Here is a 56,803-nt window from a genome sequence, read left to right on the forward strand (position 1 = left end):
AAAAACCCCCACGCTATCAGCGTGGGGGTTTTTCCAACTTAAGCTTTCGTCAAGACTTAGTTGGTAGTCGTTGTTGTAGTCGAAGAAGAGGAGCCCGACGCAATCGCGATCAGGACCAGAGCCGCACCGGCAGCAGCAGCGCCGCCACCCAGGCCAGCGCCCGCTTCAAAAAGACCAGCGCCATCAGCACGAACGCAAACACGTGCGGTGTTGCCGTCTACTGTTACTGGATTCGGCTTACAGTTGTAAATAACGCCGTTAGCGCCCTGAACCTGAAGCGAATAGACGCTATCGTCCGATGCGCCAAGAACAGCTGCCTGTGTTGTCGTTTGGGCGAATGCAGCACCCGAAAGAGCGATAGTCGCCGCCACCGTTGCAAGAATTTTCACGTCTAGGTACTCCTGTATCTCGTCAAATTTTAAACTCACTGCACCATCGCATATAAACGAGAGCAGCGCAAAGGCGAAATGTTAAGGCATAGTTAAGAACCAAAGCAGTGCCCGCTGTTTAAGCAACCCCGTCAACGCTCGATTGTTCCCGGTCTTGCATGCTTAAATATTGTACAAATCTTTGAACTTATTCTCCAGATAAGTCAGCAAAGGCGCCTCCGTCGGCGGCTTTCCGCAAGCCCGCGCGATCACCTCTCCCGGCTCGTAGAGCCCGCCGTGCTGCTGCACATTCTCGCGAAGCCATGCGGTGGCCGTGCTTGTATCTCCTCTTGCCAAGGCGTCATCAAGATCAGGTACCGCTTTCCGCAGTGCCTCATGAAGGCATCCCGCATAGACATTGCCGAGGCTGTAGGTTGGGAAATACCCCAATAGCCCGACCGACCAATGGACATCCTGCAAGACCCCGTTTGAGGGACGGTCAACCGCGTAGCCGAAATCGGCCTCGAACCGATCGTTCCATGCGGTCTCCAACCCGTCGACCTGCAGATCGCCCGACATCAGCGCACGTTCAAGGTCGAACCGCAGCAGGACATGAAGGTTATATTGCAGTTCGTCAGCCTCGGTCCGGATGAAGCCATCCGACACGCGGTTGACGATTCTGTAAAATGTCTCGACATCCGGCACGCCAAAGTCGCCGTAGACAGCCGTCATCTCGCCGTAGAGCCATCCGGTGAAGGCGCGGCTGCGGCCAATTTGGTTCTCATAGATTCGGCTCTGGCTTTCATGCACCCCCATCGACACCCCGCGCCCCAGCGGGGTCAGCAGGTAGGCGCTGTCGATTCCCTGTTCATAGGCGGCGTGGCCAACCTCATGCACGGTGGAGTAAAAGCAGTTGAACGGGTCAAGCGCATTGGTCCTTGTGGTGATCCGGACGTCCAAACCCGAGCCCGAGGAGAAAGGATGCACCGCCTTGTCGATCCGCCCGGTGGCCAGATCATAGCCAAAGCGCCGCGCAAGTTTGGCGGTCAGGGTCATCTGCGCCGCTTCGTCAAAAACCCCTTCCAGCACCGGTGGCGCTTCGGCCTCCCGCACGGCGGCGCGCAACTCGGACAACTTTGGGCGCAGCGCGCCGAACATGGCTTCGAGGTCCGCCGCCGTGGTGCCGGGCTCATAGTCTTCTAGCATCGCGTCGTAGATACCGATATCGCGCCCCTCGGCCAGCGCAGCCCCCTCTTCCCGTTTGAGGGCGATCACTTCTTTCAAGGTCGGGGCGAAGGCCGCGAAATCGTCGGCGGCACGGGCCTCGGCCCATGTGCCTTGGGCGGCGGAGGTGACACGGGCGATCCGCGCCGCCAGATCGGCGGGGACACGGGTCGCACGGTCAAAATCGCGTTTGATGTGGCGCAGATTGGCCTGCCCCACCGCGTCCAGACCCGCCGTTTCGATACGGCCCAACCAATCGGCGATACGCGGGTCGATGCGGCGGGCGTGCAGCACGCTTTCCATCGCCGCCATCTCCTCGCCCCGCTGGGGCGCGGCGCCGCGGGGCATGACCGTTTCTTGGTCCCAGCCGAGCCGCCCCGCGACCTGCGCCAGCGCTTCGGTCTCGCGCTGAAAGGCCATCAAATCGTCATATGCAGTCATGTCTCAGCCTCTCAGCAATGTGGCGACGGGATAGGCCGCAAGGAAACGCGCCCGCAGGATCAACACCCAGAGCAGAACGGCAAGCGCTTGATGCGCCAGCGCCAGATGCACCGGGGCGGCATAGAGCACTGTGGTGATGCCCAGAACCACCTGCAAGGCCAGCGCCGCCATCACCGCATTAAACGCAAAGCGTGTCCGCGCATGGGCCGAGCGGCGGCCGCGCAGCCAGACGACCACGCCGAATGCAAACAGCAGATAGCCCGCCATCCGGTGCATAAATTGCACCAGTCCGGGATTTTCAAAGAAGTTGCGCCATGTGGGCGTGATATCGAAAGCCTCTGGCGGGAAGAACTGCCCCTGCATCAGCGGCCAGTCGACGAAGTAGCGGCCTGCGTCAATCCCAGCGACCAGCGCGCCCAGCAAGATTTGCAACGCTGCAAAATGCAACAACCCCGTGGCCATGCCGAACTGCTTGGCCTCCTTCGCGCGGCGGGCCTGAATCAGGTCGCGTTCGCTGCGGCCCAGCAAGAGCACATACCATGTGATAAAACCGAGGATGACAAAGGCGAGGCCGAGATGGGTCGCCAAACGGTATGAGGCCACATCCGTCACCCCCTGCCCGCTGGTCACGCCTGAGGCGACCATCCACCAGCCAATCGCCCCCTGCGCGCCGCCCAATGCACCGATGAAAAGCAGGCGTTTATTCCAGCCCACAGGAATTTGACGCCGAAGCAGGAAGTAGAGAAAGCCCAAAACCCAGACGAGGCCAATCACCCGGCCAAGTTGCCGATGCCCCCACTCCCACCAGTAAATGCTTTTGAAATCAGAAAGTTCCATCCAAGAGTTCTGGACCTGGAACTCGTCGATCTGTTTGTATTTATCGAACTCAGACTGCCAGTCGGCCTCAGTCATCGGTGGCAGGGCACCGGTTACGGGGCGCCATTCGGTGATGCTGAGCCCAGAGTCGGTCAGCCGCGTCAGCCCGCCCACGGCGATCATGACAAAGACGAGCGCGAAGAGGATCATCAGCCAAATCCGGATCGGGCCGCGTGCGCCGCCACGGCCCTTGTCGATGCCGCCGGTTTGCACCGGGGCACGGCTGGGTTGGTCGGTGCCGACCTCTTCGAAAAGTTTGCGTTTTTCCGCCATGGCGCGCCTCATTTTCCGTTTGGATGCAGTGGTATGCCATGGGCGGGGAAAGGTCTAGCGGGGGTCGTTATGTTCGAAACGGTGCAGAGGCAGTCCAGACCGGAGCCAAGCCGCAGGCGCCGGGCCATCGCCTGCCCGCCCCACGGGGAGGCGTTTTGCTGAGGCTAGGTGCGCCTTTGCGACAAAGCGTTGACGCTGCACGATAAAGTGGCATGAACCACCCCACGCATCGCCACCCCACGGGCAGCCGCTGGCCCTCAGTCTTCCCTCAGCCCTTGTTCTTCCACCGGACCATTTGCCGCAGGATCCCATGCAGCATCTGAACATCCGCTCGGGTCAGCGGCATCCGCGACCACATGTTGCGCAGGTTCAGCTTCATTGACGCCGTTTTGTGCTCGGGGTAGAAGAAACCCGCCTCTTCCAACCGTTCCTCGTAATGCCGCGCCAGATGGTCGACCTCGGCTCCTTTGGCCCAGTCGGTGCCCGCCATCTCGGTCACCACATGCGTCACTTCGCCCTGTGCACGCATCCATTCGTAAGACATCAAAAGCACACATTGCGCGAGGTTGAGCGAGGCGAATTTCGGGTTCACCGGGACCGAGACGATGGCGTTTGCCTGCGCGATATCCTCATTCTCCAGCCCTGCCCGCTCAGGTCCAAAAAGCACCGCAACCCGTTGGCCTGCCGCGATCTTTTCCGCGGCCAGCCGCATCGCCGCTTCGGGGCTGTAGACCGGCTTGGTCAGGTCGCGGCCGCGCGCGGTGGTGGCAAAGGTGAAATCGCAATCGCTGAGCGCGCCCGGCAGATCGTCGCAATGCTGCGCCTCATCCAACAGCCGCCCCGCGCCCGAGGCCATGGCCACGGCAGATTGGCTGGGCCAGCCGTCGCGCGGGGCCACGACGCGCATGTGATCAAGGCCAAAGTTCCACATCGCGCGCGCCGCGGCGCCGATGTTCTCGCCCATCTGTGGGCGGACAAGCACGATGGCCGGGATCGGTGCAGGCTGGACGGAGGAGGAAGTTGTCTGGGTCATGCGCGCCTCATAGCCCCTGCGCCGCACCACCGCAAGAAAGCCCGCGCCACAGACGCATATCCGTTTTCTTTTGCAGCGCCTTGCGCTAGTCAGACCTCCAGACCCGAAAAGGGCCCCAGACCCGATTAAGGATAGGACCATGGACGCGCCAGAACAGCCGCAGATTTACCTTATCACCCCGCCCGAAGTTGAGCTGAGCCAATTCCCCGCGCAACTGGCCGCCGTGCTGGACGCGCATCCGGTCGCCTGTGTGCGGATGGCGCTATCGACCCGCGACGAAGACCGTCTGTCGCGCGCCGGTGACGCGCTGCGCGAGGTGACCCATGCGCGCGATGTGGCCTTGGTGATCTCAGATCACCTGCTGATGGTCGAAAAGCTCGGCCTTGACGGGGTACACCTCAGCGATGCCGCGCGCACCGTGCGCCATGCCCGCAAAGAACTGGGCGAAGATGCGATCGTCGGTTCCTTCTGCGGCACATCGCGGCACGAGGGGATGGCCGCTGGCGAAGCCGGGGCCGATTACGTCAGTTTTGGCCCCACCCAAGCCAGCACGCTCGGCGACGGAAGCTTTGCCGAGGCCGAATTGTTTCAATGGTGGTCCGAAGTGATCGAAGTCCCCGTCGTCGCCGAGGGCGCGTTGGACATCAACATGATCCGCGCCCTTGCCCCCCGGACCGACTTTTTCGGCATCGGGACCGAGATTTGGGACAAGGACGATCCGGTGGCCGAACTCGCCACCCTGATCGCCGCCATGCAGGGCTAAGCGGCCCTTGGGGCAGCCCGTTTAAGGGCTGCCCGCGCGCTTACAGAAACACCCGCTCAATGAACCAATAGGCCCCGACCGCCGCGATGACACAGGAGGCGGGAACCGCGATGGCCCGGCGATACCAATCGCGCTTCATCGCCCAGCCGACCAGCACGAAGGCGATCGCGATCACCGCAAGCTGGCCCAGTTCCACCCCAATATTAAAGCCAATAAGCGCCGGGACGAATTGCCCCGCTGGCAGGCCAAAGTCCCCCAGCACCGAGGCAAAGCCGAGCCCGTGCAGCAGGCCGAAACCAAAGATCACCAAGGGCCGCCAACGATTCAGCGCCGAATGAAAGATATTCTCGACCGCGACATAAGTGATCGACGCGGCGATCAGCGGCTCGACAATGGCACCGGGCACGTTGACCCAGCCCAGAGCACCAAGCGCAAGCGTGACCGTGTGGGCCAGCGTAAAGGCGGTAACCTGCCAGATCAAAGGGCGCAGACGGGTCGACAGGAAGAAAAGGCCCAGAACGAAAAGGATATGATCTAACCCTTTGGGCAGGATGTGGTCGAAACCGACCGGGATATAGCTGACGAAGGCTTGCCAACCGCTTTGCGCATCGCCGCCCGAGAGCGCGATCTCGGGGCTTGTCTCGCCACCCGCCAGATAGCCGGTATAGGGGTCTTCCACCCCCTGCTGGCGCAGGACCAATGCGCCCGCGCCATCGGGCCAGGTCACTTGCACCTGCTCGGCCCCTGCAGGCACTGCCGCCTCCAGCCGCCACAGACTGTCGCGCGGCAGTTCGGCGTCGACCCCCTCAGGCACCTCGATCATCACACTTTCCAAAGGCACGGCCGCGCCATTCACGCTGAGCAATGGCAGGCTGTTCCAGTTCGGCAAAAGCTCGGGCGCACGGGCCGCGATACGCGCGGCGGGCAGGCTGCGCAGCGCATCGTAATCGCCTGCATTCTCGGCATTGTCGGTGTCTTCGACAGTATCGAGGTCGATCCCCGCCAGCAGAGCCTCGAGGTTAATCTCAAGCGCCAGCACTGCGCGCCCTTCGGCGACGGTCAGGTCCGCGATTGTAGGTTTGACCTCATGCGCCTGTACCGCAGCGCCTATGGAAAATACCATCGCGCTTGACATTAGCCCAAGCAATGCCAGCTTGGTTCTTAATAAGATGAAAGTTCGCTTCATGAAACTGTCCCAGTTGTCCGCTATTATTTTCAGTATCTTACCGGCATTACCTGCCGTTGCCCATGAATACTGGCTGTCGCCGTTGAACTATCAAGTGGAAAGCGGTGAAAAGATCGCAGCGCATTTTCGCAATGGCGAAGAGTTTGTCGGATCGACCTTTCCCTATCTTCCCAACCGGCTCAGTCGTTTTGAAATCGTGGTAGAGGGACAGACCTATAATCTCTCTCCCCGTGCGGGCGACAACCCGGCGCTGCAGGTCCCCGCACCGGGCCGGGATGGTCTGGTCGTTGTACTGGCCGAAACCACCCCCTCAAAGGTGATCTATGAGGAATGGGAGAAGTTCCTTTCCTTCGCGGAACACAAAGATTTCCCAAAAGCCGAAGCCGATCACAGCGCCAACGGCTGGTCGCAGGAAAAAGTCGTGGAGAGCTATACACGCCACGTCAAAACCCTGATCGCCACAGGTACAGGCGTTGGAGACGACGCCCCCACCGGCATGACCACCGAATTTGTCGCCCTGACGAATCCCTATGACGCGGATTTCGAGGGTCAGATGAAGGTCGCTCTTTTCTATCAGGATGAACCCCGCGCCGATGCCCAGGTTGAGGTATTCGACCGCGCGCCGGATGACAGCGTGACCATCTCGCTCCACCGCACCGACGCGGCGGGCGAAGCGGTTATTCCAGTCACCGAAGGCCACGAATACCTCTTTGACGCCGTGGTGCTGCGCCCGGCAGCAGCGGCACAGACGGGTGCCGGATACGATCCCGACCAGCCGGTCTGGGAAACGCTTTGGGCGGCGCTGACATTTGCGGTGCCACAATAACGCCGCTTGCGCGTGGGCAGATTTGGCGGCTAGAAGCGCCGCATGACAAAGACAGCTGACATCCTGTGCATTGGCTCCGTCCTTTGGGACGTGATCGGCCGCTCTGAAAACGCCATGCGCCAAGGCTCTGACATGCCGGGGCGCATCACGCGTTTGCCGGGCGGCGTGGCGCTGAACATCGGCATGGCGCTGGCGCGCTTTGGGTTGACGCCCGCGCTGTTGTCCGCCGTGGGCCGCGATGCAGAGGGGGATGAATTGATCGCCGCCTGTACGCTGCGCGGTCTGATCACCGATCACGTTTACCGCTCAGACGATCTGCCGACTGACCGCTATATGGCCGTCGAAGGCTCGAACGGGTTGATTGCCGCGATTGCCGATGCCCATTCGCTAGAGGCTGCGGGGGATAAAATTCTGCGCCCGCTCGAAGATGGCAGCCTGCCTGCGCCCTATAAAGGCGCCGTGGCGCTGGATGGCAATCTCACTGTCGAATTACTCGCCCGCATGGCGCAAAGCCCGCTACTGGCTGATGCCGATCTGCGCGTCGCCCCCGCCTCGCCCGGCAAAGCGCTGCGGTTGACGCCCTTCCTGAAAGCTGGGCGCGGCACGCTTTATGTGAACCTCGAAGAGGCCGGGCTGCTGTGTCAGGCCAGCTTTGACGATTCCCCCTCCGCCGCCCGCGCCCTGCTGGCCCGCGGCGCGCGCCGTGCCGTGGTGACTGATGGCGGCAACCCCGCCACCGTGGGGCAAGGCGATGATATCATCACCCTCACCCCGCCCTCGGTCCATGTGGCCCGCGTGACGGGCGCAGGCGACACATTCATGGCCGCCCATGTGGCTGCCGAACTTGGCGGGGCCGTCGCGCAACCCGCCCTCAAGGCCGCACTCGACGCTGCTGCCCTTTACGTTTCCGGAGAGACCAAGATATGACAACCGCCCCTTCCGCCCTGCCCCTCACCTTCAGCGCCGAAGTGGCCAAGGCCCGCGAGAGCGGCGCTCCGATCGTGGCGTTGGAAAGCACCATCATCACCCACGGCATGCCCTATCCGCAAAACCTCGAAGTGGCGCGGCAGGTTGAGCAGGACATCCGCGATGTCGGGGCCGTGCCCGCCACCATCGCCGTGATCCGGGGCGCGTTGCACATCGGTTTGGACGATGACCAGCTTAGCGATCTGGCGCAGGCCAAAGACGTGGCGAAACTTTCGCGCGCCGATATGGCCGTCTGCATCGCGTCGGGCGGCACAGGGGCCACCACCGTCGCCGCCACCATGATCGCCGCTAATCTTGCAGGCATCGAAGTCTTTGCCACGGGCGGCATCGGCGGCGTGCACAAAGGCGCGGAGGAGAGCTTTGACATTTCCGCCGATCTGATGGAACTGGCACAGACCCCCGTGACGGTGATTGCGGCGGGCGCAAAGGCGATCCTCGACGTGCCGAAAACGCTGGAAGTGCTGGAAACCCAAGGCGTGCCGGTCATCACCGTTGGTCAAGACAGCTTCCCCGCCTTCTGGAGCGCGGGATCCGATTTGCAGTCGCCGCTGCGTCTCGATGACGCGGGCGCGATTGCCAAAGCCCACCGCACCCGCGCTGCCATGGGTCTCCCCGGCGGTCAACTCGTGGCCAATCCGATCCCGGCGGATGAAGAAATCCCCGCCGCCGAACTGGCTCCGATCATCGCCCAAGCACAATCTGAGGCTGACGCCCAAGGCGTGCACGGCAAGGGCGTGACCCCGTTCCTCCTCCAGCGCATCTTTGAACTGACCGAGGGCCGCTCGCTGGTCGCCAATATCGCATTGGTGCGCAACAATGCCCGGCTGGGGGCCCAGATCGCCGCAAACCTCGTCAACCTGCCGCGTTAAAGGCGAAAAACACCGTCGAGCCATTGCCGGGCCGGGGCATACGCCTTAGCTATGTTGCGATTAACTCTTCGGAAAACGGCGCAGATGAACACACCTTTTGATCCCGACCCAACGCAGGTCCGGCGCAGCCTTGTCGCAAGGCTGCGCGCGTCTTTCCTGACCGGGTTGGTCGTGATTGCGCCCGTTGGGCTAACCATCTGGCTGATCTGGAGCGTGGTCGGCTGGATCGACGGTTTCGTGCTGCCATTGGTGCCTAAAGCCTACCATCCTGACCGCCTGCTCCAAGATTTCCTTGGCCTCGACCCGTCGATGCAGTTCAATGTCCGCGGCCTTGGGGTCGTGATCTTTTTGATCTTCACCGTCATGGTTGGCTGGGCTGCGAAAGGGCTGATCGGGCGTTCGATGATCCGTTTCGCCGAAAGTCTGGTGGAACGCACCCCCGTGGTGCGGACGATCTATTCCGGCATCAAACAGATTTCCGAGACAATCTTTGCTCAGTCCGAGCGCAGCTTTGAGACCGCCTGCCTGATCGAATACCCCCGGCGCGGCATCTGGGCGCTTGGCTTTATCTCGACCGAAGCCAAGGGAGAGGTCTTGGCCCGGACAAACGCAGGGGGCGAGATGCTCTCGGTCTTTCTGCCGACGACGCCGAACCCGACCTCAGGCTTTCTGCTCTTCCTGCCGCGCGAGGATGTCATCGAGCTCGACATGAGCGTCGAAGACGCGGCGAAGCTGGTGATTTCTGCCGGGTTGGTCTATCCGCCGCGCCCCGGTGCCGATCTGCCCGAGGCGCTAGCCCTGTCGGACCCCGAAGACTCAGCCGAACATCGCGGGTAGATCGACGCTGCTGCGCTGGTTCAGGTCTTCAAAGTGATCCGTCAGGAATTGATCTGCTGCCGCGACACCCGCCTCATGCAACGCCCTGATCACGGCTGGGTTCGGCATCAGCTTGGTGGCCACCGAAAGCTGCGCCATGAGCGCGTCATCGGCGATCATATGCATGTGGACCCGCTTCATCCGCCCCTCGGGAAAGGTGCCATCCGCGATCAGGCGCTGGACGAAATCAATCGCGCGCATTTCTCGCAATAGGCTGGAATTAAAGCTGATTTCATTGATCCGGTTCTGGATTTGCTGGGGCGTTGTCGGCAGGTCTTCACGCTCTAGCGGGTTGATGTTCACCACCACGATGTCTTCGGGCAGGTCATCGCGGAACAGCGGAAACAGCGCCGGGTTGCCAGTGTAACCGCCATCCCAAAACGCTTCGCGTTGGCCGGTCTGAGCGTCGTCAATCTCAATCGCCTTAAATATCGTCGGGAGACATGCCGAGGCCAGCAGCGCGTCGGGGCCGATTTCGTCCCCCTCAAACACCCTGATCTTGCCGTTGCGCACCCGCGTGGCGCAGACAAAGAAGAACGGCGGTTTCTGCGCCCCCACTTTGCCATAGTCGAACCGCGCCACGACATCTTCGAGTGGATTGCGATAGAACGGCCCATAGGCATAAGGCGACACGACCCGCGTCAGCGAGTCTGAGATCGCCATGGGCAGGGAATATTCCATCGCCTGACTGAGCTTATCCAACCCAAAAGGCGCCAGCCAATGCGACATCCGCAGGTCGGAAATGCCCGACACCTGCCCCCAGAGCCAATCAAGGTTCTCTCGCGCGCCCTCGCGCCCGCCCGAGATCATGCCTGATTTCAGCGCCGCACCATTCAGCGCCCCGGCAGAGGTGCCGGAGATGCCGCAGATTTCCAGATCGTCCTGTTGCAACAGCCGATCCAACACCCCCCAAGTGAAAGCGCCATGCGCGCCGCCCCCTTGGAGGGCGAGGTTAATGCGTTTTTTGACCGCCACGGCGCTTACAACGCTGTCCAGCCGCCATCGACGCTGATGGTCGTGCCGGTGATCTGGGCCGCCGCGTCAGAGCACAGGAACGTTGCCGTGCCGCCCATCTGCTCGACGGTGGCGAACTCCCGCGAAGGCTGGCGCGTGAGCATGACCTGTTCGATCACCTCTTCGCGGCTCATGTCGTATTCTTTCATCGTGTCGGGGATCTGTTTTTCGACGATCGGGGTCAGCACATAACCCGGGCAAATCGCGTTGCAGGTGATAGGCTCCTTCGCCGTTTCCAGCGCGGTGGTCTTGCTGAGGCCCACAATCCCATGTTTCGCGGCGATATAGGCGGATTTATAGGGCGAAGCCGTCAGGCCATGCGCCGAGGCGATGTTGATCACCCGCCCCCAGCCCGCCTCGCGCATCATCGGCAGCGCTTCGGCGGTGGTGTGAAAGGCCGATGAAAGGTTAATCGCGATGATCGCATCCCATTTCTCGGCGGGAAACTCAGGGATCGGGGCGACATGCTGGATGCCTGCGTTGTTCACCAAGATGTCACAGGTCCCGGCTTCGGCGATCAAACGCCGACACTCCGCTCCCTTTGACATATCGGCCTTGATGTACCGGGCGGTTACGTTGCATTCCTCGGCCATCTTCTGCGCCAACGCATGATCCGCCTCGTCATCGGTAAAAGAGTTCAACACGATATCGGCCCCGGCCCGCGCCAATTCCCAGGCGATGCCCAGCCCGATTCCAGAATTCGATCCGGTGATGACGGCTGTCTTGCCGGACAGGTCGATTGTGAAAGCCATGGCGCTTCTCCTTGTTCATGCTGCGACTGCATCATGTACTGCGAAGCGAGCAAAGGGAAAGGGTTTGCGCGCGAAACCGCCAAGGGAGGAAACTGGCGAGCGATAGGCCAAAAAAAACGCCCGCACGAGGCGGGCGTAAGTTATTGAGGCAGGTTTCATACAGGCAAGAAACCTATCGAGCAGTGACCTCTGTATACGCCTACTACGGTCACAATCCAAGCTAAAAGTTTGATAAGGCGGGAATCCGCGGGTATGGATTAACTCCAACAAAATAAGGGCAGATCGTGATTGTTTCAAAAATGAGCTGGGATTTTTTCTCGACAGGACGGGGCGTTGCGGCGCTTTCTTCACTGATTCTGCTCTCTGGCGCGGCCTTGGCGGCCCCTCAGCATGGAATCGCCATGTACGGCGACCCAGCCCTGCCCGCCGATTTTGCCGCTCTGCCCTATGTACATCCCGAGGCCCCCAAGGGGGGCGAGATCGTTTTGGGCAATACCGGGGGATTCGACAGCCTTAACCCCTTCGTGCGCAAAGGCACCGCACCTTGGCAGCTGCCGCACTTCACCCATGAGACCTTGATGGGCCGCTCATGGGACGAACCCTTTGCGCTTTATGGGCTGCTGGCCGAAACCATCGAAGTGCCCGACGATCGTTCATGGGTTGAGTTCACCCTGCGCGAAGAAGCGCGATTTTCCGATGGCAGCCCGGTCACGGTCGAGGATGTGATCTTCTCGTTCGACCTTCTGGGCACCGAGGGCCACCCCCGCTACCACGGGCTGCGCCAGCAAATTGATAGTATAGAGCAGACCGGCGCGCGCAGCCTGCGGATGACCTTCAACAGCGACAACCGTGAGCTTGCCTTGCTGGCTGGGATGCGCCCCATTCTCAGCAAAGCGCAATGGGAAGGTCAGGACTTCGCCAATGCCTCTTTGAACGAAATCCCTTTGGGAACTGGCCCTTACGTCATCAGCGACTATCAAGCAGGCCGCCACGTCACGCTAACGCGCAATCCTGACTACTGGGGGGGCGAGGTGCCCTTCCGCCGCGGCACGCATAATTACGATGAGGTCAAAATCGACTTCTACGGCGATGCCAATGTGTTGTTCGAGGCATTTAAAGCTGGCCAAATCTCAGCCGTGCGCGAATTCAACGCCGAGACTTGGGCCACACAATATGACTTCCCGGCGATCAGCCGGGGCGAGGTGGTTAAATCCAGTTTTCCGCACAGCAAACCCTCGGGCATGACGGGCTTTGTGATGAATTCACGCCGCGCGCCGTTTGACGATTGGAGGGTGCGCGACGCGCTGATCTCCGCTTTCAACTTCGAGTACATTAATGAAACGCTGACCGGCGGAGCCCTGCCCAGGATCACCTCGTATTTCTCAAACTCCGACCTTGCCATGCGCGATGGCCCGGCGACGGGCCGGGTCTTTGACCTGCTGGCCGATTACGCCGACACGCTGCCGCCGGGCACGGTGGATGGCTATCGGCTGCCAGTGGCCGATGGCTCTGTCCGCAACCGCGCGGGCATCCGTGCCGCGATGCAGCAGCTTAATGCCGCCGGCTACCAGGCCGAAGGCGGTGTCATGCGCCGCGCGGATGGCACGCCGCTGACATTCACCATCCTTCTGTCCAAAGGCAGCCGTGAAAACCTAGCGATTGCAGAGCTTTACACCCAGGCGCTAAAGCGGCTTGGGATCACGGCGCAGATTGAAACAGTTGATGATGCGCAGTTCGTGGCGCGGCAGAACGAATATGACTTCGACATGACCTTCTTCCGACGCGCCCTATCGCTCAGCCCCGGCACGGAGCAGCGTTTCTATTGGGGGTCAGAGGCCGCCGATCTGCCCGGCACGCGCAACCTCATGGGCGTGCGCTCTCCCGCCGTCGATGCGATGATCGATCAGATGCTGCAAGCGCGTGAGACGGCGGATTTCGTCGCCGCCACCCGCGCGCTGGACCGTATCCTCACCGCTGGGCGCTATGTCATTCCCTTCTGGCAGTTCGACGAGGGGCTGATCGCCCATGACGCGCGCATGGCTTACCCCGACACGATCCCGCTTTACGGCGACGGGCCGAACTTCATGCCCGAAGTCTGGTGGTGGCAACCGGCAGAGGGTTCAGACCAGTGAGGTCACCCAGAGGATCGTCGCATCCTCATCGCTGAGCGAGACGACATTGTGCCCCATGGTGGCGTCGTAATAGGCGCTGTCACCCCGACGCATGTCGACGGGTTCGTAGAACTCGGTAAAGAGCCGCACCATGCCAGTCAGCACATAGAGGAATTCCTCTCCGTCATGGCGCACCCAGCCGTCGAACTCCTCCATCCGGCGCGCGCGGATGCGGGCGCGGTAGGGCAGCATTTGTTTCTTACGCAGGGCGTCAGCCAGCAGAACATGCTCATAGGTGCCGGTGGCCTTGGCCGCGCCCTCTTCGGCGCGGGTCACGGCCATGCGCCCGGTGATCTTCTCCCCCGCAGGCGGCGTAAACAGTTGCGGCACCGTAATCTCCAACCCCACGGCGAGCTTTTTCAGCGCGTCATAGGTGGGCGACATCAGCCCGTTCTCGATCTTGCTAAGCGTGGAGCGCGCCAATCCGGCCTGCCGGGCCGCCTGCTCCAACGTCCAGTTGCGCGCCTTGCGCAACTCGCGCACCCGCGCGCCAAGGTCGACCGGCGGGGCGGTCTCGCTTGCGCCGCTTTCGCGGGCGATCTGGATCATGGAACGGTGCGGCGTCTCTGTCATGGACCTGCTATAGCCGCGCCCAAAGGCGCTTGCAACGCTGCCCGCTTGCGATACCCGCCGCACCCCGCTATGCCCATTGCGCAGCAATAGATGGGGCGCACCATGGCCGAAGCGATCAAACTCGATATCATGTCAGACCCGATCTGCCCGTGGTGCTATATCGGTAAGGCGCATCTGGACCGCGCGTTGCAGGACCATCCCAATCATCCTTTCGCAATTGAATGGCACCCGTTCCAGCTGAACCCCGAGATGCCGCGCGAAGGGATGGACCGCCGTGCGTATCTCGAAGGCAAGTTTGGCGGCAAAGAAGGCGCGGTGAAAGCCTATGCGCCGGTCGTGGAACACGCTGAAAAAGCCGGGCTGAACATCAACTTCGAGGCCATGCAACGCACGCCGAACACGTTGGATGCCCACCGCCTGATCCATTGGGCCGGAATTGAGGGGCGCCAGACTGCCGCCGTCTCCGCCCTTTTCAAAGCCTATTTCGTTGACGCCCGCGACATTGGCGATGCCGAGGTGTTGGCCGACATCGCCGACAGCATCGAAATGGACGCCGCCGTGGTCACCCGCCTACTGAAATCCGACGTCGACGCGCAGGATATTCGCGACCGTGATGCCCATAGCCGCAAGATGGGGGTGAACTCCGTGCCGACGTTCATCATCGCAAATGCCCATGCGGTGCCGGGTGCACAGCCGCCCGAGCTATGGGCGCAGGTCATTGCCGATCTGACCAAACAGCAGAGCTAAACAGGGCGGCAATCATTGCCAAGTTAAGCGTTCTCGATTATCGAGAGCGCAACCACAAGTCATTCCCTGAAGCCTGCCCAGACGGATCCGCCGTTCGGGACAATCGCCGGAGCGCGCGTTCGTGACCACCGAAAATCCAAAATTCTCTATGGGCCGGGTCGAATTCGTGGCCCTCATTGCGATGATGACCGCCACCATCGCCTTTTCCATTGATGCGATGCTACCCGCCCTGCCCGAGATCGCGGCGGAACTCTCGCCCGAGATAGCCCACCGCGCCCCGCTGATCCTCACGTCCTTCGTGCTGGGCATGGGGTTGGGCACATTCTTTAGCGGGCCGTTGTCGGATGCATTCGGGCGGCGCAATGTGGTCTTTGGCGGTGCGGCACTTTATTCGGTTTCGGCCTTCGTGGCATGGATGAGCAACTCACTGGAAGTCATGCTCGTGGCCCGTATCTTTCAGGGGCTCGGCGCTTCTGGCCCTCGCGTGGTGGCCGTGGCGATCATTCGTGACCTTTATGCCGGGCGCGAGATGGCGCGGATCATGTCGGTGGTGATGATGGTCTTCGCATTGGTGCCCGCCATGGCCCCCATGCTGGGCGCGGGGATCATTCACGCGGCGGGCTGGCGGGCGATCTTCATCGCTTTCATGGCGTTTTCAATCATCTCGGTGGTCTGGATGGGCCTGCGCCTGCCCGAAACACTGCCGCGGGAAAACCGTCGGCCCCTGCGTGCGCGGCTGATCATCGGGGCAGTGCGCGAGTTGGTCGGACACCGCACGGTGCGCCTGTCGATCCTCGTGCAATCGCTGGCCTTGGCGATGCTTTTCTCGATGATCATGCTGGTGCAGCCGATCTATGACACCGTCTATGGCCGGGAAGAGAGCTTCCCGCTGTGGTTCGGGGGCATCGCCGTTGTGGCGGCCAGCGCCAGCCTGATCAATGCGCTGCTGGTCGTGCGCTATGGCATGCGCCGATTGGTGAGCATCGCCTTTGGCTTTCAAATCCTGTTGTCAGGGGCCATGTATTTCCTGAACCTCGGCGCCCTGCCCGACCCTTACGGCTTTGCAGCCTTCGTGTTTTTCCAGACCTGCCTGTTCTTCCAAGCGGGGCTGACGCTGGGCAACCTCAATGCCATCGCGATGGAGCCGATGGGCCATATCGCGGGCATGGCCGCGTCGGTCGTGGGGGCAATCTCTACCGTGCTGGCCGCGCTCATCGCCTCGCCCGTGGGGTTGATGTTCGACGGCACGACCAAGCCATTGGCGCTGGCGATGCTGCTCATGGCCAGCGGAGCTTACGCTCTGATGCTCTATATGGGGCGGATGGAAAACCGACAGCCAGTGGCGGCGGAATAACCGCCGCCCGTTCGGGGGCTTAGCCCTTTGCCTTAGCCTTTTTCGCAGTCTTTTCTTTGGCGATCACATGTTCGGCCAAGTCGCGTGCAATGGCAAAGGCGCCTTTGATCTTATCGGCATCCGTCTTCCAATCCCGGCGCACGACGATCTTGTTGTCCTTGACCTTGGCCAGCCCACGCTGGTCTTGGATGAACTTCACCAGCCCCTCGGGTGAGGCGAATTTGTCGTTGTGGAACTGGATCGTCGCGCCCTTCGGCCCGCCATCGAGCTTGGCGATCCCGGCGCGTTTGCACATCGCCTTGATCCGCACCACCAGCATCAGGGTGTTCACCTCCTTTGGCAGCTTGCCAAACCGGTCGATCAATTCGGCGGCAAAGCCTTCGAGTTCCACCTTGGTCGATAGCTCGCTGAGCCGGCGGTAGAGGCCAAGACGCACATCTAGATCAGGCACATAGTCCTCAGGAATGAGCACCGGCACGCCAAGGTTGATCTGCGGCGCCCATTGCTCGTCGGCCTCGCTGAGGCCCTCCATCTCGCCTGCCTTGATCTTGGCAATCGCCTCTTCCAGCATGGACTGGTAAAGCTCAAAGCCCACATCGCGCATCTGGCCGGATTGCTCTTCGCCAAGCAGGTTGCCCGCCCCACGAATATCAAGGTCTTGGCTGGCCAGCGTGAAGCCCGCGCCGAGCGTATCAAGGCTGCCCAACACCCGCAGACGTTTCTGCGCCGTATCCGTCAGCTTCGCGCGCGGCTTGGTGGTCAGATAGGCATAGGCACGGGTTTTCGAGCGGCCCACGCGGCCCCTGATTTGATACAGTTGCGCAAGACCGAACATATCGGCGCGGTGCACGACCATGGTGTTGGCCGTAGGAATATCGAGGCCGGATTCAACGATCGTCGTTGCCAGCAGAACGTCGAATTTGCCATCATAAAAGGCGTTCATCCGGTCATCCAACTCCCCCGGTGCCATCTGACCGTGGGCGACGACGTATGAGAGTTCCGGCAGCTGCGCCTGAAGGAAGTCTTCGATCTCACGCAGATCGCTCAATCGCGGAACGACATAGAAACTCTGCCCGCCCCGGTAGTGCTCACGCAGCAGCGCCTCGCGGATGGTAACCGCGTCGAACTCGCTCACATAGGTGCGGATCGACAGGCGGTCGACGGGCGGCGTACCGATGATCGACAGATCGCGCACGCCCGTCAGCGACAGTTGCAAGGTGCGGGGGATCGGTGTGGCGGTCAGAGTCAGCACGTGGATATCGGTGCGCAGGGATTTAAGCCGTTCCTTGTGGGTCACGCCGAAATGTTGCTCTTCGTCGATCACCAGCAGGCCGAGGTCCTTGAACCGGATGCCTTTGGCCAGCAGCGCATGGGTGCCGATGACAATATCGACCGTTCCCTTGGCCATCCCGTCGCGCGTCGCTGCTGCCTCTTTGGCCGAGACGAAGCGGCTAAGTTGGCGCACTTCGATCGGGAAGCCGCGAAAGCGTTCGGCAAAGCTCTTGCAGTGCTGCCGGGCGAGCAGTGTCGTCGGCGCGATCACCGCCACCTGAACACCCGACATCGCCGCGACAAAGGCCGCGCGCATTGCAACTTCGGTTTTACCAAAGCCCACATCGCCGCAAACCAGACGGTCCATCGGATTGCCGCTGGTCAGATCATCCACCACGTCGGCAATGGCGCGCAGCTGGTCGTCGGTCTCCGTATAGGGAAAACGGGCCGAGAAGGCATCCCACATGCCCGGTGGCGGGTCGAGGACCGGCGCTTTGCGCAGCGCGCGTTCGGCCGCAATGCGGATGAGCTTGTCCGCCATCTCGCGGATACGCTCTTTGAGCTTGGCTTTCTTGGACTGCCACGCCCCGCCGCCGAGCTTGTCCAGCAGCCCTTCGTCATGGCCGTAGCGCGACAGCAATTCAATATTCTCTACCGGCAGGTAAAGCTTTGATTGTTCGGCATATTCCAACACGAGACATTCATGGGCAGCACCTGCGGCGGTGACGACCTCCATTCCGTGATAGCGCCCGATGCCGTGGTCGACATGAACCACCAAATCGCCGGGGCTGAGGCTTTGGGCTTCGGTCAGGAAATTCTCGGCCCGGCGCTTGCGTTTCGGCGCACGGATCAATCGATCGCCCAGCACGTCCTGCTCTGAAATCACCGTCATGCCCGGCGCCTCGAACCCATGCTCCAGCGCCCAGACCGCCAGATGCAGCCCCCGTTTTCCGATGCGGGTGGCGTCCATCACCGGGATCGCCTCGGCCAGACCTTCGTCTTCGATGAGCCCAGTCAGGCGTTCGCGCGCGCCTTCGGAGTAGCTGGCGATCAACACCGGGCCAACTTCAAGCTTTGCTTTAATATGCTTAGCCAATGCCCCGAAAAGGCTTACAGATTCCTGCTGGCGCTCGGGGGCGAAATTGCGCCCGAGCCGGGCCCCTGCGTCCAGCACCCCCGGCCCAGTGGGCTGTGGCAGCGGGTTAAATTGTATCACCCGATGATCCAGCAGCGCTTGGGTCCATGCATCATCGGTCAAGTACAGCCCCTCGGGCGGCGCCGGTTTATAGACGCTGTCCATCTTAGAGCGCGTCTTCATCGCCAGTTTGCGCGTCTCATATTGGTCGGCGATGGTCTCCCACCGGGCAAGGCGCATCGGCGTCAGTTGATCGTCCAGCGTGATCGTGGCCTTGGGCAGATAGTCAAAGAGCGTTTCCAAGTTGTCGTGGAAAAACGCCAGCCAATGTTCCGCACCTTGATGTTTGCGGCCTGCGCTGATCGCCTCGTAGAGCGGATCATCGGTGCCCGCTGCGCCGAATTCGATGCGGTAGTTCTGCCGGAAACGGGTGATCGCCGCGTCGTCAAGGATGACCTCGCTGACCGGGGCGAGCTCCACCAGATCAAGTTTTTCCGTGGTGCGCTGCGTGGCCGGATCAAACCGCCGCGCCCCGTCCAGCACGTCCCCGAAAAGATCAAGCCGCACCGGGCCAAGGTCGCCGGGCGGGTAGATGTCGATGATCCCGCCGCGCACGGCGTAGTCGCCCGGTTCCATCACCGTGGGGCTTTGCACAAAGCCCATGCGCACCAGAAAGGCGCGCAGGGCTTTTTCGTCGATCCGGCTGCCCACGCGCGCCGCAAAGGCGGCGTCACGCAGGGTCTCGCGCGCGGGGATACGTTGGCTGGCCGCGTTCAGCGTCGTCAGCAGGACGAATTGCTGGGGCATCCCATGCACCAGCGCCGCTAGTGTCGCCATCCGCTGCGCCGAGATATCGGCGTTGGGCGACACCCGGTCATAGGGCAGGCAATCCCAGCTCGGGAAGGTGACGACCGGCATATCGGGCGCGTAAAACCGCAACGCGGCCTGCATCGCCGCCATGCGTTTGTCATCGCGCGCCACATGGACCACCGGCTGGCCGCCCTTGGCGATTTCATCAAGAATGGCGCGGGCATCATAGCCTTCGGGAACGCCGGAGAGGGTGATATTACGCGGATCGTTCATCGGGTCTCAATTGGGCCTCACGGGGGGCCTGTCAACCCGCCAGCGGGCCAATGCTTAGATTTTGATACATTCCCCAAAGCGCGGTCACGAAGATCGAGAACATGCCGATGATCTGGGTGTAAAGCCGGTGCCGCATCAGGCGCCGCTGCAACACGTCGCCGGTGGAGCCTTCGATGCGGATCAGCCGCGCGGTCGAGAGGCTCAGCAGCCCGACCAGCGACATGGGGAACCCCAGCAGCAGCAGGGCCTGGGCGAATTCGATGGCATAGACGAACCCCAAAAGCACCAGAGAGGTCAGCACGAAAAAACCCAGCCCCAAGAGCCAAAGCCCCGAGACCTGCGAGATATAGAGCAGCCGGTTCACATTGATCCGCACGATGTCTTCGAGATCGGCCTGCGCCTCGCCGCCATGACGCCGGGCGCGCAGCACCATGTCAAAGGGCACGCCCAGCACCCAATGACTTGCGGTGGACCACATCACAGCCAGCGCGATCCAGAACCAAAGGTTCGAGAAAGAGCGCATGTCAATCATTTCGAAAAGGGTCTGGTACCAGTCCAAGGCGTGCTCGTCCGAAATTTAAGTTCGCATCTCTTAGCGGTCCGGCGCGACAATTCATAGGGTTGAGGCGTTCAAAAATACATGGCAAGCCCATGCCAAGCCATTCTGAGGTAATTTTGATGCAACCCGTCCACGCCCCCTTCCCCGCTACCCGCCTGCGTCGCACCCGTGCCAACGCCGGTATTCGCGCGCTGGTCCGCGAGAATGACCTGCAACTGGGCGATCTGATCTGGCCGGTTTTCGTGCGCGAAGGCGAAGGCGTGGAAGAGCCGATCCCCTCCATGCCCGGGGTCATGCGCCGCTCGGTCGACACGCTGGTCGCGGCGGTGCGCGAGGCGGCCGATCTCGGCATCGGTACGGTCTGTGTCTTTCCCTATACCGGCCCCGAGGACCGGACCGAGGATTGCGCCCGCGCGTGGGATCCGCAAAACGCGACCAACCGCGCCATCGCGGCGATCAAAGAGGCCATGCCGCAGATGGTGGTGATGACCGATGTGGCGCTGGACACCTATAACATCAACGGCCACGACGGTTTTGTCGAAGACGGCATCATCGTGAATGACCGCACTGTCGAGGCGCTGGTCAAGATGGCGCTGGCCCAAGCCGAAGCAGGCGCCGATATCATCGGGCCGTCGGATATGATGGATGGCCGCATCGGCGCGATCCGCGACGCCCTTGAGCAGGCCGGGCATCATGACGTGATGATCCTGAGCTATGCCGCCAAATACGCCAGCGCCTTTTACGGCCCGTTCCGCGATGCGGTGGGTGCCTCTTCGGCCCTGACCGGCGACAAAAAGACCTATCAGATGGATCCCGCCAACAGCGACGAAGCCCTGCGGCTGGTGGCGCGCGACCTGTCGGAAGGCGCGGATATGGTCATGGTCAAACCCGGCATGCCTTATCTGGACATATGCCGCCGCGTGAAAGACACCTTTGGCGCGCCGACCTTCGCCTATCAGGTCTCGGGCGAATACAGCATGATCCGGGGCGCGGCAGACCAAGGGTGGATCGACGGCGAACGCGCGATGATGGAGAGCCTTTTGGCCTTTAAACGCGCAGGTTGTGATGGGGTGCTCACCTACTTTGCCCCCGATGTTGCCCGGCTTTTGGCCAAAAGCGCGTGACCTGAGGGCGTAAATCTGCGCAAAGGGTCCAACCGACATGACAAAGCGCGTGATTATGCGTAATCTCGCGCATAAGTCGGGAAAACCGGCAGCAGGCAACCGATCTTGAACATACAGGCAGAAAAGATGAGCAATCAGACATATAACCGGCGCTTTGTGACTTTGGGCGCCCTTACGGCCCTTGGCGCAACCGCGGCTTGCGGCAACGGCGTCGGCGGACGGGGCGGCGCCATGATCGACGCGCGCGTCGATGCGACCCTGGCCGAAATGTACCGCGGCTATCCCAACACCCGGCAGTTGGCCGAAAAAGCCAATGGCATGCTGGTCATGCCGTTGGTGACCGAAGCGGGCCTTGGCTTTGGCGGCGCTTACGGGCGCGGCGCGTTGCGCGTCAACGACGTGACGGTGGACTACTATTCGGTGACCAAAGCTTCGGGCGGCTTGCAGATCGGCGCGCAGCAATATGCGCATGTGCTGTTCTTCATGACCGAACCTGCCTTGCGCGAATTCCGCAGCTCGCCGGGTTGGGCGGCTGGCGCCGGTCTGGAGTATGTGATCTCCGACAAGGGCGACAGCGTGAGCGCTGACACGACCACCGTCATGGCCCCCGTTCTCGCAGCGGTCTTTGGCCGCGCGGGGCTGCGCATCGGCGCGACGCTGGAAGGCACGAAATACACGCGGATCATCCCCTAACGCAGGGTCGACCGATGGTCTTTGAAGGGCAGCGCCAGTTTTACCCGGCGCTGCCCTTTTTCATGCGCAAACGCCTTAGCCCATAGCGCGCAGGCGTTTAATCAGGCTTGACGTGTCCCAACGTCCGCCGCCTTGCTTTTGCACGTCTTTATAGAACTGATCGACCAGCGCTGTGACCGGCAGGCTGGCCCCTGTCTCATCCGCCGTATCCAGACAGATGCCCAGATCCTTGCGCATCCAATCCACCGCGAAACCGTGGTTGAACTCGTCGTCCAGCATGGTCTCATAGCGGTTCGCCATCTGCCATGACCCGGCGGCGCCTTGGCTGATGACCTCCACCACTGCGCGACCATCAAGCCCGGCTTTTTCGGCGAAGTGCAGCGCCTCAGAGAGCCCCTGCACCACCCCGGCGATGGCGATCTGGTTGCACATTTTGGTCATCTGGCCCGCGCCGCTGTCACCAATGCGGCGGCAAATCTTGGAATAGACCTCCATGATCGGCATCGCCCGGTCAAAGGCGCCCTCATCTCCGCCGCACATGATCGACAATTGGCCGTTTTCCGCTCCTGCCTGACCGCCCGAAATCGGCGCGTCGACAAAGCTCACCTGTGCGTCATCGGCAGTGGCGTAAAGTTCGCGCGTGACGGCCGCTGAAACGGTCGTGTGATCGACAAAGATCGCCCCCGCCGTCATGCCGCCAAAGGCCCCGTCCTCTCCCAAACAGACCGAGCGCAGGTCATCGTCATTGCCCACGCAGGCGATCACGAAATCCGCATCCTTTGCCGCCGCGCGCGGGGTCTTGGCCATGGCGCCGCCATAGGTTTTCACCCAGTCTTCGGCCTTGGCTTCGGTGCGGTTATAGACGGTCACTTCGTGGCCGGCTTTTTGCAGATGCCCCGCCATCGGAGCCCCCATGACCCCCAGTCCCAAAAACGCGAGCTTTGCCATGTGCTTTTCCTTATCATTCAGTTGCGTTATTCCCTGTCACAACACCTACCACCCTGCGCGCTCCGGTCAATCTGCGCGCCAGCTGAGGATCCCCCGATGGCATTGATGTTTCGCTGGCTTATCCGATTGGCGGTGTTTCTCGTCACGTTGAGCGTCGTGGTTTTGTTGCTGGTCTACTGGTTCGCCGCGCGGTCGTTGCCCGACTATGATGATCGGGTTGAGGTCCAAGGCGTCAGCGCCCCGGTCGAGATCGTGCGCGACAACGCCAATGTGCCGCATATCTTTGGTGAAACCGACGAGGACGTATTTTATGGCCTTGGCTTCGCCCATGCCCAAGACCGGCTGTGGCAGTTGATCACCCTGCGGCGCACCGCACAGGGGCGTCTGTCTGAGGTTTTCGGCACCGCCACCGTCACCACCGACAAGCTGATGCGGCGCTATGACATTTACCGTCTTGCCGTAACAGCGGCTGGTGAGCTTGACCCCGAAACCGACGCGGCACTTGAGGCCTATTCCGCCGGGATCAACGCCCGCCTAGATCAGATCAACACCGAAGCCTTGGGCCGTGGCGCGCCCGAGATGTGGCTTTTCAACGCGCCCATGGCCCCGTGGCGGCCTGCGGATTCACTGGCGATCACCAAATTGATGGGCCTGCAAATGTCGGGCCATCTGGAGGCCGAGGTGCTGCGCGCGCGTGTCTCGCTAGAGTTGAGCGACCAAGACCGTCTGCGCGACATCCTGCCCGAAGCGCCGGGCAGCGGGGTCGCCGCCCTGCCTGAATATGCTGCCCTCTTTCCCGAGGTGACAACGCGCCACGCCGCAGCGGCTCCGATGGACAGTCACCCTCTGTCGCCATTCAAACGGCAGGCCTTCGCTGGCGCTTCCAACGCTTGGGCCGCAGCGCCCACGCGCTCTGCCGCGGGCGGCACGCTTTTGGCCAATGATCCGCATTTGGGCTTTACCGCCCCCGCGATCTGGTACCTCGCCCGGCTGGAGCTTGAGACCGGCGGCGTGATCGGCGGCACGATACCCGGCATGCCCGTGGTGCTAACGGGCCGCAGTGCCGATCTGGGCTGGGGGCTGACCACCGCCTATGTGGACGACCAAGACGTCTATATCGAAGAGCTGAACCCCGATAATACCGAGGAATACCGCACCCCCGACGGGTTCAAGAAATTCCGCAAACGCTCATCCATCATCAACATCGCCGATGCTGATCCGATCACCGTCACCCTGCGGTGGACCGACAATGGTCCGGTGCTGCCGGGCAGCCACTACAACCTTGGCAGCATCACGCCGCCCGGGCATGTGGCTTCTGTCGCCTCGACCCTCTTTACCGAAGAAGACACCTCGCTTGCCGCCGCGATGAAGGTCATGCGGTCGAAATCTGTGCAGCAGGCGATCAATGCCGCGACCGATTATGTAGCCCCTGCGCAGAACCTGACGCTGGTCGACCGCGACACCATCGCAATGAAGACCATCGGCGCCATGCCGCGCCGCGATGCCAATCACCAAAGCGAAGGGCGCATGCCCAGCCCCGGCTGGATCGCCGCCAACCGCTGGGACGGGATGCTGCCCTATACCGCCAACCCCGAATTCATCGCCCCCGCAGGCGGCATTCTTGGCAATACCAACAACAAGACGGTCGACCGCCCCTTCCCCAACCATGTCTCCTTTGTCTGGGGCGACACGCAGCGGGTGCAACGCTGGCAGCGGCTGATGCAGAACCGCGAGGTACATACCCGCGACAGCTTCATCGAAGCACAGCTTGATACGGTCAGCCCCACGGCCCGCGCGCTCTTGCCGCTGATCGGCGCTGAGCTGTGGTTCACCGGAGAGGCCGCGTCCGATGGCACACCCGAACGCCAGCGCCAGCGCGCACTGGATCTGCTGGCAGGCTGGTCGGGTGAGATGAACGAACACCTGCCCGAGCCGCTGATCTATGCCGCATGGATCCGCGCACTACAGGACCGTCTGATCCGCGATGAACTGGGGCCACTGGCCGAAGAATTCACTCACGTTCAACCGCTCTTTATCGAACGCGCTTTCCGCGATGTGCAAGGCGCCGCGAAATGGTGCGACGTGCGCCAATCCGCGCCGGTAGAGACTTGCCATGACATGGCGCGACTGGCACTGGACGACGCCCTGCTCTGGATCAAGGAGACTTGGGGCACACAGTTGGAATCCCTCCGCTGGGGCGACGCGCATCAAGCGACCCATGACCACCCTGTCTTGGGCGAGGTGCCGCTCCTGCGCTACTTCGTGAACATCCGCCAGTCGACCTCGGGCGGGGATAATACGCTGCAACGCGGGCTGACCCGCGGCACGGGCAAAGACCCGTTTTATAACGTCCATGGTGCAGGCTATCGCGGGGTCTATGACTTTGCCGATCCCGACAGTTCGGTCTTTGTCACCTCCACCGGGCAATCGGGGCATTTCCTGTCGCGGCATTACGACGACATGGCGCAACTCTGGCGGCGCGGTGAATATATCCCGATGTCGCTGGATGCCGAACTGGCCCGCGCCGCCGCCGTGGGCGTGACCCGTCTGGAGCCTGCCCAATGACCGCCCGTGTGATCCTGCTGAACAAACCCTACGGCGTGCTGTCGCAATTCACCGACAAGGGAACCGAGGGCAGCACCCGCCCGACCCTCTCGACCTATATCGACGAAAAGGGGTTTTATCCCGCCGGGCGGCTCGACCGCGACAGCGAAGGGCTTTTGGTGCTGACGGACCACGGCCCCCTGCAAGCCCGCATCGCGCATCCCAAATACAAACGCCCCAAGAGCTATCTGGTGCAGGTCGAAGGCACGCCGGATGCCGCAGCGCTCGACGCTCTGCGCAAGGGTGTGGAACTGAAAGACGGCCTGACGAAACCCGCCCAAGTGGACCAGATCGACGCGCCCGATCCCCTCTGGCCGCGCGACCCGCCCGTGCGTTTTCGCAAGACGGTGCCCGACGCTTGGCTGCGCATCACCATCCGCGAGGGGCGCAACCGGCAGGTGCGGCGCATGACGGCGCATGTGGGGCTGCCCACCCTGCGGCTGATCCGCGCCAGCGTGGGCGATTGGGAACTGGCCGGGCTGCAACCCGGCGCATGGCGCTGGTCGACCGAGAATGGCCGCTAGGTCAACGCGCGGGTGATCGCCACGCCTGCGGTTGCCGCCGTGCCGGTCAGGAACGACCCCCACGCGAAGTCCCGCGCCACCATGGCCCATGTCCAATCCTTAAGAGTCGCCAGATTGGTGAACTCATAGGTGCCATAGCCCATCGCGCCGATCAGCAGCGCATTGCCAAAGACCCAAAGCAGCGAATGATCCCCTGTCATCGCAGGCCAAGACACGAACCACAGCACCACCGCCACGAAGAAGGCGTAAAAAATCAGCGCCGGGGCGACGCGGAATTCATCCAGCAACCAGTCTCCGATATCACGCTCAAACACAGGTTTGATGAGATAGGTCAACCCAAGGTAGTCCAACCCGAGGAAGACAACGACCGTTGAAATATAAAGGATGACGAGTGTCATTGGGCGCGCTCCGTTACTGATCGTATGACCATATGCGGCAGGACGTGCAAAATTCGAGGGGTTGGCCGTGAATAATGGGGTCTCCACCCCGATCCGACCAATTGCCGCCTAAGACCGTGACCGCCGCATCAAAATCTCATCATGGTAGACACCGTTTATATAAAGCGCCTCGCTATCCACCGCCCATGTCGTAAACCCCATCCGCTCATAAAGGCGCAGCGCGACTTGGTTTGTGGAAACGACCGATAGGCGGATTGAAGTGCAATCGGCAAAGGCCTCCGCTAAGGCTGCCTCCATCAGCGCCACCGCCAGCCCGGCCCCGCGCGCCCTTGGTCGCACGAACATGCCCCAGATCGTCGCGATATGACGGACTTTCGGCGATTGTGACTGGGCAAGCCCAACGATGCCCTCAAGGTGACCGACATCACTGAAGCCACCAAATACGCAGCCCGATCCCAACCGCTTTGCCACATCGGCAAGTGTCAGGTTGGCTTCTTCCGCAAAGGATGCACCAAAGGCGTCTGGGTAGCTTCGCAATCCTTCGAGCCTGAGCGCATGAAAGGCAGTGGCATCACGGGCCTTAAGTTTCCGAATTTGCATCTTTTCCGATCCACCCAGCTTGCGCCCAAACGATCAAATCTGCTGGAATTCGGCCTCTTGGCGCGCGGACCAGCGCACGGTGATCTCAAACCCGTCTTCGGTCTGACGCTCACCTTCGACCACGTCCTGCGCAAACAGCCACGCGCGTTTCTTGCCTTCAGCAAAGCCAAGGGTCAATTCGGCCTCGCGCACCGCACCCTGCAGCGCTTCGGCAATGGTTTCCTGAAACGCCTCAAGCCCCTCGCCGGTGATGGCCGAGATCGCCAGCACGTCGTCGTTGCGCGCAGCACGGGCACGCATGGCGTCGGCCCGGTCTTCGGGGAGCAGGTCCAGCTTGTTCCAAACCTCGAAACTGCGGGTCTCTTTTGGGACGCCGAGTGAGGCGAGAATATCGCGCACGTTCTGCGCCTGCTCTTCGGTCTCGGTATGGGACACATCGCGCACGTGGCAGATGATATCGGCGGCAAGCACCTCTTCGAGCGTGGCGCGGAAGGCGGCGACGAGTTCGGTGGGCAGATCGCTGATGAACCCCACCGTGTCGCTGAGAATGATCTCTGGCCCGTCCGGCAACACAAGGCTGCGCATGGTCGGGTCGAGCGTGGCAAAGAGCATGTCTTTGGCCATGACCTCGGCCCCGGTCAAGCGGTTGAAAAGCGTGGATTTCCCGGCGTTGGTATAGCCCACCAGCGCGACGATTGGGAACGGCACCTTGGCCCGTGCGGCACGGTGCAACGCGCGGGTTTTCACGACCTTCTCCAATTGGCGGCGCAGGCGCACCAATTGGTCGTCAATGGCACGGCGGTCAGCCTCGATCTGGGTCTCACCCGGACCGCCGACAAAGCCCAAACCGCCGCGCTGCCGCTCAAGGTGGGTCCATGCGCGGACAAGCCGCGTGCGCTGATAGTTCAGCGCGGCCATCTCAACCTGAAGCACCCCTTCGCGGGTCGCCGCACGGTCGCTGAAAATTTCGAGAATCAGCCCGGTCCGGTCGAGCAGTTTGACCCCCCAAGCCTTCTCAAGATTGCGCTGCTGCACCGGGGTCACAGGGCCATCGACCAGCACGAGGTCGACCTCTGCCCCCTTCATGCGTTGCTCGAGCTCTTCGATCTTGCCCTTGCCGAAAAGCATACCCGCATGCACCGTGCGCAGGGGCACGATTTCGGAGCCGACGACCTGCAACTCGGGCAGCGCCTCGGCCAGCGCCACGGCTTCGGCCAGCGCGGGCTCAGGCGCGCGCCGGTCGTTGTCGGTTTTGATATCTGGATGCAGCACCCAAGCGCGCGTCACGCGGGGCCCATCGCTGTTGTCGATCTGAAATGCTGGACGGCTCAAGAAGCGTCTTCGCCCTCATAAAGGCTGATCGGCTGGCTTGGCATGATGGTCGAAATCGCGTGTTTGTAGACAAGTTGCGATTGACCGTCGCGGCGCAGCAGAACGCAGAAGTTGTCAAACCAGGTAATCACGCCTTGCAATTTGACGCCATTAATCAGGAAAATTGTCACCGGTACTTTGGTCTTGCGAACGTGGTTTAGGAACGCATCCTGAAGGTTTTGTCTGTCTGACGCCATGGTAGTCTCGCCTTTTGTTCTTGCTGGCGTCCGCGTACCGGACCCCCCCATTGCCTCAAGTATGGAGTGCGAAAGCGTGAGTTTCCAGCCCCAATATCAGCGGACTAGGACGGTTCTAGCGCTAAACGTGTCAGGCGCGCCACAAATTCGGGGTCATCAGCGCAATAATCGCCAAGGTTTCCAGCCGACCCAGCACCATTGCGCCGCTGAGGATGATTTTCGCGGCCAATCCCAGCTCAATCAAGCGAATGGGTGTATCGGCGGCATGTTCGATTAGCGGCCCGGTGGTGGATAGTGTCGCAACCGACATGACCACGGCAGCATCGAATGACGTACCGGTTAGGGTCAGCAATAAGGTGACCCCGGCCAGCGACATCGCAAAGAGCATAAAGAAGATCCACGCGATGAACGCGCCGTTACTTTGCAGCCGCCGCCCCGCCGCACCGGCCCCGCTGACGGAGTTGGGATAGACCAGACGGTCCATCTCGCGCACGCCGTTTTGATAAAGCGCAAAGACCCTCAGAAGTTTCACACCGCCCGCCGTGGTGGCCACCCCGCCGCCGATTAGGGCAAGCCCCATGAGAACCAGGCCCGGCGTGCGCAGGCCCGACCAGTTCTGCGCATCCGACCAATGCTCTGACACAAAACCGGTGGTCGTCAGGAAGGAGAGCACGGTAAACAGCCCACCCCAAAGCGCCTGAAGCGCGCGGGCGCCATCGACCTCAACCTCAACCTCGAACGCACCAATCCAATGGCGGGCGAAAAGCAGCAATGGCACGCCGATCACAACAAGAAGGCCGATGCGGAACTCAGGGTCGGTCATCAGCCCGCCTTGGGTCGCCGTGATTGTGTCTTTGGAAAAGGTGAGACGTGAAAGCGCGAACAGCATGAAAAGCATCATCACCGCTTCGCCAGAAACACCAATCTGCGCGTTATCCACCCCGCCAACGGGGGAAATGCCCGATGTCGCCAAGACCGACATCGCATGACAAAGAGCAACCATTGCCGTCTCTCCACCGATTACGAGCAAGAGCCACAGCAGCAGTGTCAGCCCGGTGTATATCGGCAGCAAAGCCTGTGTTGTGCGCAGCAAACGTTGGCGCGGGGTGATCCTGCCCATCCGGGTGCCGATACGGTCGTCGGGCCGCCCGGGTTCGGCCTGAGCGGTCACTTCAAATCCCCCCAAGTGCAGCGGCGCCAGAATTGCCGACGCCGTGACCCACATAAGCAAGCCGCCCATCCAGCCGACCTGCGCACGCCACAGATGCAGCGTATTGCTCAACCGGGCGGGATTTTCGAACATCGTGGCCCCGGTGGTGGTCAAGGCGCTGACCATCTCGAAATAGACATTTACAAAACGCGTAGTCGGCAGCGCCTCAAGAAAGGGAATCGCGAAAAACACCGGTAGGAATACAAAAGCCGAGAGCAGGGACAACAGCGGCCCCAATGCGCCGTCCAAGGGCTTGCGCCCTGCATGGGCGATGGCAATCAAGGTGAAAGCCACCAGACCCAGCACCCCGGCATAGAGGAACGCACGGCTGGCCTGATGATCATTCACCACCAGCCCGTAGATCGACGGCAAGAGCATGGATACAGCAGAAACGCCGAACAATTGCAGGAACAGCGGCAACTGCACGATCTCTCGGCGGATGCCGGTCGGTCGGATGCTGGTCGGTTGCGTCACGCGGCGCTCCTGCGCTTAGAAAAAGTCGATCGAGACCTGCAAAAGCTGCTCAACCCGCGGCACATCTTCGGCCAGCGCGAAGAGGGCGACCACATCGCCCTCGTCGATCCGTGTGCTGCCCAAGGGGCGGATCACCTTGCCCTCTTTGCGCAGCATGCCGATCAACACGCCCTCGGGGAAGTCAATTTCCGACACTTTTTTGCCCGCGAGGGGCGAGGTCGACAACACTTCGGCCTCAATCACCTCGGCCTCGGCATCGCCGATGGAATAGACCGCCCGCACCCGCCCGTGGCGGATGTGGCGCAGGATCGAGCTGACGGTGGTGGCGCGCGGGTTGATATAGGCGTCGATGCCGAGGTGGGTCATCAGCGGCACCAGCGTCGGGTCGTTGATCAGCGCAATGACATAGGGGCAGCCCTCGGCCTTGGCGCGCACACAAGACAACATGTTGGTTTTGTCGTCATCGGTCACCGCCAGCATCGCATCGGCGCGGCTGATGCCCGCCTCGGCCAACAGAGCTGCATCAAGCCCGTCGCCGTTCAGCACGATGGTCCGCTCCAAGCCTTCGGCGGCGCGTTCGGCGCATTTGCGGTTTTTCTCGATCATCTTAGTGCGCACGCGCAGCGGTCCGGCCTCAAGGTGCTGCGCCACGGTCAGGCCGACATTGCCGCCGCCCACCAGCACGACACGCTCTTGCTTGGTGGTCTGCTTGCCGAAAATCTCCATCGTGCGGGCGATGTCGTCGTGATGCGAAAAGACATAGCAGTCGTCGCCAACGAACAGCTGATCCTTCGCCTCGGGCGCGAACAGCGTGCCATCGCGGCGCACGCCCACCACGACCGCACGCAGGGTCGAGAAGAGATCGGTAAGCTGCCGCAGCGGCGTGTTCACCACAGGGCAATCGCTATCGATGGAAATCCCGAGAAGCTGCGCCTGCCCGTCCATGAAAATCTCGGTGTCGAAAGCCGCAGGTGCGCTAAGACGTTGCAACGCTGCGGTGGCAACTTCTTTCTCAGGGGAAATCACCACGTCGATCGGCATGTGATCGCGGCGGTAGAGGTCAGAATAAATCGCGTCGAGATAGGACTGGCTGCGTAGACGGGCGATCTTGCGGTTGATGCCGAAGACCGAATGCGCCACCTGACAGGTCACCATATTGACCTCGTCCGAGTGGGTCGCGGCGATGATCATCTCGGCGTCCCGCGCGCCCGCACGGTCCAGCACATCAGGGTAGCTGGCGAATCCGGCGATGCCCTGCACATCCAGCGTATCGGTGGCGCGGCGGATCAATTCGGCATTGCTGTCGACCACGGTCACATCGTTGCGCTCTCCGCTGAGGTGACGGGCAATCTGCCAACCCACCTGCCCTGCGCCGCAAATGATGATTTTCATGAAGGCTTCCTTACCCTGAGCAAAGATCGTGTGAGGGTTGTCTTGGGTCGGTTAGAGGGCATGACAGATGGGTTGGCAAGGGTCAAATCAATTGTCTTTCCCCCGCAACAGCGGCATGATGGCGCTATGAAACCGATATCGCTTCGCCCCTCTCGCGCCGCCTTTGCCCTAACGCTTATCGCCTTGGGGGTTGCCGCCTGCGCGCCGCTGAATACCTATTACAAACCGGGCGCGAGTGTCGCGCAGGTGAACCGCGCGACCACCGCCTGCGAAGTGCAGGCGCTGCGTGATGTGCCGATCTCCACCCAAGTCCGCCGCGAACCACCGCGCTATGTGCCCGAGCGGCGCCACTGTAATGCCGACAATAAATGCAGGGTTACGGGCGGCTTTTATGTCCCCGGTGAGCTGGTGACATTTGATCCTAACGAGGATCTGCGCAACCGGGTCGAGGGGCAATGTATGGCCGATCAGGACTTTGCCCCTGTGTCGATCCCCGCTTGCCCGAACAATATCGCCCGCGCCGCACCACCGCGCGCGACCACGACCCTGCCGGCCCTGAACTCCAATTCCTGTGTGATCCGCAACAAGAACGGGTCTTTCCAGATCGTTACGCGCGGCTAACTGGGATCGCGAGGGGTGCCGCCCCTCGCGCCTGAGCCTTGCGGCTTAGCCCGTCGCCTCCACTTCCTCGTCCACATGGGCCACTCGCACACCTGCCTTGGCCGAGGTCACAACGCCAAGCGATTTCAACTTGCGGTGCAAGGCGCTGCGTTCCATGCCGACGAAATTCGCGGTGCGGCTGATGTTGCCGCCAAAACGGTTGATCTGAGTCAGCAGGTATTCCCGCTCAAAGGCCTCTCGCGCTTCGCGCAGCGGCAGCGTTGCCAGTGCGCCAGAAAGCACCACGCGCCCCTCATCGCCACCGTTCTCTTCTTCGCCGGGCAGTTCACGGGCCTCAATCGGACCGGTGCCATCCCCGAGGATCAGCACCCGCTCAACAAGGTTCTTAAGCTGGCGCACATTGCCGGGCCAGACCATCGTCTGCATCAGAGCAACGGCATCTTCGGTCAACGCCCGCTGCGGCAGACCTTGGGAGGTGTTGAACTCGGCGATGAAATGTTCGGCCAGCAGCGGAATATCCTCGCGCCGCTCTTCCAAGGATGGCACGGCAATCGGCACGACGTTCAGACGGTGATAGAGTTCCTGCCGGAAGGTATCTGCCTTGATCGCCTGATCCAGATCGCGGTTCGTTGAGGAAATCACCCGCAGATCGACGCGCACCTTGTCGGTCCCGCCCACGCGGGTGAACTGTTGGTCCACCAGCACCCGCAGGATTTTGGACTGGGTGCCAAGCGGCATGTCCGCGACCTCATCAAAGTAGATCACCCCGCCGTGGGCCTGCTCCAGCAGCCCCGGCTCGACCCCGCGGTCCGGCGTCTCCCGGCCAAAGAGCACCTCTTCCATCCGATCAGGCGCCACCCCGGCGCAGTTGACGGTGACAAAGGGCGCCGAGGCGCGGGCGGAATGGGCGTGGATATAGCGCGCCGCCACTTCCTTGCCCGACCCCGCGGGGCCAGTCAGCATCACGCGGCCATTGGATTTGGTCACCTTGTCAAGTTGGCCCAGCAGAGCACGATAGGGCGCCGAGGTACCGATCATCTCAGAGGTGGCAACATCCCGGCGCTTGAGGTTCTGGTTTTCCCGGCGCAGGCGCGAGGTTTCCATTGCGCGGCGGATCACCACCAGCAATTGATCGATGTTGAACGGCTTTTCGATGAAGTCGTAAGCCCCTTGTTTGATCGCCGCCACGGCAATCTCGATATTGCCATGGCCCGAGATGATCACCACCGGCACATCAGGATTGTCCCGTTTAACGGTCTTGAGAATGTCGATCCCATCCATCCGGCTGTCTTTGAGCCAGATGTCGAGGATGATCAGCGCAGGTGCCTCGGTGTTGATCTCGGCCATCGTCTCGTCTGAGTTGCTGGCCAATCGCGTGGCAAAGCCTTCATCCTCAAGGATGTCCGAGATCAACTCACGGATGTCGCGTTCGTCGTCTACAATCAGAATGTCACTCATCTGCCTTATCCCCTTGGTCTGTCGTTGCGTCGATGGCCAAGGGCAGTGAAATGACTGCCATGGCACCGTGATGGTCTTGCCCGTCGAATGCGGGCGCAGTTTCGAGCGTCAGGCTCCCGCCGTGTTCCTCGATAATCTTTTTGACGATGGGCAGGCCCAGCCCTGTGCCTTCGCTGCGCGTGGTCACATAGGGCTCGAACAGCCGTGCGCGGTCTTCGGGCAGGCCGATGCCATTGTCGGCAATGGTCAGCCGCAAAAGCCGATTTTCCGGCGTCAGGACCACGCGAATTTGCGGCTCATGCCCCTCGGGCGCGCCGTCTTTCTTCAAGCTATCAATTGCTTCGCCCGCGTTCTTGATCAAGTTGGTCAGCGCCTGCGAGATCATCGTGCCGTCAATATTGGCCATGACCGGCTGCGCTGGCAGGTCAAGTTTGATTGCAACGTCTTCCTGTCTGCTCTGCTGGAGAAGCACGGCATCGCGCAGCAACTGCCGGATGTCCTGACGGCTGGTTTCCGGCTCTGGCATCCGCGCGAATTTTGAAAACTCATCGACAATGCGCCGCAGGTCGCCGGTTTGACGGATGATCACGCCGGTCATCTGCTCCAGCGCGTCGTCATCGCCCTCGGCCATCTTGGGGCCGAACTTGCGGCGAATGCGCTCCGCGCTCAATTGGATGGGCGTCAGCGGGTTCTTAATCTCATGGGCAATCCGCCGCGCCACGTCGCCCCAAGCAGCCATGCGTTGCGCCGAGACTAGATCGGTCACATCGTCAAAGGCCACCACATAGCCCTCAAGATCGCCATCCTTGGACCGCCGGGTCGCCATGCGCACCAGCAGGTTCTCCATCGCCCCTTGGCGCGAAACTTTGATCTCCGCCTGCGCCACTTCGTCAGACGCGGCCCTCACCGTCTCGAAGAGCGGTCCGAACTCCGGCACGGCAAGGGTCAGCGGCAGGCTTTGCTGATCTTCCGACCAATCCAGCAGCCGCATGGCAGAGCGGTTCACGAAGGTCACGCGCCCCTCGGGGTCCAGCCCCACCACGCCCGAGGTCACTGAGCTCAGCACGGAATCGAACAGGCGGCGGCGGCGCTCGATCTGGTCGGTATTTTCCAGCAACGTCTCGCGTTGGCCTTTCAACTGCCGCGTCATTTGGTTGAAGTAGCGGCCCAGCATAGCGATTTCATCGTCGCCCTCTTCTTCGCGGACCTGCACGTTCAGGTCCCCCGCGCCCACCTGCTGCGCGGCCCCAGTCAACCGACCGACCGGGCCAGAGAGCCGTTCGGCAAACCACAAGCCCAGCCAGACAGCAGCCAGAATAAGAATTACCGCAAAGCCCAAATAAACAAGCGCGAATTCAAACAGCAGTCGCCCGCGCTCGGATTCAAGTTGTTGATACAGACGCACCGTCTCTTTGGTTTCATCCAGCAGGGCCAGAATCTCACCATCCACGGCGCGGGAGACATAGAGGAAGCGATCCACATAGGCGTCCATCGGCACCAGTGCGCGGAATTCGTTGTTGGGCCAATCTTCGATGACCAGAAGGCCTTCTTCACTGGCTGCTTCAAGCTGCGCCTCTGTGGGAGCCTCGAAATCAAATAGATAGGACCGATCACCGCGGGCGCGGATTTGCGCGGTGCTGTCAATCAGGAAGGCTTCGCGCAGGCCGCGCTGGATTTGCCGCTGGCCTTCGCCCAAAAGCTCACTGTCGCTGAGGTTGATGCCCTGCGCACGGGCGCTATCGATGCTGCGGGCAAGGGTTTGCGCATCTAGGATCAGGCCCTCGCGCTGCTCGGCCTCATAGGCCTCTGCCGCTGCCAGAGATGAGCCAACCACGCCGCTCACCCGGTCAGAGAACCAGCCTTCGAGGCCCACATTCACGGTAAGCCCGGCAAAAATCGCCACCGTCACGGTTGGGATGAGCGCCATCAAGGCAAAGACACCCGTAAGCCGAAGGTGCAGCCGGGAGCCCGCAGATTTAGCGCGGCGCGCTGAAATCAGCCGCCCGACCTGAATAAGGACCAGCGCCGCCACCAGCAGCACATAAACAAGATCGGACAACAGGATGAGCCGCAGATTGAGCGTATCCGCCCCCTGCCCCAAAGGCCCGAGTGCCAGATAGGTCGCAAGCGCCAAAACAGGCCCCAGCACCACCAGCCCAAAGGTGGACCAATTGCGCAGCCGTTTGACTCGCCTGAGACGCCCCAACCGTTCGAGCTTGAACCTGCGTGACCGGGTTGCCACCCGCATACCTCACCGATGTTGTGATGCATTGCTGCATCAACCGCCATATTATGTGGTCCTGAACGGGAGAGTACCCCGATGGCCACTGTTATGTGGCTCTTTTACATCATCTTGCGGCCCCGTGTCACCTCAATATCGAGGTCGGTGATCTTCTTGCGCAAAGTATTTCGATTGATTCCCAACAAAGCGGCACATTTAGCTTGGTTCCCTGCCGTTGCGGCAAGCGCGATTTCGATCATCGGAAGTTCGACTTCGCGCAGGATCCGCGCGTAAAGCCCCGGAGGCGGCAGCATGGAGCCGTGCAGATCGAAATACCGTTGCAAATGACGCTCGACCGAGGCACCCAACCGTTCGGTATCGGCCTCGGTCTGCATCGGTGCCGGACCACTTTGTGCGCCCAGCAACTGCTCGGCCTCGCTCGCCGTGATCTCGGCCGCTTGGCTGGCCAGTGCAAGTTGCCGCATGGCATGTTCCAATTGGCGCACATTGCCGGGCCAAGGGAACTTCAGCAGGATTTGCGCAGCCTTGTCCGAGAGTTTGCGCGCTGACGCAGGCCCGGGGTTGGCACGGGCCAAGAAGTGATCGGCCAAAAGCGGGATGTCCTCCACCCGGTCCCGCAGCGCAGGCACTTCGAGGGTTGCCCCCGACAGGCGGTAATAGAGATCGCGGCGCAGCTTGCCTTCTTGCATCGCCGCATCCAAGTCACTTTGGCTGGTGGCCATGAACCGCGGCGCGTCTTCGCCCGGTGCATCCATCATCCGCACCAGACGGGCTTGAATATCTTGGGGGAAATCCGCAATTTCATCGATCATCAAGGTGCCACCGCCGACCCGCGCCAGCACCCGCGAGGGGCCTTCGATATCGGCAAGATCGGCATCCGTCACGGTCACGAACGGCAGGCTGCGCCGGTCTGAAAAGTCGTGAATGGCCCGAGCGATCAGCGATTTACCCGAGCCGCTTTCGCCCCAGATCAGCACCGGTAGGTCGGTGTTCATCACCCGCGCCACGGTGCGGTACAGCGCCTGCATCACCGGGGTGCGGCCGATCATCGGCAGATCATCACGTTCAGCGTCGATCTCGGCACTGTCGTCGGCGGCGGCCTTGCGGCTGAGCGTCGTGCGCTGCTCCAACGCACGGGCGGTGCGTTTCATCAGGTCCGGCAGGTCGAAGGGTTTGGGCAAATAGTCAAAGGCTTCGGCCTCTGCCGCCTTGATCGCCGTCATGATGGTGTTCTGCGCCGAGATCACGATCACCGGCAGGCCGGGTCGGTCCTGCGCGATTTTCGGGAGCATTTCCAACCCGTTGCCATCAGGCATGACCACGTCAGAGATCACCGCGTCGCCCTTGCCCTCGCTGACCCATCGCATCAGGGTGGTCAGGCTTGATGTGGCATGAACCTTGCAGCCCGCGCGGGTCAGCGCTTGGGTCAGAACGGTGCGGATTGTGCGGTCGTCATCGGCGACGAGGATGGTGCCATCCATGTCAATTCTCCTTGAGGGCAGCGGCGCCTGCGCGCGGCAGCGAAATGCGGAATGCGGTTCGACCGGGGGCGGAACTGACTGAAATCCAGCCTCCGTGGTCTGAGATAATCTTGCTCACTAAGGCGAGGCCTAGTCCGGTGCCATTCTCACGGCCCGACACGAATGGGTCGAAAACATCGGCGCGGATATGTTCCGGCAGGCCGGGGCCATCGTCAATCACCTCGATCTGTAGGGGCAGCGGCTGGCCATCCCCATCGGCGCGGCGCAACTGGAACCCGTGTTCATAGAAACTGCGCAGCCGGATGGTGCCCCCCGCCGCGCCCGCCGCTTCAGCCGCGTTGCGGATGAGGTTCAACAAGACCTGCAAAAGCTGGTCCTTATCACCAAGCGCGGGCGGCAGAGATGGGTCGTAATCCTCGGTGATTTTCATCTTTGAGCCGAAGCCCAACAGCGCCGACCGCCGCGCGCGGTCCAGCACATCATGCAGGTTCACCGGTTTGCGCTCGGGCGCCATGAGGTTGCCAAATTGCTCGACCTGTTCCAGCAGTTTTACAATGCGCCGGCTTTCGGCAACGATGAGATCGGTCAGTTCCAGATCACTTTTGGACAGGTTCATCGACAAAAGCTGTGCCGCGCCGGTGATCCCGGCCAACGGGTTCTTGATCTCATGGGCCAGCATCTCGGCCATGCCGATGGCGGATTTGGCGGCGGATTTCACGCTGTGATCTTGGGTGATGCGCCCGGCCAATTCGCGCGGAGTGATCATCAGAACCATCTCCCCCGCCCCGCCCACCAGTGGCGCAATCTGCAAGCCGCATTGCAAAGGCGCGCGCTGCATCGCGCCGACGTCCACGTCATTCACGAACAGCGGCGTGCCCTGCAGCCGCGCACGGGCAAACGCGGCCTCAAGCGGGTGATCCACCGCGATCAACTTCCAGATCGATTGGCCAATCGTGGCGCGGGCAGAGGCATTGAGGAACCCTTCGGCAGAGGGGTTCAAATCCGCGACCCGGTCGTCGGCGCCGACGATAAAGGCAGGCACTGGCAAAGAGGTCCAAACCTGCCGCTCAGGTATCTCGGCCCTCATGCCGCGACCGGAGTTTGAGCCGCTGCGGCGCTGTACTGCATGGCCTCTGCGATTAGATCAAAGGTGGTCTTCACCTCCGGCGCCGTCAGCAAGGCGCGGCGCAGATCGGCGGGGGTGGCGCAATGGTCCATATACCAGCCCAAATGCTTGCGGGCGACCTTGGCCCCCAGCTCGACCCCGTAAAAACGCAGCATCTCGTCGTAATGTTCGGCCACCATCTGGGCCATTGCGGCCCCTTTGGGGACCATCGGTTTGGCGCGTCCGTGCAGGTCATGCGCGATTTGCGCCAGCAGCCAAGGCCTGCCTTGCGCGCCGCGCCCGACCATCACACCATCTGCGCCCGACAGCCGCAGGGCTTGGCGTGCCTCATCGCTGCCAGTGATATCGCCATTGGCGATGACGGGGACGCGCACCGTTTCTTTCACCGCCCGTATCGCGGCCCAATCGGCGCGGCCCTTGTAGAACTGACAGCGGGTGCGCCCGTGGATGGTGATCATCTGCACGCCCGCGTCCTCGGCCCGTTTGGCGATCGGTGCGGCGTTAAGCATATTGTCATCCCAGCCCAGCCGGGTTTTCAGCGTCACCGGCACCTTGACCGCGCCCACAACCGCCTCAATCAGCCGCAGCGCGTGATCGGGCGTTTTCATCAGCGCCGAGCCCGAAGCGCCCTGCGTCACCTTTTTGGCCGGGCAGCCCATGTTAATGTCGATGATCCGGGCACCCATGGCTTCGACCATCCGCGCAGCCTCGGCCATCGGTTCGGCTTCGCGGCCTGCAAGTTGTACCGAGGTACCAATGACGTCCAATCCCAGCTCCGCTTTCTCCCGCGTACCGGGGCGGCGGCTGAGCAATTCTTGGCTGGCGACCATCTCGGACACGACCAATCCGGCCCCGAATCGCGCCACAAGGCTGCGATAGGGCAGATCGGTGATCCCCGCCATCGGGGCGAGGAATACCGGTGGGTCGAATGTCAGGGGGTCGGCGATCACGTGCTTAATCCTTGTGCGGTCCCTTGCTGTGTAGCTCTGCCACGGGGTGACCTCAATGAAACTAGCCTGAAAAGCAGCTATGCGCCAAGCAACTGCTTATTTTTTGGGCAGTCACCCCAGATTGCACCCCGCCGCCGCATTGCCTAAACAGGGCCATGTTCACCACGTATTCCAGATTGCCCGCATGAGTATCGCAGCTTTGATCGTTGCCGCAGGACGCGGCAGCCGCGCGGGCGGTCCGCAGCCGAAACAATGGCAGGCGCTAGCGGGCGCGCGTGTGATCGACCATACCCTCGCCGCCTTTCGCGCCCTACCCCAGATCACCGAGATCGTGCTGGTGTTGCATCAAGACGACATGGATCAGGCCGAGGCGTTTGCGGCCCAAGGCGTTACCGTCACCACTGGCGGGGCGGAGCGTGCGGCCTCGGTCCAACGCGGGCTTGGGGCCATTCGGCAAGCAGAGAGGGTGTTGATCCATGACGCCGCGCGGCCCTGCGTTTCGGCCCAGATCATTACTGGCGTGATTGATGCGCTCGACCAGCATCAAGCAGCCGCACCGGGCCTGCCGGTCACCGATGCGCTTTGGCAGGGCGCGGATGGCCACGTCACCGGCACGCAAGACCGCAGCGCCCTCTTCGCCGCGCAGACGCCTCAGGGCTTTGATCTTGCCGCGATCCGCGCGGCCCATGCCGCCTATCACGGCCAAGCGGCGGATGATGTGGAAGTCGCCCGCGCCGCGGGCCTGACCGTTGCCATCACCCAAGGCAGCGCCGATAACCTGAAAATCACCCGGCCCGAGGATTTCGCCCGCGCCGCCCGCATATTGGAGACCCGCATGGACATTCGCACCGGCAACGGATTTGACGTGCACGCCTTCGGCCCCGGAGATCACGTGACCCTCTGCGGCATCGACATCCCACATACCAACGGGCTGGTCGGCCATTCCGACGCCGATGTCGCGCTGCATACCGTCACCGATGCCATCTACGGCGCGCTTGCACGCGGCGACATCGGCCAGCATTTCCCGCCGAGCGATCCGCAATGGAAAGGCGCGCGCAGCGATATTTTCCTGCGCCATGCGGCACAGCTCGCCCGCGATATGGGGTTCACCCTGACCCATGTCGACTGCACGCTCATCTGCGAGACGCCGAAGATCGGCCCCCACGTCGAGCCGATGCGCGCCTCGATGGCCGAGATGCTGGGGATCGAGATCGACCGCGTATCCGTCAAAGCGACAACGAGCGAGCGCCTCGGCTTTACCGGACGCGGCGAAGGCATTGCCTGTATGGCCACAGCAACATTGGTGAAAACATGACCCCAGCTCATCTGATCGCAACGCTTTTGGGCGTTGGCCACATCCGCCCCGCGCCGGGCACTTGGGGGTCGCTCATCGCCCTGCCCTATGCGTGGCTGTTGCATGTGCTGGGCGGCTTTCCCCTGCTGGTGATCGGGATCCTCGTGGCGATCCCTTTGGGCTGGTGGGCCACTGCGCGCTACACGGCGGGCGGGCCGGATCATGACCCCGGAGAGGTCGTGGTCGACGAATTGGTTGGCCAGTGGATCGCGCTTTTGCCACTCTCTTATGCTGCATGGTCGATGCAGTTCCCAATCCTTGCCATGTGGCCCGGTTGGATCGCCGCCTTCGCGCTGTTCCGGCTGTTTGATATCACCAAACCGTTGATCATAGGCTGGGCCGACCGTCAGGGCGGGCCATGGGGCGTGATGCTAGACGATATCTTTGCCGGGATTTTCGCGGCCCTCGGCGTCATGGCGTTGGCCGCGCTTTATCACGGGGTGCTGTGAATGAGCCTTGCCGCGCAACTGCTGGAAAAGGCGCGCGAAACGGGGGCGATGGTCGCCTGTGCAGAGAGTTGCACAGGAGGGATGCTCGCCGCTGCGTTGACCGATCTGCCGGGGTCTTCGGCCCTGCTGGATCGCGGCTTTGTCACTTATACCAATGCGGCGAAAGTGGCGATGCTCGGCGTGTCGGAGGTGACATTGGCGCAATGGGGCGCGGTGTCTGAACAGGTGGCCAAAGAGATGGCCGCGGGTGCGCTGGAGCGGTCAGAGGGGCAGATCGCCGTGTCGATCACCGGCATCGCGGGCCCGGGCGGGTCGGAACATAAGCCCGAAGGCCGCGTCTGTTTTGGCCTTGCCACGTCAGCCGGGGTTCAGACCGAAACGGTGGGGTTCGGCGCGCAGGGCCGCGATGCCGTGCGCTTGGCCGCCCGCGACCACGCGCTCGGCCTCTTGCTGCGAGGCTTCGCGGCGCTTTAGCCTTTGGGGCCGTAAAGCTCTTTCGCACGGTTCTCAAAGGCCCGCACGATCCGCTGCATCGCCTCGTTAAAAACCACGCCGATGACCTTTTGCAGGATCATATTCTTGAATTCGAAATCGACGAAGAAATGCACCTGACAGCCTTCGAGATTATCCTCGAAATGCCAGTTTGATTTCATATACTTGAACGGACCATCCAGATATTCGGTGTCGATCTTCTTGGCCTCGGGCCAGAGCACGACGCGGCTGGTGAACCGCTCGCGGAACACTTTGAAAGAGATCACAAGATCGGCTTCCATCACCCGGTGATCGCCCCGGTCTTCGTCGCTGCGAATACGCGCGGCAGCGGTCCAAGGCAGGAATTCGGGATAGCGGGCCACATCAGCGACAAGATCATACATCTGTTGCGCGCTATAGGGCAGTTGGCGGGTCTCTGAATGGGTGGGCATTGCGTTCCGTTGCGTTGCGGGTTACCCCCTATTTCACTTTTCGACCCCGCAGATTCAAGGGCAAAACCATGGCACAACGGCCTTACGTCATCGATGAAATGATCTCGGCCAAGGCCATCGCGGCCCGGATTGAGACTCTCTGCCGCGAAATTCACGACGAATTTGACGGCACCGACAAACTGGTCGTGGTCGGTCTGCTGCGCGGGTCCTTCGTGTTCATCGCCGATCTGGTGCGCGAATTGGACCTGCCGATCGAGGTCGACTTCCTCGAAGCCTCCAGCTATGGCGACGGCATGGAGAGCAGCCGGGAAGTGCGCATTCTTAAGGACTTGCGCGGTGCCATCGAAGGGCGCGACGTGCTGGTTGTCGAAGATATCGTCGACACGGGCCACACGTTGCATCATGTCACCAACCTGCTCCGCTCGCGCGAACCTGCACGGTTGAAATCTATCGCCCTGCTCGACAAACCCACCCGGCGTGAGGTCGATCTCAAAGCAGACTGGACCGGCTTTGAAATTCCCGATGAATTTGTGGTGGGCTACGGCATCGACTTTGCCCAACGCAACCGCAACCTGCCTTTCATCGGCAAGGTCCGCTTTACGTGATGGACCCACGGTGGCTGATGCGCATGTCCCAATGGGCGCGCAATCCACCGTCCACGAAGCGGGTGATCGTGGTCTTCGCGATCATCGCGGCGGCTTTGGCCATCGGCTTGATCGAATGGCTGGGCTATTGGCCCGACTGGGCCACGGCAGAGCGTATCCCCCGCCGGTTCTAAGCCGAAGCGCGCCGGTTATCCCGCTGATCACGTTTTTGTTTTTTATTGCAAGCCGTGCTCATGTTACGCTGCGACAAGAAAAGGGAGATGACCATGCATTTGACCAAAAGCATTACTGCCATCGGCATCGGCGCCGCGATGATCGCGACCGCTGGATTCGCCGCCAGCCATAGTGAAAAAGCCGCCAGCGACGCCGTCAACGCGCGCCACGCGCAGATGCAACTGATCGCCTATCACACCGGCATTTTGGGCGGGATGGCCAAGGGCGAAATGGAATATGACGCCGAAATGGCAACCGCCGCCGCCACCAACCTTCATGCCGCTGCAGGGTTTAAGCCAGACACACTATGGCTTGAAGGGACAGAGCAAGGGGCTGTCGAAGGGTCCCGTGCTAAGGCTGAAATCTGGAGTGATTCTGAAGGGTTCAGCGACGCCTTCATGGCGCTGGAAACCGCCAGCGCGGATATGATCGCAGCCGCAGGCACCGATCTGGACGCGCTAAAGGCCGGCATGGGTGCTGTGGGCAAAGCCTGTGGTGCCTGTCACGACGACTACCGCGGCCCCAAGAACTGATCCTTGCGCCGTGTAATTCCTGTACTGCTGGGCTGTGCCGTTCTTGGCGCGGCCCTTGGCTGGGTCATTACCCGGCCCGATCCGCTTGAGCCGTCCTACGGCGCGGGGCTGACGCCTGAACCCGAAGCGGGCGCGCTCGTCTTTGCCGCCGGGGGCTGCGTGTCATGTCATGCCGCGCCTGAGGGTGAAGGGGACGAGATGCTGGTTTTGGCCGGTGGCCTGCCCTTCCCCAGCGATTTCGGCACCTTTCATGCGCCCAACATATCACCAGACCCGACCCACGGCATCGGTGAGTGGACCCTGCCAGAGTTTGCCCGCGCCGTAACGCGCGGTGTCTCGCCCGAAGGCCAGCACTACTATCCCGCTTTTCCCTATACCGCATATCAGCATCTCGCCGCGCAGGACGTGGTGAACCTGTTTGCCTATATGCAGACCCTACCTGCCGCAGATATCCCAAGCCTGCCGCATGAGGTGGGTTTTCCCTTCAACATCCGCCGGGGCCTCGGCGCGTGGAAGATGATGTTCTTCAACGAAGATTTTGTGCTGGCCGATGCCTCAGATGCACAGGTCGAACGCGGGCGCTACCTTGTCGAAGGGCTGGCCCATTGCGGCGAATGCCACACGCCACGCGGTGCCTTGGGCGGGCTGGAGCAGGACGCTTGGCTTGCCGGCGCGCCGAACCCCTCGGGCAAGGGGCGCATCCCCGGCATCACGCCCGCACATCTTGAGTGGTCCAAGGCCGATCTGGTGGAATATTTCACCTCCGGCTTCACGCCGGAATGGGACAGCGCGGGCGGAGAGATGGCCGAGGTGGTCAGCAACCTTGCCCAACTTCCCGAGAGCGACCGCGAAGCGATTGCGGCCTACCTCAAGGCCCTGCCCGGCGGTTAACGCCGGGCGCGTCTTCATGGGATTACGCGATACCCAGCTTGCGGTTCCGCGCCTCGCGTAGTCGCGCGAAGTCGTCGCCCGCGTGATAGCTCGACCGGGTCAGCGGCGTGGCGGAGACCATGAGGAAGCCCTTGCCGTAAGCCGCTTTTTCGTAGGAGGAGAACTCCTCTGGCGTGACAAAACGGTCCAGCGCGTGGTGCTTGGGCGTCGGCTGCAGGTATTGGCCAATGGTCAGGAAGTCGATATCGGCAGCGCGCATGTCTTCCATCACCTGAATGACCGATTGCCGGTCTTCGCCCAAGCCCACCATGATGCCCGATTTGGTGAACATCGACGGGTCCAACTCCTTCACCCGCTGAAGCAGGCGGAGGGAGTGGAAGTAACGCGCGCCGGGGCGCACCTCGGGGTAGAGGCCCGGTACGGTTTCAAGATTGTGGTTGAACACATCCGGGCGCGCTTCGACAACCTTTTCAAGGGCTTCGGGGCCGCAACGGATGAAATCCGGTGTTAGAATCTCGATCGTCGTGTCCGGGCTGCGGTGGCGCACGGCGCGGATCGTCTGGGCGAAATGCTCCGCCCCGCCGTCTTCGATATCGTCCCGGTCAACGCTCGTGATGACCACATGGTTCAGCCCCAGTTTGGAGACCGCATCGGCCACGCGGCCCGGCTCGAACACATCCAAATCCTCTGGCGGCTTGCCGGTGGCGATGTTGCAGAAGGTGCAGGCGCGGGTACAAACCTCGCCCATGATCATCATCGTGGCGTGACCTTGAGACCAGCATTCGCCTACGTTGGGGCAGCCCGCCTCTTCGCAGACCGTGGTCAGCTTGTTGTCACGCATGATCCGCGCGGTCTCGGCATAGCCCTTGCCGCCGGGCGCTTTGACCCTGATCCAGCTTGGCTTTTTCGGCTGGGCGTTGTCGGGCTTGCGCGCCTTTTCGGGGTGGCGCTGTTCGGGTATCTTCAGATCGCGCATCGGGGGCCTCTGATCATTGTGTCGCATCCTGTTTATCACAGTCCTTAACCCGATGACCACCTACAGCATGCGCCCCCAAGACAAGGCTGCCATGCACCAGCGGCATCGCCCCCGCGCCTTTATTTAGAGCATTGTTTTCTAAACGGAAAACTACAATGCAGTTGCAGCATTGCGAGAGTTGCTCAGGCTGCCTATATGAGCTACCAAGCCTCAAAGATTCCAATCCGAGAAAGAGAGACGCGATGAAACCCGGTATTCAAGTTCCCAACGTCACCTTCAAGACGCGCGTGCGCGACGAAAGCATCGAAGGCTCCAACCCCTTCCGCTGGGAAGACAAGACCAGCGAAGATTTCTTCAAAGGCAAGCGCGTTGTCCTGTTCTCCCTCCCCGGTGCCTTCACGCCGACATGCAGCACTTACCAGCTGCCCGGTTTTGAGAACAACTTTGCCGCCTTCCAAGAGCATGGCATCGACGCGATCTATTGCCTGTCCGTCAATGACAGCTTTGTCATGAACAAGTGGAAAGAGATGCAGGGCGTCCAGAACATCGACGTGATCCCTGATGGGTCCGGCGAATTCACCCGCCGCATGGGCATGTTGGTGGCCAAAGACAACCTCGGCTTCGGCGCGCGCAGCTGGCGCTATGCGGCCATCGTCAATGACGGTCAGATCGAAGCATGGTTCGAAGAGCCCGGCATCAGCGACAACCACGGCGATGACCCCTACGGCGTGTCCAGCCCCGAGACCGTGCTGGAATACCTCGAAAACCAGAAACAGACCGAAGCGGCCTAAGCCCCTTTCGTGTGATCGGATCGGGCCGTTTGGCCCGATCCCTTTGACCAAGGCCCTCCTAACAGCCCGCTCCTAGTATTTCGCGCGCAGCTGCCGGGTCAGCCCTTCCCCCACCTCTTTCAGCGTTTCGGCCAATTGCGCCGCCCAACCGCTGCCCGGCGTGCCTGCCCGGCGCACGAGCCCGATTTGCCGCGCAGGCTCCGGCGCGCCGAAACGGTGCAGGCGTAGGCCCGGCGCGGCATCGAGCTCGGTCTTGGCGGCGATCTCGGGCATCAAGGTCATGCCAAACCCCGCCTCCACCAGCCGCGACAAGGTCGCGAGGGACGAAGCGCCCGTGTGGATGCCCGCCTGCGTCCTGTCCCGCTGACAAACCTCCAGCGCTTGATCGGTCAGGCAGTGACCGTCTTCCAGCAGCATCAACGGCGTGCGGGCCAGATCGGTCGGACGGACAACATCCGCCCCCGCCATCCGCTCGGCAGAGCCTGCCAGCAAAAAGCGATCTTCGAACAGGGGCATTTCGGCCAGACCAGTTTCGCCTGTCGGCACCGCCATCACCGCCGCATCCAGCGCCCCGGCCCGCAGATCGGCCAGCAGTTGATCGGTCTGCGCCTCGCGCACCTCAACCCGCAGGGAAATATCCTGCGCCCGCAGCGCGGCCAGCACGCCGGGCAACAGATAGGGCGCCACCGTCGGGATCAGCCCAAGGTTCAACGTGCCCGCCAGCCCCACTTGCTCGCGCGCGGTGGCCTCCAACAGTTTGGCGCGGCGCAGGATATCCTCGGCGCGGGTCAGCACCTCGCGGCCCAAGGGCGTAAGGACCGAGGCGCGGCTTTGCCGTTCGATCAACCGCCCCCCCAGCGACTCCTCCAAGGTGCGGATCTGCACGGAAAGCGCAGGCTGAGAGATATTGCTGGCCTCCGCCGCCCGCCCGAAGTTGCCCAAGGTCGCTAATGCGCGGAAATATTCGAGTTGTTTTAAAGTGAAGTTCATAACTTTTACCTATCGCAAATTTACAAAACTGCAATTGGAAATTATGGCTAGCATAGGTCATGTTCCTCCCAGACAATAACCGAGGGGAACCCAAGATGAGCAAGCGTCTCACCACCACCGCCGGCGCACCGATGCCGACCAATGAGACCAGCAAGACCGCGGGCAGCCGTGGCCCGGTGCTGCTGGATGACTACCAACTGATCGAGAAACTGGCTCATCAGAACCGCGAGCGCATCCCCGAGCGGGCCGTTCACGCCAAGGGCTGGGGCGCGGAAGGCACCTTCACCGTCACTCATGACATCAGCGAATATAGCTGTGCAGCGATCTTCTCCGAAGTCGGCAAAACCTGCGAAATCCTGTCGCGTTGGTCCACCGTGGCGGGCGAATTGGGCGCGGCCGATAGTGAGCGTGACGTGCGCGGCTTCTCTGTGAAGTTCTACACCGAGGAAGGCAACTGGGACGTTGTGGGCAACAACACCCCGATCTTCTTTGTCCGCGATGCCTATAAATTCCCGGACTTCATCCGCACCCAAAAGCGTCATCCGCGCACCAACCTGCGCTCGCCCGAGGCGATGTTCGATTTCTGGGCCGCACAGCCCGAGTCGGTGCACCAGGTGACCATCCTGATGTCGGACCGCGGCATTCCGGTGAACCCGATGCACATGCACGGCTACGGCAGCCACACCTATTCGATGTGGAATGCCAAGGGCGAGCGTCACTGGGTGAAGTTCCACTTCCGCTGCCAGCAGGAAATCCGCAACCGCACCAATGAAGACGCGGAAAAGCTGATCGGCTCGACCCGCGAAAACTTCCAAGAGGATCTTTTCAACGCAATCGAAGGCGGCGACTACCCGAAGTGGGAGCTGAACATCCAAGTCATGCCCGAGGCAGAGGCCGAGACCTGTGGCTTCAACCCCTTCGACCTGACCAAGGTTTGGCCGCATGCGGATTACCCGCTGATCCCGGTCGGCATGTTGGAGTTCAACCGCAACCCCGACAACTACTTCCAAAGCATCGAGAACGCCGCCTATTCGCCCTCGAACAAGGTGCCCGGCATCGGCTTCTCGCCCGATAAGATGTTGCAAGCGCGGGTGTTTTCCTATGCGGATGCGCACCGCTACCGTCTTGGCACGCATTACGAGGCCCTGCCCGCCAACGCGCCCAAGGCCGCGCCGATGCATCACTACCACAAGGACGGCTCCATGCGGTTCTTCCCGCAGCAGACCGGCCACCCGGATGCCTACTATGAGCCGAACCAATATGAGGAATCGGCCCGGCCCGACCCGTCGGTGCAAGAGCCTCCGCTGCGCATCTCGGGCGATGCGGATCGCTATGTTCAAGAGGAAACGGATGCCGATTACGTCCAGCCGCGCAAGCTTTATACCGAGGTGTTCGATCAGGCGCAGCGCGACCGTCTGCATGAGAACATGGCCGGTGCCATGGCGCCTTGTTCGCAGCAGGTAAAAGAACGCTGGTATGCAGTGCTTGAGAAAGTGCACCCAGACTATGCCGCCGGTGTGCGTAACGCTTGTGAGAAAGACGAAGTGGCGATTTCGGTGACCGATGAGACGCCGACGAAGGTCGCAGACTAAAACAACCGGGGCGGCAGGATCATCACCCTGCCGCCCTTTCTTTATCCAATCATCGGGCCGCCCGGGCCTACGGTTTCGTCGTAATGCCGTTTCAGCCGCATCAGCGCGATCCGCAGCACGATCTTGCCTGACCGCGCCGACCACCCCAGCCGCTTTTCAGTGGTCTCTAGCCCTTCCAGATAGCAGCAACAGCGCAGCACCACGTCCGACAGGCCGGGGCCGAGTTCGGCCATGGCGTCTGCCACCCGCTTGCGCGCCTCTGCCGCGGCCATGCTGCCCGAGCCGTCACGCCGCCCGCTGGGTTTGGCGCCCGGCGTCAGGAAATGATCCCAATTTTGGGTCACCTCACCGCCCATCTGGGCCAGTTCGAAGTCCTCACGCAGTCTTTCACCGGCATGGACCAGCCCCTCGTTCAGAAAGGGCGCACCGGATTTGTCGCGCCGCCGTGCAAGCGCAGAGAGCGGGCTTTCCGACAGGCAATAGCGGCCTCGGCGCGGGGCGACATCGGCATCCGTGTCCTCTTCCGCCTCGGGGTCGCTGGCCATGCCCAGAAACGCGGTCTGATCTTCGGCAAAGCCATGTGCGCCCGCGCCTTGGTCTTCTATCATCCGCCGCAGCGCAGCCCGCCCTGCGCTGGTGATGCGGTAGCGCGTTACCCGGCCTGCGCTGCCGGGGGCGATCCAATCTTTGAGGGCCATCGCCTGCGCCACGGCGCTGTCCACCACAGCGGTGCGTGCGCCGGGGCCGGTGTCCGTCTCGCGCAGGACGACGGCCTTTTCCATGCCCTCGGCCACGGCGAGGATCGCGCCCGTCTCATGCAGGCGCCGAAGGACCCGCAGCGCCTCGGCGGCGAAAGTGTCTTCGTCAAGAAGGGGGATCGCGGGTTTGGTCATTGTCGCTGTCTTTCCTGCTGGGGGGCCAGCAGTACAATCCAAAGCGCGCCGCACCGCCCCGAGCCTGCGCAGGGCGGCATCCACCAGCGGATCATCGCGCCTTGTCTCGATACGGCGGATTTGGCGCATAATGGTCGAGGCATGGCAGCCAGCTTGGCGTGCCAAGGCCCGGATCGGTGCGCCGGTCTCCGTATGTGCGAGGTAATGCAGGGCTCCGTGCGGCACCCATCCCGGCAGAACGCTCTGTTGGATTTGGTGATGCGCCTTCAATTGACTGCCACTTCCATTTTGGCGGGTCCCCAAGCCGGAGAGTTATCCCCAGAGTTATTCACAACCTATGGATGTTTTGGTTACCCGTTGGTTAAAATTGTCGCATTTGGCAATTATTGTTTCCAAAAGGTAAACAGCACCGGTATGCGCCGTTCGCCGCGAAGCCATGACGCGCAACACCCGGTAAGGTTGTGCCATGCTTCGATGATTCGGGGTGATTCACCCCCCGTTCACCGGAGAGTTGTGATGCAAGATCTACTGACCATGCTGCAAAGACTTCACCGCCCGCGCCTGTTGATGCGCGCCGCCCGTATCGGCGCCGAGGATTACCGGCGCGGCACCCATCTGCAGCGCATATTGGGCTTTGGCATACTGCCGCGCCACGGCACAGCGCTGATCAAACTGATCGAGATCGAGGCCGAGTTGGACACCCAGCGCAAGACGGCAGATGCAAGCTATAGCCTGATCCGGCATGTGGATGTGCTGATCGCCATGGTCGGCGAAGCGCGTTTCCTGAGAGCCGCGCAGAGCCCCAGCGCGTAAGGCCGCGGCGGGGGATCGCCCCCCGCAGTCCTATTTTAGGTAAAGCTATCAGGCTCCGCTGCCTTGCGGGTCGCGACAAAGGCATCAAGCGCCTCGCGAATGGCCGGATCAAGCGCGGGTTGCTGATAATCGGCAAGCATCTTTTCGACCCGCGCGGTGGCAAGGGTCTGCGTATCGCGCGCCCCTTCATCCGACCATGTCTCGAAGGGTTTGTAATCCAGCAGGTCGGATTTCCAAAACGCCTCGCGGAAGTTGTTCTGTGTATGGGCGCAGCCAAGGTAATGCCCCCCCGGCCCGACTTCGCGGATTGCGTCCATGGCCTGCGCGTTCTCGTCCATCTCTACCCCGCGGGCGAGGTGATGCAGTGTGCCCAGTTGATCGGCATCCATGACGAACTTCTCGAAAGAAGACACAAGCCCCCCTTCCAGCCAGCCACAGGCGTGCAGCATGAAGTTCACCCCGGACAGAAGCCCCATGTTCAGACTGTTCGAGGTCTCATAGGCCGCCTGCGCATCGGGCAGTTTCGAGCCGTTGAAAGACCCGGCGCTCCGGTAAGGCAGGTTCAGTCTGCGGGCCAGTTGCCCAGCGCCATAGGTGATATGCGCAGCTTCCGGCGTGCCGAATGTGGGCGCACCACTGTTCATGTCAATGGAGGTCACGAAGGCCCCCATGATGACAGGCGCACCGGGGCGGACAAGCTGGCTATAGGCAATGCCGGCCAGTGTCTCGGCCAAGACCTGCGTCAGTGTCCCGGCCACACTTACCGGCGCCATAGCCCCCCCGACGATAAACGGCGAAATGATGCAGGCCTGATTGTTCTCGGCATAGACCTTGAGCGCGCCCATCATCACATCGTCAAACGTCATCGGCGAGTTGATGTTGATGAGCGAGGTCATCACCGTGTTTTCCTGCACGAAGTCCTTACCGAAAAGGATGCCGCACATATCGACACTGTCCTGCGCCCGCGAAGGTTCGGTCACCGAGCCCATGAAGGGCTTGTCACTGAGCGTCATATGCGCGTGCAGCATATCAAGGTGACGTTTGTTTACCGGGATGTCCGTCGGCTCGCATACCGTCCCCCCCGAGTGATGCAGCCATTTGGACATATAGCCCAGCTTCACGAATTTCTCGAAGTCCGCCATCGTAGCATAACGGCGTCCCCCGGCGGCATCGCGCACGAAGGGCGGGCCATAGACCGGCGCGAGGACGAGGCTCTTGCCCCCTATGACAACATCACGCTCCCGGTTGCGCGCCACTTGGGTAATCGTTGACGGTGCCGTAGAGCACAGCTTGCGGGCCAGCCCCCGTGGGATGCGCACCCGTTCGCCCTGCACATCGGCCCCGGCGTCACGCCACACTGCCCGTGCATCGGGGTTGTCGGGGAAGTTCACGCCGATCTCTTCCAGCACCGTGTCGGCGTTATGCTCGATGATCTGCAACGCTTCTTCGGTCAGCACTTCGAAGTTTGGGATGTTCCGCTCGATATAGCGGGCTGTCTCAAAGGAGACCGCTGTGCGTGCCGCGCGCCGTGCCGCACCTCCGCCGCCGCGTGCCCGTCGTGCTGATTCCGCCATTGTTCTATCCTTCCCGCAACTCTTGGCCCTTTGCCTACCCCATTCCCAAGTGCCCCTTCGCGCGGATAACGCCCTCTAGCGGCAAAAAGCGACATCGCGTGCCGTCCTCGCGCCACTTGCGCGAATTAAACGCGACAGGGCCCCGTCTTCGGCCCGCTAGAGACTTGCCAGAGCGCGCCCACGGGCCTAATCACACCCCCATGACAGATATCACCCATGACCGCCTTCTCATCATCGACTTCGGCAGCCAGGTCACGCAGCTTATCGCGCGTCGCCTGCGGGAGCTGAATGTCTTTTGCGAAATTCACCCGTTCAACACAGTGGACGAAGCTTTCCTCAAGGAATTCGCGCCCAAGGCGGTGATCCTGTCAGGTGGCCCGTCTTCTGTGTTTGCCGAAGGGGCGCCAATGCCGCCGCAGGCTGTGTTTGAACTGGGCGTACCGATCCTTGGCATCTGCTATGGCCAGCAGGTCATGATGCACTGCCTTGGCGGTCATGTGGAGCGTGGTCACGGCACCGCCGAGTTTGGCCGGGCTTTCGTAACCCCCACCGGGCAACAGCTTGAACTGCTCGAAGGCTGGTTCGCCACCGACCGTGAACAGGTCTGGATGAGCCACGGCGATCACGTGAGCAAGATCGCCCCGGGGTTCGAGGTCTACGGCACCTCCCCCAACGCGCCTTTCGCCATTACCGGCGACGTGTCGCGCAACTTCTACGCCGTGCAGTTCCACCCCGAGGTGCACCACACCCCCAACGGCCCGCGCCTTTATGAGAACTTCGTGCGTCTGGCAGGCTTCAAGGGCGACTGGACCATGAGCGCCTACCGTGAGGAAGCCATCGCCGCGATCCGCGAGCAGGTGGGCGACCAGAAGGTGATCTGTGGCCTTTCCGGTGGCGTGGACTCCTCCGTCGCCGCCGTGCTGATCCACGAAGCCATTGGCGATCAGTTGACTTGCGTCTTCGTTGACCACGGGTTGCTGCGCAAGGGTGAGGCCGAAGAGGTCGTCACCATGTTCCGTGACCACTATAACATGCCGCTGATCCATGCTGACGAGCAGGAACTGTTCTTGGGCGAGCTCGACGGTGTCTCGGACCCCGAGACCAAGCGCAAGATTATCGGCAAACTCTTTATTGACGTGTTCCAGAAACACGCAAAAGACGTGGGCGATGCGACCTTCTTGGCCCAAGGCACGCTCTACCCGGATGTGATCGAAAGCGTCAGCTTCTCGGGTGGTCCTTCGGTCACCATCAAAAGCCACCACAATGTCGGCGGCCTGCCCGAAAAGATGGGCCTGAAACTGGTCGAGCCGCTGCGCGAACTCTTCAAGGATGAAGTGCGCGAGCTGGGCCGTGAACTCGGTCTGCCGCCTTCGTTCATTGGCCGCCACCCCTTCCCCGGTCCGGGCCTTGCGATCCGCTGCCCCGGTGAGATCACCCGCGAGAAACTGGCGATCCTGCGCGAGGCCGATGCGGTCTATATCGACCAAATCCGCCGCCACGGTCTCTATGACGATATCTGGCAAGCCTTCGTGGCGATCCTGCCCGTGCGCACCGTGGGCGTGATGGGCGATGGCCGGACCTATGACTTCGCCTGCGCCCTGCGCGCGGTGACCTCTGTAGATGGCATGACGGCGGACTACTACCCGTTCTCCCATGACTTCCTTGGTGAAACCGCCACGCGGATCATCAACGAAGTGCCGGGCATCAACCGCGTCACCTATGACATCACCTCGAAACCTCCGGGCACCATCGAGTGGGAATAAACATGCGGGTGGCCCTCACCGGCCACCTTCGCTGCGCCACCCGGGCCGAGGCGGACCGGGTGCGCGCAGGGCTCGACGCGCATCAGCGCCTCACCCGTGCCGAGCCGGGGTGTTTGCGCTTCGACGTGACCCCAACCGACGATCCCCTTTTGTGGCAGGTATCGGAACTTTTCACCGACCGCGCAGCCTTTGAGGCGCATCAAACCCGCACGGCGGCATCAGACTGGGCAAGGCTCACCGCCGGGATCACACGCGACTACAAGATCATCGACATTCCGATCACCAACCGCCAGATCATCGGCGACAAGGCCAAGGGTGACGACCAATTGACCGACCCTACATGACCTCCACCGTCCGCGCCGCACTCTGGATGATCGGGTCTATCGGCTCTTTCTCGACCATGGCTGTGGCGGGGCGCGAGCTCTCGGCGCGGTTCGATACCTTTGAGGTGATGCTCTACCGCAGTGTGATCGGCGTGATCATCGTCCTGTCGCTCGCTTGGGTCACCGGGGCGTGGCGGCAGATCAACACCCGCAACTTCGGCTTGCAACTTATCCGCAACCTCGCGCATTTCACCGGGCAGAACCTATGGTTCCTCGCGGTGTCGCTGATCCCGCTGGCGCAGGTTTTCGCGCTTGAGTTCACCTCTCCGCTATGGGTCATTGTCCTGTCGATCTTTCTGCTGGGCGAACGATTGACCGCCACGCGGGCGCTGGCTGCGGTCATGGGGTTCATCGGCATTCTGATCGTCGCACGGCCTGATATTGGCAATCTCAACACCGGCATTCTGGCGGCGGCGGGCTGTGCGGTTTTCTTTGCCCTGACCAATGTGCTGACCAAGCGGCTGACGCGGACCCAAGGGATCACCACGATCCTGTTCTACCTCACCACGCTGCAACTGATCTTTGGCCTAATCTCTGCGGGCTACGACGGCGACATCGCTGGACCTACGGTCGAGACGATGCCCTTTCTGTTGCTCGTCGGCGCCTGTGGGTTGCTTGCGCATTACTGCCTGACCAACGCGCTGAGCCTTGCCCCCGCGACCGTGGTGGTGCCGATTGATTTCGTCCGCCTTCCGGCAATCGCGGTTGTCGGGATGCTCCTCTATGCCGAAGCGATCGATATTTGGGTCTTCGTAGGGGCCGCGATCATCTTTGCGGGCAATTACCTCAACATCTGGTTTGAGACCCGCAAAGCACACCCCGAGTAATGTTTGCCCAGATTTCAGCCTGACCCAAGGTCAGTGATTGACGCAAACGGCAGCTATCCGCTTAGATCATTTCTAACCTGTGCCGGGGAGGAACCGCACAGAAGTCTTGGGAGGAAAGCAAATGAAAACCTATTTCTTGGCAATTCCGGCACTGTTGGCATCTACGGCACTCGTTCACGCTGGCGGCATCGATCGGTCGGGCCAATCCATCAACGCTCTGTTTGAAAACGGGCGCTATGCCGAGTTCAGCTTCGGGCATATCTCGCCCGACACCTCGGGCACCTCGGTTGCGGCCCTCGGCAGCCGCGATTCAGGCAACGCCACAGAAAGCTACATGCAGTTTGGCGCCGCCTATAAGGCAGACATCAACGACAAGCTGTCCTATGCGATCATCTATGACCAGCCCTTTGGCGCTGACATCGATTATCCCACCGGCACCGGCTACTACGCCGCAGGCGCGCAGGCTGATCTTGACGCGCACGCTCTGACGGGTGTGCTGCGCTACCGCATGAACGACAACTTCAGCGTTCACGGCGGTCTGCGCGTGCAAACCATCGAAGCCACGGCAGCTGTCCCCTTTGTGGGCGGCTATACGGTTGATGGGGATCGCGACACAGGCGTCGGCTATGTCGCTGGTGTCGCCTATGAGCGCCCCGACATCGCCATGCGCGTGGCGCTGACCTATAATTCCAGCATCGACCATGACGTTGACACGACCGAGTTCGGCGCAGTCATGAGCACAACCGAAATCGAAACGCCGCAGTCGGTTAACCTCGATTTCCAGACCGGTATCGCGGCTGACACGCTTCTGTTCGGTGGCATCCGCTGGGTTGATTGGTCTTCCTTCGATATTTCTCCGGCTGCCTATGCTGGCGCCACGGGTGGCGCTTCCCTCGTGAGCTATGAGAACGATGTTTTCACCTACTCGCTGGGTGTGGGCCGCCGTTTGAACGACAACTGGTCGGTCTCTGCTTCCGTCGGCTATGAGAAGTCCGAAGGCGGCTTTGCTTCCAACCTCGGGCCGACCGATGGCAACAAGAGCCTTGCGCTGGCTGCCGTCTATACCCGCGACAATATGAAAATCACCACCGGCGTGCGCTACGTCAACATCGGCGACGCAGAGACGGCCATTCCGGGCTTTGCCCCGGCAGCGGAATTCGAAGACAACGATGCCGTGGCCTTTGGTGTGAAAGTGGGCTTCACCTTCTGATCCACACCAGAACTGTTGAGATTACGCCGCCTGAGCCTCTCGGGCGGCGTTTTTTATGCATGCGCATCTTTCGGGTCGTGCCGATCCGTGGAACGCCCTAAACCCAAGCCATGATCACACAGAAAACCATCCCCCCGCGCGCTTGGATTGAAATGGGCTTTCTCGCTCTGCTCTGGGGCGCGTCCTTTGTCGCCGTGCGGGTGGCGCTAGATGAGATCGGGCCGCTGA

The 56,803-nt window shown here is 61.7% G+C and carries 55 protein-coding genes (1 of these 55 cut by a window edge); 28 read left to right on the forward strand and 27 right to left on the reverse strand.

Annotated elements, in window-relative coordinates:
- Positions 1-56: 56 nt before the first annotated feature.
- From O4H31_RS08155 to O4H31_RS08170, 4 genes are all read right to left on the reverse strand, one after another.
- A complete protein-coding gene (locus O4H31_RS08155) occupies positions 57-389 on the reverse strand; it encodes a hypothetical protein (RefSeq protein WP_269344618.1) in 333 nt (110 codons plus the stop codon).
- Between the two features lie 162 nt (positions 390-551).
- Positions 552-2,033, reverse strand: coding sequence for a carboxypeptidase M32 (locus O4H31_RS08160; RefSeq protein WP_269344620.1), 1,482 nt, complete (start codon positions 2,031-2,033; stop codon positions 552-554).
- A gap of 3 nt (positions 2,034-2,036) precedes the next feature.
- Positions 2,037-3,182 carry a heme A synthase gene (gene ctaA / locus O4H31_RS08165; protein ID WP_269344622.1) on the reverse strand — a complete coding sequence of 382 codons (1,146 nt, stop codon included), beginning with the start codon at positions 3,180-3,182 and terminating at the stop codon, positions 2,037-2,039.
- Between the two features lie 268 nt (positions 3,183-3,450).
- A complete protein-coding gene (locus tag O4H31_RS08170) occupies positions 3,451-4,215 on the reverse strand; it encodes an RNA methyltransferase (protein ID WP_269344624.1) in 765 nt (254 codons plus the stop codon).
- Between the two features lie 139 nt (positions 4,216-4,354).
- On the opposite strand from O4H31_RS08170, the gene O4H31_RS08175 reads away from it, so the two are divergent.
- Entirely contained in the window at positions 4,355-4,978 is a 624-nt protein-coding gene (locus O4H31_RS08175) for a thiamine phosphate synthase (RefSeq protein ID WP_067623812.1), read from the forward strand.
- A 40-nt stretch (positions 4,979-5,018) separates the two neighbouring features.
- On the opposite strand, the gene O4H31_RS08180 is transcribed toward O4H31_RS08175, so the two are convergent.
- Positions 5,019-6,164 carry a HupE/UreJ family protein gene (locus O4H31_RS08180; protein WP_269344627.1) on the reverse strand — a complete coding sequence of 382 codons (1,146 nt, stop codon included), beginning with the start codon at positions 6,162-6,164 and terminating at the stop codon, positions 5,019-5,021.
- Here O4H31_RS08180 and O4H31_RS08185 point away from each other — a divergent pair.
- From O4H31_RS08185 to O4H31_RS08200, 4 genes are all read left to right on the forward strand, one after another.
- Positions 6,163-6,990 (forward strand): DUF4198 domain-containing protein, encoded by an 828-nt coding sequence (locus O4H31_RS08185; RefSeq protein ID WP_269344628.1) that lies wholly within the window; start codon positions 6,163-6,165, stop codon positions 6,988-6,990. The genes O4H31_RS08180 and O4H31_RS08185 overlap by 2 nt on opposite strands.
- A 42-nt stretch (positions 6,991-7,032) precedes the next feature.
- Positions 7,033-7,917 carry a PfkB family carbohydrate kinase gene (locus tag O4H31_RS08190; protein WP_269344630.1) on the forward strand — a complete coding sequence of 295 codons (885 nt, stop codon included), beginning with the start codon at positions 7,033-7,035 and terminating at the stop codon, positions 7,915-7,917.
- On the forward strand, positions 7,914-8,846 hold the full coding sequence (locus O4H31_RS08195) for a pseudouridine-5'-phosphate glycosidase (protein ID WP_269344632.1): 933 nt from the start codon (positions 7,914-7,916) through the stop codon (positions 8,844-8,846). Before O4H31_RS08190 ends, O4H31_RS08195 begins: the two co-directional genes overlap by 4 nt.
- An 84-nt stretch (positions 8,847-8,930) precedes the next feature.
- The gene (locus O4H31_RS08200; RefSeq protein ID WP_269344635.1) at positions 8,931-9,683 is read left to right on the forward strand and encodes a DUF502 domain-containing protein; all 753 of its coding nucleotides are present in this window, start codon (positions 8,931-8,933) and stop codon (positions 9,681-9,683) included.
- Here O4H31_RS08200 and O4H31_RS08205 read toward each other — a convergent pair.
- Together O4H31_RS08205 and O4H31_RS08210 are read right to left on the reverse strand one after the other, a co-directional pair.
- Positions 9,663-10,697: a patatin-like phospholipase family protein gene (locus O4H31_RS08205; protein WP_269344636.1), complete on the reverse strand. Its 1,035-nt coding sequence runs from the start codon at positions 10,695-10,697 to the stop codon at positions 9,663-9,665. The genes O4H31_RS08200 and O4H31_RS08205 overlap by 21 nt on opposite strands.
- A 5-nt stretch (positions 10,698-10,702) precedes the next feature.
- Entirely contained in the window at positions 10,703-11,488 is a 786-nt protein-coding gene (locus O4H31_RS08210) for a 3-hydroxybutyrate dehydrogenase (protein ID WP_269344638.1), read from the reverse strand.
- Positions 11,489-11,889: 401 nt separating this feature from the next.
- On the opposite strand from O4H31_RS08210, the gene O4H31_RS08215 reads away from it, so the two are divergent.
- A complete protein-coding gene (locus tag O4H31_RS08215; RefSeq protein ID WP_331283698.1) occupies positions 11,890-13,620 on the forward strand; it encodes an extracellular solute-binding protein in 1,731 nt (576 codons plus the stop codon).
- Here the strand turns inward: O4H31_RS08215 and O4H31_RS08220 are convergent.
- Entirely contained in the window at positions 13,609-14,232 is a 624-nt protein-coding gene (locus O4H31_RS08220) for a helix-turn-helix domain-containing protein (protein ID WP_093927201.1), read from the reverse strand. The genes O4H31_RS08215 and O4H31_RS08220 overlap by 12 nt on opposite strands.
- A gap of 102 nt (positions 14,233-14,334) precedes the next feature.
- Here O4H31_RS08220 and O4H31_RS08225 point away from each other — a divergent pair, with 102 nt between their 5' ends.
- Both O4H31_RS08225 and O4H31_RS08230 read left to right on the forward strand, forming a co-directional pair.
- Positions 14,335-14,979, forward strand: a complete 645-nt coding sequence (locus tag O4H31_RS08225; protein ID WP_269344643.1) for a DsbA family oxidoreductase — start codon at positions 14,335-14,337, stop codon at positions 14,977-14,979.
- 148 nt (positions 14,980-15,127) lie between these two features.
- Positions 15,128-16,333, forward strand: coding sequence for a multidrug effflux MFS transporter (locus tag O4H31_RS08230; RefSeq protein WP_269345355.1), 1,206 nt, complete (start codon positions 15,128-15,130; stop codon positions 16,331-16,333).
- A 19-nt stretch (positions 16,334-16,352) separates the two neighbouring features.
- On the opposite strand, the gene mfd is transcribed toward O4H31_RS08230, so the two are convergent.
- Entirely contained in the window at positions 16,353-19,823 is a 3,471-nt protein-coding gene (gene mfd / locus O4H31_RS08235; RefSeq protein WP_269344644.1) for a transcription-repair coupling factor, read from the reverse strand.
- A 31-nt stretch (positions 19,824-19,854) separates the two neighbouring features.
- Positions 19,855-20,382 (reverse strand): component of SufBCD complex, encoded by a 528-nt coding sequence (locus O4H31_RS08240; protein WP_269344646.1) that lies wholly within the window; start codon positions 20,380-20,382, stop codon positions 19,855-19,857.
- A gap of 119 nt (positions 20,383-20,501) precedes the next feature.
- Here O4H31_RS08240 and hemB point away from each other — a divergent pair, with 119 nt between their 5' ends.
- Both hemB and O4H31_RS08250 read left to right on the forward strand, forming a co-directional pair.
- A complete protein-coding gene (gene hemB / locus O4H31_RS08245) occupies positions 20,502-21,506 on the forward strand; it encodes a porphobilinogen synthase (RefSeq protein ID WP_269344648.1) in 1,005 nt (334 codons plus the stop codon).
- 126 nt (positions 21,507-21,632) lie between these two features.
- Positions 21,633-22,199, forward strand: coding sequence for a YSC84-related protein (locus tag O4H31_RS08250; protein ID WP_067628155.1), 567 nt, complete (start codon positions 21,633-21,635; stop codon positions 22,197-22,199).
- Positions 22,200-22,274: 75 nt separating this feature from the next.
- On the opposite strand, the gene O4H31_RS08255 is transcribed toward O4H31_RS08250, so the two are convergent.
- The gene (locus tag O4H31_RS08255; protein WP_269344652.1) at positions 22,275-23,147 is read right to left on the reverse strand and encodes an NAD(P)-dependent oxidoreductase; all 873 of its coding nucleotides are present in this window, start codon (positions 23,145-23,147) and stop codon (positions 22,275-22,277) included.
- Positions 23,148-23,243: 96 nt separating this feature from the next.
- On the opposite strand from O4H31_RS08255, the gene O4H31_RS08260 reads away from it, so the two are divergent.
- Entirely contained in the window at positions 23,244-25,712 is a 2,469-nt protein-coding gene (locus tag O4H31_RS08260) for a penicillin acylase family protein (RefSeq protein ID WP_269344654.1), read from the forward strand.
- Complete coding sequence (locus O4H31_RS08265) at positions 25,709-26,275, forward strand: pseudouridine synthase (protein ID WP_269344656.1); 567 nt, start codon at positions 25,709-25,711, stop codon at positions 26,273-26,275. The genes O4H31_RS08260 and O4H31_RS08265 overlap by 4 nt, the downstream gene beginning before the upstream one ends.
- Here the strand turns inward: O4H31_RS08265 and O4H31_RS08270 are convergent.
- The 6 genes from O4H31_RS08270 to trkA form a co-directional block, all read right to left on the reverse strand.
- Positions 26,272-26,673 carry a DUF2177 family protein gene (locus O4H31_RS08270; protein WP_269344658.1) on the reverse strand — a complete coding sequence of 134 codons (402 nt, stop codon included), beginning with the start codon at positions 26,671-26,673 and terminating at the stop codon, positions 26,272-26,274. The two genes, O4H31_RS08265 and O4H31_RS08270, sit on opposite strands and share 4 nt — an antisense overlap.
- A gap of 108 nt (positions 26,674-26,781) precedes the next feature.
- On the reverse strand, positions 26,782-27,273 hold the full coding sequence (locus tag O4H31_RS08275; protein ID WP_269344660.1) for a GNAT family N-acetyltransferase: 492 nt from the start codon (positions 27,271-27,273) through the stop codon (positions 26,782-26,784).
- Positions 27,274-27,306: 33 nt separating this feature from the next.
- Positions 27,307-28,605, reverse strand: coding sequence for a GTPase HflX (hflX, locus tag O4H31_RS08280; RefSeq protein WP_269344662.1), 1,299 nt, complete (start codon positions 28,603-28,605; stop codon positions 27,307-27,309).
- Entirely contained in the window at positions 28,602-28,841 is a 240-nt protein-coding gene (gene hfq / locus O4H31_RS08285; protein WP_007119530.1) for an RNA chaperone Hfq, read from the reverse strand. The genes hflX and hfq overlap by 4 nt, the downstream gene beginning before the upstream one ends.
- Positions 28,842-28,971: 130 nt before the next feature.
- Positions 28,972-30,525 carry a TrkH family potassium uptake protein gene (locus tag O4H31_RS08290; RefSeq protein ID WP_208604018.1) on the reverse strand — a complete coding sequence of 518 codons (1,554 nt, stop codon included), beginning with the start codon at positions 30,523-30,525 and terminating at the stop codon, positions 28,972-28,974.
- A 15-nt stretch (positions 30,526-30,540) separates the two neighbouring features.
- Complete coding sequence (gene trkA, locus O4H31_RS08295) at positions 30,541-31,917, reverse strand: Trk system potassium transporter TrkA (protein WP_269344718.1); 1,377 nt, start codon at positions 31,915-31,917, stop codon at positions 30,541-30,543.
- A gap of 126 nt (positions 31,918-32,043) precedes the next feature.
- Between trkA and O4H31_RS08300 the strand changes: the two genes are divergently transcribed.
- Positions 32,044-32,538, forward strand: a complete 495-nt coding sequence (locus O4H31_RS08300; RefSeq protein ID WP_269344720.1) for a hypothetical protein — start codon at positions 32,044-32,046, stop codon at positions 32,536-32,538.
- Between the two features lie 45 nt (positions 32,539-32,583).
- Here the strand turns inward: O4H31_RS08300 and O4H31_RS08305 are convergent, their stop codons facing one another.
- From O4H31_RS08305 to dusB, 5 genes are all read right to left on the reverse strand, one after another.
- The gene (locus O4H31_RS08305) at positions 32,584-33,996 is read right to left on the reverse strand and encodes a sigma-54-dependent transcriptional regulator (protein ID WP_067630616.1); all 1,413 of its coding nucleotides are present in this window, start codon (positions 33,994-33,996) and stop codon (positions 32,584-32,586) included.
- Complete coding sequence (locus O4H31_RS08310; RefSeq protein ID WP_269344723.1) at positions 33,989-36,244, reverse strand: sensor histidine kinase NtrY-like; 2,256 nt, start codon at positions 36,242-36,244, stop codon at positions 33,989-33,991. The genes O4H31_RS08305 and O4H31_RS08310 overlap by 8 nt, the downstream gene beginning before the upstream one ends.
- A gap of 95 nt (positions 36,245-36,339) precedes the next feature.
- Positions 36,340-37,719, reverse strand: a complete 1,380-nt coding sequence (locus O4H31_RS08315; protein ID WP_269344725.1) for a response regulator — start codon at positions 37,717-37,719, stop codon at positions 36,340-36,342.
- 1 nt (position 37,720) lies between these two features.
- A complete protein-coding gene (locus tag O4H31_RS08320; RefSeq protein WP_269344726.1) occupies positions 37,721-38,806 on the reverse strand; it encodes a two-component system sensor histidine kinase NtrB in 1,086 nt (361 codons plus the stop codon).
- Positions 38,803-39,795: a tRNA dihydrouridine synthase DusB gene (gene dusB / locus O4H31_RS08325; protein WP_269344728.1), complete on the reverse strand. Its 993-nt coding sequence runs from the start codon at positions 39,793-39,795 to the stop codon at positions 38,803-38,805. Before dusB ends, O4H31_RS08320 begins: the two co-directional genes overlap by 4 nt.
- Positions 39,796-39,979: 184 nt before the next feature.
- Between dusB and O4H31_RS08330 the strand changes: the two genes are divergently transcribed.
- From O4H31_RS08330 to O4H31_RS08340, 3 genes are read left to right on the forward strand one after another with little or no spacing between them, the layout of a single operon-like run.
- Positions 39,980-41,110 carry a bifunctional 2-C-methyl-D-erythritol 4-phosphate cytidylyltransferase/2-C-methyl-D-erythritol 2,4-cyclodiphosphate synthase gene (locus O4H31_RS08330; RefSeq protein WP_269344730.1) on the forward strand — a complete coding sequence of 377 codons (1,131 nt, stop codon included), beginning with the start codon at positions 39,980-39,982 and terminating at the stop codon, positions 41,108-41,110.
- Entirely contained in the window at positions 41,107-41,598 is a 492-nt protein-coding gene (locus O4H31_RS08335; protein WP_269344732.1) for a phosphatidylglycerophosphatase A, read from the forward strand. Before O4H31_RS08330 ends, O4H31_RS08335 begins: the two co-directional genes overlap by 4 nt.
- A complete protein-coding gene (locus O4H31_RS08340) occupies positions 41,599-42,072 on the forward strand; it encodes a CinA family protein (protein WP_269344734.1) in 474 nt (157 codons plus the stop codon).
- On the opposite strand, the gene O4H31_RS08345 is transcribed toward O4H31_RS08340, so the two are convergent.
- Positions 42,069-42,521 (reverse strand): type II toxin-antitoxin system RatA family toxin, encoded by a 453-nt coding sequence (locus O4H31_RS08345; protein WP_067630597.1) that lies wholly within the window; start codon positions 42,519-42,521, stop codon positions 42,069-42,071. The genes O4H31_RS08340 and O4H31_RS08345 overlap by 4 nt on opposite strands.
- A 68-nt stretch (positions 42,522-42,589) precedes the next feature.
- Between O4H31_RS08345 and hpt the strand changes: the two genes are divergently transcribed.
- The 4 genes from hpt (at position 42,590) to O4H31_RS08365 (ending at position 44,763) form a co-directional block, all read left to right on the forward strand.
- Positions 42,590-43,126 carry a hypoxanthine phosphoribosyltransferase gene (hpt, locus tag O4H31_RS08350; RefSeq protein WP_093926363.1) on the forward strand — a complete coding sequence of 179 codons (537 nt, stop codon included), beginning with the start codon at positions 42,590-42,592 and terminating at the stop codon, positions 43,124-43,126.
- Positions 43,123-43,299, forward strand: coding sequence for a hypothetical protein (locus O4H31_RS08355; protein WP_269344738.1), 177 nt, complete (start codon positions 43,123-43,125; stop codon positions 43,297-43,299). Before hpt ends, O4H31_RS08355 begins: the two co-directional genes overlap by 4 nt.
- A gap of 93 nt (positions 43,300-43,392) precedes the next feature.
- Positions 43,393-43,872, forward strand: coding sequence for a c-type cytochrome (locus tag O4H31_RS08360; protein ID WP_269344740.1), 480 nt, complete (start codon positions 43,393-43,395; stop codon positions 43,870-43,872).
- A 3-nt stretch (positions 43,873-43,875) separates the two neighbouring features.
- Positions 43,876-44,763 carry a c-type cytochrome gene (locus O4H31_RS08365; RefSeq protein ID WP_269344741.1) on the forward strand — a complete coding sequence of 296 codons (888 nt, stop codon included), beginning with the start codon at positions 43,876-43,878 and terminating at the stop codon, positions 44,761-44,763.
- A gap of 22 nt (positions 44,764-44,785) precedes the next feature.
- Here O4H31_RS08365 and lipA read toward each other — a convergent pair whose 3' ends face one another.
- A complete protein-coding gene (lipA, locus tag O4H31_RS08370) occupies positions 44,786-45,739 on the reverse strand; it encodes a lipoyl synthase (RefSeq protein ID WP_269344744.1) in 954 nt (317 codons plus the stop codon).
- A gap of 242 nt (positions 45,740-45,981) precedes the next feature.
- Here lipA and O4H31_RS08375 point away from each other — a divergent pair, with 242 nt between their 5' ends.
- Positions 45,982-46,530, forward strand: a complete 549-nt coding sequence (locus tag O4H31_RS08375) for a peroxiredoxin (protein ID WP_269344746.1) — start codon at positions 45,982-45,984, stop codon at positions 46,528-46,530.
- A 72-nt stretch (positions 46,531-46,602) separates the two neighbouring features.
- Here the strand turns inward: O4H31_RS08375 and O4H31_RS08380 are convergent, their stop codons facing one another.
- The gene (locus tag O4H31_RS08380) at positions 46,603-47,520 is read right to left on the reverse strand and encodes a hydrogen peroxide-inducible genes activator (protein ID WP_269344749.1); all 918 of its coding nucleotides are present in this window, start codon (positions 47,518-47,520) and stop codon (positions 46,603-46,605) included.
- Between the two features lie 95 nt (positions 47,521-47,615).
- Between O4H31_RS08380 and O4H31_RS08385 the strand changes: the two genes are divergently transcribed.
- Complete coding sequence (locus tag O4H31_RS08385; RefSeq protein WP_269344751.1) at positions 47,616-49,112, forward strand: catalase; 1,497 nt, start codon at positions 47,616-47,618, stop codon at positions 49,110-49,112.
- 41 nt (positions 49,113-49,153) lie between these two features.
- Here the strand turns inward: O4H31_RS08385 and O4H31_RS08390 are convergent, their stop codons facing one another.
- Positions 49,154-50,242 carry a DUF6456 domain-containing protein gene (locus O4H31_RS08390; protein ID WP_269345358.1) on the reverse strand — a complete coding sequence of 363 codons (1,089 nt, stop codon included), beginning with the start codon at positions 50,240-50,242 and terminating at the stop codon, positions 49,154-49,156.
- 279 nt (positions 50,243-50,521) lie between these two features.
- On the opposite strand from O4H31_RS08390, the gene O4H31_RS08395 reads away from it, so the two are divergent.
- A complete protein-coding gene (locus tag O4H31_RS08395) occupies positions 50,522-50,818 on the forward strand; it encodes a DUF6477 family protein (protein ID WP_269344753.1) in 297 nt (98 codons plus the stop codon).
- 35 nt (positions 50,819-50,853) lie between these two features.
- Here the strand turns inward: O4H31_RS08395 and O4H31_RS08400 are convergent, their stop codons facing one another.
- The gene (locus tag O4H31_RS08400; protein WP_269344755.1) at positions 50,854-52,392 is read right to left on the reverse strand and encodes a trimethylamine methyltransferase family protein; all 1,539 of its coding nucleotides are present in this window, start codon (positions 52,390-52,392) and stop codon (positions 50,854-50,856) included.
- Positions 52,393-52,592: 200 nt separating this feature from the next.
- Between O4H31_RS08400 and guaA the strand changes: the two genes are divergently transcribed.
- The 5 genes from guaA to O4H31_RS08425 form a co-directional block, all read left to right on the forward strand.
- The gene (gene guaA, locus O4H31_RS08405) at positions 52,593-54,155 is read left to right on the forward strand and encodes a glutamine-hydrolyzing GMP synthase (protein WP_269344757.1); all 1,563 of its coding nucleotides are present in this window, start codon (positions 52,593-52,595) and stop codon (positions 54,153-54,155) included.
- 2 nt (positions 54,156-54,157) lie between these two features.
- Positions 54,158-54,499: a putative quinol monooxygenase gene (locus tag O4H31_RS08410; RefSeq protein WP_331283699.1), complete on the forward strand. Its 342-nt coding sequence runs from the start codon at positions 54,158-54,160 to the stop codon at positions 54,497-54,499.
- A complete protein-coding gene (locus tag O4H31_RS08415; protein WP_269344759.1) occupies positions 54,496-55,365 on the forward strand; it encodes a DMT family transporter in 870 nt (289 codons plus the stop codon). The genes O4H31_RS08410 and O4H31_RS08415 overlap by 4 nt, the downstream gene beginning before the upstream one ends.
- Positions 55,366-55,486: 121 nt before the next feature.
- Complete coding sequence (locus O4H31_RS08420; RefSeq protein ID WP_269344761.1) at positions 55,487-56,575, forward strand: OmpP1/FadL family transporter; 1,089 nt, start codon at positions 55,487-55,489, stop codon at positions 56,573-56,575.
- Positions 56,576-56,685: 110 nt separating this feature from the next.
- Positions 56,686-56,803 carry the start of a DMT family transporter gene (locus tag O4H31_RS08425; protein ID WP_269344763.1) on the forward strand. 815 nt of this gene lie beyond the right edge of the window, so 118 of the gene's 933 nt are visible here — the first part of the coding sequence; its start codon is at positions 56,686-56,688; its stop codon lies beyond the right edge, outside the window.

This window comes from Sulfitobacter dubius, from assembly GCF_027214245.1.
GTDB classification, from domain to species: domain Bacteria; phylum Pseudomonadota; class Alphaproteobacteria; order Rhodobacterales; family Rhodobacteraceae; genus Sulfitobacter; species Sulfitobacter dubius_A.

Coding starts and splice junctions, on each gene's coding strand:
- O4H31_RS08340 (WP_269344734.1), top strand. CDS start 41,599: ATGAGCCTTGCCGCGCAACTGCTGGAAAAGGCGCGCGAAACGGGGGCG.
- O4H31_RS08185 (WP_269344628.1), top strand. CDS start 6,163: ATGAAACTGTCCCAGTTGTCCGCTATTATTTTCAGTATCTTACCGGCA.
- ctaA (WP_269344622.1), bottom strand. CDS start 3,182: ATGGCGGAAAAACGCAAACTTTTCGAAGAGGTCGGCACCGACCAACCC.
- O4H31_RS08200 (WP_269344635.1), top strand. CDS start 8,931: ATGAACACACCTTTTGATCCCGACCCAACGCAGGTCCGGCGCAGCCTT.
- O4H31_RS08380 (WP_269344749.1), bottom strand. CDS start 47,520: ATGAACTTCACTTTAAAACAACTCGAATATTTCCGCGCATTAGCGACC.
- guaA (WP_269344757.1), top strand. CDS start 52,593: ATGACAGATATCACCCATGACCGCCTTCTCATCATCGACTTCGGCAGC.
- O4H31_RS08260 (WP_269344654.1), top strand. CDS start 23,244: ATGGCATTGATGTTTCGCTGGCTTATCCGATTGGCGGTGTTTCTCGTC.
- O4H31_RS08230 (WP_269345355.1), top strand. CDS start 15,128: ATGGGCCGGGTCGAATTCGTGGCCCTCATTGCGATGATGACCGCCACC.
- O4H31_RS08190 (WP_269344630.1), top strand. CDS start 7,033: ATGACAAAGACAGCTGACATCCTGTGCATTGGCTCCGTCCTTTGGGAC.
- O4H31_RS08160 (WP_269344620.1), bottom strand. CDS start 2,033: ATGACTGCATATGACGATTTGATGGCCTTTCAGCGCGAGACCGAAGCG.
- mfd (WP_269344644.1), bottom strand. CDS start 19,823: ATGAACGATCCGCGTAATATCACCCTCTCCGGCGTTCCCGAAGGCTAT.
- hfq (WP_007119530.1), bottom strand. CDS start 28,841: ATGGCGTCAGACAGACAAAACCTTCAGGATGCGTTCCTAAACCACGTT.
- O4H31_RS08270 (WP_269344658.1), bottom strand. CDS start 26,673: ATGACACTCGTCATCCTTTATATTTCAACGGTCGTTGTCTTCCTCGGG.
- O4H31_RS08375 (WP_269344746.1), top strand. CDS start 45,982: ATGAAACCCGGTATTCAAGTTCCCAACGTCACCTTCAAGACGCGCGTG.
- O4H31_RS08315 (WP_269344725.1), bottom strand. CDS start 37,719: ATGGATGGCACCATCCTCGTCGCCGATGACGACCGCACAATCCGCACC.
- O4H31_RS08320 (WP_269344726.1), bottom strand. CDS start 38,806: ATGAGGGCCGAGATACCTGAGCGGCAGGTTTGGACCTCTTTGCCAGTG.
- O4H31_RS08265 (WP_269344656.1), top strand. CDS start 25,709: ATGACCGCCCGTGTGATCCTGCTGAACAAACCCTACGGCGTGCTGTCG.
- O4H31_RS08195 (WP_269344632.1), top strand. CDS start 7,914: ATGACAACCGCCCCTTCCGCCCTGCCCCTCACCTTCAGCGCCGAAGTG.
- O4H31_RS08360 (WP_269344740.1), top strand. CDS start 43,393: ATGCATTTGACCAAAAGCATTACTGCCATCGGCATCGGCGCCGCGATG.
- O4H31_RS08300 (WP_269344720.1), top strand. CDS start 32,044: ATGAAACCGATATCGCTTCGCCCCTCTCGCGCCGCCTTTGCCCTAACG.
- O4H31_RS08310 (WP_269344723.1), bottom strand. CDS start 36,244: ATGCGGGTGGCAACCCGGTCACGCAGGTTCAAGCTCGAACGGTTGGGG.
- O4H31_RS08215 (WP_331283698.1), top strand. CDS start 11,890: ATGTACGGCGACCCAGCCCTGCCCGCCGATTTTGCCGCTCTGCCCTAT.
- lipA (WP_269344744.1), bottom strand. CDS start 45,739: ATGCGCGATCTGAAGATACCCGAACAGCGCCACCCCGAAAAGGCGCGC.
- O4H31_RS08210 (WP_269344638.1), bottom strand. CDS start 11,488: ATGGCTTTCACAATCGACCTGTCCGGCAAGACAGCCGTCATCACCGGA.
- O4H31_RS08400 (WP_269344755.1), bottom strand. CDS start 52,392: ATGGCGGAATCAGCACGACGGGCACGCGGCGGCGGAGGTGCGGCACGG.
- hpt (WP_093926363.1), top strand. CDS start 42,590: ATGGCACAACGGCCTTACGTCATCGATGAAATGATCTCGGCCAAGGCC.
- O4H31_RS08415 (WP_269344759.1), top strand. CDS start 54,496: ATGACCTCCACCGTCCGCGCCGCACTCTGGATGATCGGGTCTATCGGC.
- O4H31_RS08420 (WP_269344761.1), top strand. CDS start 55,487: ATGAAAACCTATTTCTTGGCAATTCCGGCACTGTTGGCATCTACGGCA.
- O4H31_RS08330 (WP_269344730.1), top strand. CDS start 39,980: ATGAGTATCGCAGCTTTGATCGTTGCCGCAGGACGCGGCAGCCGCGCG.
- O4H31_RS08345 (WP_067630597.1), bottom strand. CDS start 42,521: ATGCCCACCCATTCAGAGACCCGCCAACTGCCCTATAGCGCGCAACAG.
- O4H31_RS08170 (WP_269344624.1), bottom strand. CDS start 4,215: ATGACCCAGACAACTTCCTCCTCCGTCCAGCCTGCACCGATCCCGGCC.
- O4H31_RS08410 (WP_331283699.1), top strand. CDS start 54,158: ATGCGGGTGGCCCTCACCGGCCACCTTCGCTGCGCCACCCGGGCCGAG.
- trkA (WP_269344718.1), bottom strand. CDS start 31,917: ATGAAAATCATCATTTGCGGCGCAGGGCAGGTGGGTTGGCAGATTGCC.
- O4H31_RS08175 (WP_067623812.1), top strand. CDS start 4,355: ATGGACGCGCCAGAACAGCCGCAGATTTACCTTATCACCCCGCCCGAA.
- O4H31_RS08225 (WP_269344643.1), top strand. CDS start 14,335: ATGGCCGAAGCGATCAAACTCGATATCATGTCAGACCCGATCTGCCCG.
- O4H31_RS08250 (WP_067628155.1), top strand. CDS start 21,633: ATGAGCAATCAGACATATAACCGGCGCTTTGTGACTTTGGGCGCCCTT.
- O4H31_RS08385 (WP_269344751.1), top strand. CDS start 47,616: ATGAGCAAGCGTCTCACCACCACCGCCGGCGCACCGATGCCGACCAAT.
- O4H31_RS08335 (WP_269344732.1), top strand. CDS start 41,107: ATGACCCCAGCTCATCTGATCGCAACGCTTTTGGGCGTTGGCCACATC.
- O4H31_RS08305 (WP_067630616.1), bottom strand. CDS start 33,996: ATGAGTGACATTCTGATTGTAGACGACGAACGCGACATCCGTGAGTTG.
- hemB (WP_269344648.1), top strand. CDS start 20,502: ATGCAACCCGTCCACGCCCCCTTCCCCGCTACCCGCCTGCGTCGCACC.
- O4H31_RS08275 (WP_269344660.1), bottom strand. CDS start 27,273: ATGCAAATTCGGAAACTTAAGGCCCGTGATGCCACTGCCTTTCATGCG.
- O4H31_RS08395 (WP_269344753.1), top strand. CDS start 50,522: ATGCAAGATCTACTGACCATGCTGCAAAGACTTCACCGCCCGCGCCTG.
- O4H31_RS08255 (WP_269344652.1), bottom strand. CDS start 23,147: ATGGCAAAGCTCGCGTTTTTGGGACTGGGGGTCATGGGGGCTCCGATG.
- O4H31_RS08220 (WP_093927201.1), bottom strand. CDS start 14,232: ATGACAGAGACGCCGCACCGTTCCATGATCCAGATCGCCCGCGAAAGC.
- O4H31_RS08180 (WP_269344627.1), bottom strand. CDS start 6,164: ATGAAGCGAACTTTCATCTTATTAAGAACCAAGCTGGCATTGCTTGGG.